This window comes from Staphylococcus simulans (assembly GCF_003043455.1).
In the GTDB taxonomy this organism is placed as follows: Bacteria; Bacillota; Bacilli; order Staphylococcales; family Staphylococcaceae; genus Staphylococcus; species Staphylococcus simulans_A.
The window spans coordinates 1-42,878 of record NZ_PZGG01000017.1 but is presented as its reverse complement, the minus strand read 5'-3'; the positions used below and the strand labels follow the sequence as shown (position 1 = coordinate 42,878).

Annotated in this window: 37 protein-coding genes; 12 read left to right on the top strand and 25 right to left on the bottom strand. The window is 35.6% G+C overall.

What is annotated here, in order from left to right; genetic code table 11:
• The 9 genes from BU038_RS04735 to BU038_RS12410 form a co-directional block, all read right to left on the bottom strand.
• A partial coding sequence (locus tag BU038_RS04735; protein ID WP_142402590.1) for a P-loop NTPase fold protein occupies positions 1-1,455 on the bottom strand: 1,455 nt, incomplete at its 3' end.
• A 173-nt stretch (positions 1,456-1,628) separates the two neighbouring features.
• The gene (locus tag BU038_RS04730; RefSeq protein ID WP_107605054.1) at positions 1,629-2,351 is read right to left on the bottom strand and encodes a gamma-glutamyl-gamma-aminobutyrate hydrolase family protein; all 723 of its coding nucleotides are present in this window, start codon (positions 2,349-2,351) and stop codon (positions 1,629-1,631) included.
• A 276-nt stretch (positions 2,352-2,627) separates the two neighbouring features.
• Positions 2,628-3,461, bottom strand: a complete 834-nt coding sequence (locus BU038_RS04725; RefSeq protein WP_107605053.1) for a CPBP family intramembrane glutamic endopeptidase — start codon at positions 3,459-3,461, stop codon at positions 2,628-2,630.
• A 238-nt stretch (positions 3,462-3,699) separates the two neighbouring features.
• Positions 3,700-4,611, bottom strand: a complete 912-nt coding sequence (gene rbsK, locus BU038_RS04720; RefSeq protein WP_107605052.1) for a ribokinase — start codon at positions 4,609-4,611, stop codon at positions 3,700-3,702.
• A 17-nt stretch (positions 4,612-4,628) separates the two neighbouring features.
• Positions 4,629-5,033 (bottom strand): D-ribose pyranase, encoded by a 405-nt coding sequence (rbsD, locus tag BU038_RS04715; RefSeq protein ID WP_107605051.1) that lies wholly within the window; start codon positions 5,031-5,033, stop codon positions 4,629-4,631.
• Between the two features lie 17 nt (positions 5,034-5,050).
• A complete protein-coding gene (gene rbsU / locus BU038_RS04710; protein WP_107605050.1) occupies positions 5,051-5,932 on the bottom strand; it encodes a ribose/proton symporter RbsU in 882 nt (293 codons plus the stop codon).
• A gap of 170 nt (positions 5,933-6,102) precedes the next feature.
• Positions 6,103-7,098 (bottom strand): ribose utilization transcriptional repressor RbsR, encoded by a 996-nt coding sequence (gene rbsR, locus BU038_RS04705; RefSeq protein ID WP_107605049.1) that lies wholly within the window; start codon positions 7,096-7,098, stop codon positions 6,103-6,105.
• Between the two features lie 157 nt (positions 7,099-7,255).
• Positions 7,256-9,838, bottom strand: a complete 2,583-nt coding sequence (locus tag BU038_RS04700) for a CDP-glycerol glycerophosphotransferase family protein (protein ID WP_107605048.1) — start codon at positions 9,836-9,838, stop codon at positions 7,256-7,258.
• 21 nt (positions 9,839-9,859) lie between these two features.
• Positions 9,860-10,015, bottom strand: a complete 156-nt coding sequence (locus BU038_RS12410) for a hypothetical protein (protein ID WP_158262783.1) — start codon at positions 10,013-10,015, stop codon at positions 9,860-9,862.
• 273 nt (positions 10,016-10,288) lie between these two features.
• Here BU038_RS12410 and BU038_RS04695 point away from each other — a divergent pair, with 273 nt between their 5' ends.
• Entirely contained in the window at positions 10,289-10,897 is a 609-nt protein-coding gene (locus BU038_RS04695) for a class I SAM-dependent methyltransferase (RefSeq protein WP_107605047.1), read from the top strand.
• Between the two features lie 145 nt (positions 10,898-11,042).
• On the opposite strand, the gene BU038_RS04690 is transcribed toward BU038_RS04695, so the two are convergent.
• Together BU038_RS04690 and BU038_RS04685 are read right to left on the bottom strand one after the other, a co-directional pair.
• Entirely contained in the window at positions 11,043-11,792 is a 750-nt protein-coding gene (locus BU038_RS04690; protein WP_107605046.1) for a sugar phosphate isomerase/epimerase family protein, read from the bottom strand.
• 175 nt (positions 11,793-11,967) lie between these two features.
• The gene (locus BU038_RS04685) at positions 11,968-12,246 is read right to left on the bottom strand and encodes a GNAT family N-acetyltransferase (protein ID WP_107605045.1); all 279 of its coding nucleotides are present in this window, start codon (positions 12,244-12,246) and stop codon (positions 11,968-11,970) included.
• A gap of 186 nt (positions 12,247-12,432) precedes the next feature.
• Between BU038_RS04685 and BU038_RS04680 the strand changes: the two genes are divergently transcribed.
• Together BU038_RS04680 and pbp4 are read left to right on the top strand one after the other, a co-directional pair.
• Positions 12,433-12,813, top strand: a complete 381-nt coding sequence (locus BU038_RS04680; RefSeq protein ID WP_107605044.1) for a (4Fe-4S)-binding protein — start codon at positions 12,433-12,435, stop codon at positions 12,811-12,813.
• Positions 12,814-12,977: 164 nt separating this feature from the next.
• Complete coding sequence (gene pbp4, locus BU038_RS04675) at positions 12,978-14,216, top strand: penicillin-binding protein PBP4 (protein WP_107605043.1); 1,239 nt, start codon at positions 12,978-12,980, stop codon at positions 14,214-14,216.
• A gap of 64 nt (positions 14,217-14,280) precedes the next feature.
• On the opposite strand, the gene BU038_RS04670 is transcribed toward pbp4, so the two are convergent.
• The 4 genes from BU038_RS04670 to BU038_RS04655 all read right to left on the bottom strand — a co-directional run bounded on the left by BU038_RS04670 (position 14,281) and on the right by BU038_RS04655 (position 21,483).
• Complete coding sequence (locus BU038_RS04670) at positions 14,281-15,552, bottom strand: amidohydrolase family protein (protein ID WP_107605042.1); 1,272 nt, start codon at positions 15,550-15,552, stop codon at positions 14,281-14,283.
• A 1,073-nt stretch (positions 15,553-16,625) separates the two neighbouring features.
• Positions 16,626-17,561, bottom strand: a complete 936-nt coding sequence (gene manA / locus BU038_RS04665) for a mannose-6-phosphate isomerase, class I (RefSeq protein WP_107605041.1) — start codon at positions 17,559-17,561, stop codon at positions 16,626-16,628.
• Positions 17,562-17,574: 13 nt separating this feature from the next.
• Positions 17,575-19,539: a fructose-specific PTS transporter subunit EIIC gene (locus tag BU038_RS04660; protein WP_107605040.1), complete on the bottom strand. Its 1,965-nt coding sequence runs from the start codon at positions 19,537-19,539 to the stop codon at positions 17,575-17,577.
• Positions 19,540-19,617: 78 nt separating this feature from the next.
• Entirely contained in the window at positions 19,618-21,483 is a 1,866-nt protein-coding gene (locus BU038_RS04655; protein WP_107605039.1) for a BglG family transcription antiterminator, read from the bottom strand.
• Positions 21,484-21,658: 175 nt separating this feature from the next.
• Between BU038_RS04655 and BU038_RS04650 the strand changes: the two genes are divergently transcribed.
• From BU038_RS04650 to adhP, 4 genes are all read left to right on the top strand, one after another.
• Positions 21,659-22,168, top strand: a complete 510-nt coding sequence (locus BU038_RS04650; RefSeq protein WP_107605038.1) for a YagU family protein — start codon at positions 21,659-21,661, stop codon at positions 22,166-22,168.
• Positions 22,169-22,256: 88 nt separating this feature from the next.
• Positions 22,257-22,991, top strand: a complete 735-nt coding sequence (locus tag BU038_RS04645; RefSeq protein WP_107605037.1) for a glucose 1-dehydrogenase — start codon at positions 22,257-22,259, stop codon at positions 22,989-22,991.
• 178 nt (positions 22,992-23,169) lie between these two features.
• On the top strand, positions 23,170-23,964 hold the full coding sequence (locus tag BU038_RS04640; RefSeq protein ID WP_107605036.1) for a hypothetical protein: 795 nt from the start codon (positions 23,170-23,172) through the stop codon (positions 23,962-23,964).
• Positions 23,965-24,069: 105 nt separating this feature from the next.
• Positions 24,070-25,080: an alcohol dehydrogenase AdhP gene (gene adhP / locus BU038_RS04635; protein ID WP_002480248.1), complete on the top strand. Its 1,011-nt coding sequence runs from the start codon at positions 24,070-24,072 to the stop codon at positions 25,078-25,080.
• A 135-nt stretch (positions 25,081-25,215) separates the two neighbouring features.
• Here adhP and BU038_RS04630 read toward each other — a convergent pair whose 3' ends face one another.
• Both BU038_RS04630 and BU038_RS04625 read right to left on the bottom strand, forming a co-directional pair.
• Positions 25,216-25,737 carry a DUF805 domain-containing protein gene (locus BU038_RS04630; RefSeq protein ID WP_107605035.1) on the bottom strand — a complete coding sequence of 174 codons (522 nt, stop codon included), beginning with the start codon at positions 25,735-25,737 and terminating at the stop codon, positions 25,216-25,218.
• Between the two features lie 191 nt (positions 25,738-25,928).
• Positions 25,929-28,766: a YhgE/Pip domain-containing protein gene (locus BU038_RS04625; RefSeq protein ID WP_107605034.1), complete on the bottom strand. Its 2,838-nt coding sequence runs from the start codon at positions 28,764-28,766 to the stop codon at positions 25,929-25,931.
• A 218-nt stretch (positions 28,767-28,984) separates the two neighbouring features.
• Between BU038_RS04625 and BU038_RS04620 the strand changes: the two genes are divergently transcribed.
• Entirely contained in the window at positions 28,985-31,186 is a 2,202-nt protein-coding gene (locus BU038_RS04620) for an amidase domain-containing protein (protein WP_107605033.1), read from the top strand.
• 80 nt (positions 31,187-31,266) lie between these two features.
• On the opposite strand, the gene BU038_RS04615 is transcribed toward BU038_RS04620, so the two are convergent.
• Entirely contained in the window at positions 31,267-33,222 is a 1,956-nt protein-coding gene (locus tag BU038_RS04615; RefSeq protein WP_107605032.1) for an LPXTG cell wall anchor domain-containing protein, read from the bottom strand.
• Positions 33,223-33,446: 224 nt separating this feature from the next.
• Here BU038_RS04615 and BU038_RS04610 point away from each other — a divergent pair, with 224 nt between their 5' ends.
• Complete coding sequence (locus BU038_RS04610; protein ID WP_199219685.1) at positions 33,447-34,184, top strand: NAD-dependent protein deacylase; 738 nt, start codon at positions 33,447-33,449, stop codon at positions 34,182-34,184.
• 104 nt (positions 34,185-34,288) lie between these two features.
• On the opposite strand, the gene BU038_RS04605 is transcribed toward BU038_RS04610, so the two are convergent.
• Positions 34,289-34,969, bottom strand: coding sequence for a type 1 glutamine amidotransferase domain-containing protein (locus BU038_RS04605; protein ID WP_107605030.1), 681 nt, complete (start codon positions 34,967-34,969; stop codon positions 34,289-34,291).
• A gap of 344 nt (positions 34,970-35,313) precedes the next feature.
• On the opposite strand from BU038_RS04605, the gene BU038_RS04600 reads away from it, so the two are divergent.
• Together BU038_RS04600 and BU038_RS04595 are read left to right on the top strand one after the other, a co-directional pair.
• Positions 35,314-36,267 (top strand): LLM class oxidoreductase, encoded by a 954-nt coding sequence (locus BU038_RS04600; RefSeq protein ID WP_107605029.1) that lies wholly within the window; start codon positions 35,314-35,316, stop codon positions 36,265-36,267.
• 4 nt (positions 36,268-36,271) lie between these two features.
• Positions 36,272-36,511, top strand: coding sequence for a DUF896 domain-containing protein (locus BU038_RS04595; RefSeq protein ID WP_002480257.1), 240 nt, complete (start codon positions 36,272-36,274; stop codon positions 36,509-36,511).
• Between the two features lie 79 nt (positions 36,512-36,590).
• On the opposite strand, the gene glpX is transcribed toward BU038_RS04595, so the two are convergent.
• The 6 genes from glpX to BU038_RS04565 all read right to left on the bottom strand — a co-directional run bounded on the left by glpX (position 36,591) and on the right by BU038_RS04565 (position 42,072).
• Positions 36,591-37,547, bottom strand: coding sequence for a class II fructose-bisphosphatase (gene glpX / locus BU038_RS04590; RefSeq protein WP_158262782.1), 957 nt, complete (start codon positions 37,545-37,547; stop codon positions 36,591-36,593).
• 4 nt (positions 37,548-37,551) lie between these two features.
• Positions 37,552-37,995 (bottom strand): ribose 5-phosphate isomerase B, encoded by a 444-nt coding sequence (gene rpiB / locus BU038_RS04585; RefSeq protein ID WP_107605027.1) that lies wholly within the window; start codon positions 37,993-37,995, stop codon positions 37,552-37,554.
• Between the two features lie 12 nt (positions 37,996-38,007).
• Positions 38,008-38,637, bottom strand: coding sequence for a dihydroxyacetone kinase subunit DhaL (gene dhaL / locus BU038_RS04580; protein WP_107605026.1), 630 nt, complete (start codon positions 38,635-38,637; stop codon positions 38,008-38,010).
• Entirely contained in the window at positions 38,624-39,643 is a 1,020-nt protein-coding gene (locus BU038_RS04575) for a dihydroxyacetone kinase subunit DhaK (protein ID WP_107605025.1), read from the bottom strand. Before BU038_RS04575 ends, dhaL begins: the two co-directional genes overlap by 14 nt.
• A 15-nt stretch (positions 39,644-39,658) precedes the next feature.
• Positions 39,659-40,912: an MFS transporter gene (locus BU038_RS04570; RefSeq protein WP_107605024.1), complete on the bottom strand. Its 1,254-nt coding sequence runs from the start codon at positions 40,910-40,912 to the stop codon at positions 39,659-39,661.
• Between the two features lie 77 nt (positions 40,913-40,989).
• Positions 40,990-42,072, bottom strand: coding sequence for an MDR/zinc-dependent alcohol dehydrogenase-like family protein (locus BU038_RS04565; RefSeq protein WP_107605023.1), 1,083 nt, complete (start codon positions 42,070-42,072; stop codon positions 40,990-40,992).
• A 175-nt stretch (positions 42,073-42,247) separates the two neighbouring features.
• On the opposite strand from BU038_RS04565, the gene BU038_RS04560 reads away from it, so the two are divergent.
• On the top strand, positions 42,248-42,878 hold a 631-nt coding region (locus BU038_RS04560), incomplete at its 3' end, for a DeoR/GlpR family DNA-binding transcription regulator (RefSeq protein ID WP_107605022.1).

Below are 42,878 nucleotides of genomic sequence, written 5' to 3'. Positions count from 1 at the left end.
CTGCTGATATGGTTTTATCTTAAAATTAAAGTCAAGTAAATCTCTCACATTCCTTAGTAATGATTCTTGCCAAGGCAATGACAGCATTCTTTTTTCTTTTTCAATAAAGAAATAGGGATAAACTAATTTTTTTAATAGTTCTACATAAACTTTCACATCACTTTTTATATCTAGAACTAAACTATCTTTTATCATCATTCCAAAACTTTTTAGTTCTTCTTCATTTAGTTTATTTATTATATCTCTCGATTCGCTGAAGGATTTTTCAAAATATGCATAAACCAACTCGGAATCTATAGAACTATAATTCTCTATTCTTTCAATTTGATATAAAGGGAAATGCATTTGTTCTTTTATAGATCTAAATTTAAATAATCCATCATACTTCTGATGGAAAAGATTATAAATGAATCTTATATCACTAGATTGTTGAGTTAGACAGTTGTTTTCAAAGACGTCTAATAATGAAGGAATGTTATTGTTATGTGACTCTAAACTCCACTCATATACATCTTTGATATTATGAGAAATATATTTATATTCTTTATTATAAAAAACATAGATATAGCATAAATAAATCATTTCTCCAGCATTAACTTTACAGTTTCTCTTTTCGACGTACTCATGTTTAAAAATGTTAAATAACTGCTTCGCTTCTCTATATGTTCGTTGGTCTTCAATAAATTTATCTTTCACATCATTAATTAATAATGTATCTCTTTGCTTAATATTATCTTGTCGAATAATGTTATTTAAACGATTCTCTAAAACTTCCCATATAAAGTTAGGGTTTGTTTCATAAGGTATCGATGTAATTTCATTCAATATTTTTTGAATAAATATGTTTTGTTCATCAGCTATTTTAGAGTAATCTCCAACAACAATAATTAAGGAATTTTCAAATGAGTTGATAGTCGATAGTTTGCTATATAATTCATTCCTTTGTCCTTCATCTATACGGTCAAAATCGTCTATAATAAAAATTACATTATTATTTTTGGCTAAATATTTACAAATTCTTTGCCTAAGCATTTGAGTCATTGAAAGTTTATCTTTCCAATATGTGAATAATCCTGTTAGAACTAAATAAAATCCCACAGAAACGAATACCCAAATATTTTGTATAAGAGGTGTGGCTTTTAAATACATAGTTAATGTTTGTATTAATCCAATTATAATTATTATGATAAAAGGCATTAAGCTATACAACCAGTATCTTTTAGGCATCAGTTTTAGATAAATATATTTATAAAAGTCATCAGAATTACTTTCATCCCAAAAGTCTAACCAAATAAAATCTCTTTCCTTTTTATTATTTTTATTTACACTTTCTTGAATTAGATTAAGATAACTAGTTTTACCGGTTCCCCACTTACCATTTAACAAAATCGAACCATTGTATCCTGAATTGATATATTTTCCAATAAAATCTTTTACGTGTTCATCTAGACCCAATTTATCGTCTTTTTTATTTTTGATTGCGCTATCTTGTAAAATGATTCAAACCTCCTTTTGTAAATATTTAATTCAGTATAACTGATAACCAACTCTAAAAGATAAAAATATACTCTATTTAAAAGAAACAAAAATACTACCTTCCGATTTTTCTAGAAAAGGTAGTATTTTTGTCATCTTCTTTCAATTTGATCCACAAAATCTTTAAATAATGCATCCATACTGCTTTCATGCCACAACATTTCAGGGTGCCATTGAATACCGACCATGTATGGATATGATTCTGATTCAAAGGCTTCAATCACCCCATCATTAGATTGCGCCATGACTCTGAAACCTTCTGCGAGTTGATTAACGACTTGGTGATGGAAAGAGTTCACATAGAATCGACCTTCAGGAAATAACGCACTTAGACGCGTGTTCGGAAAGACTCTGATTTCATGTGTCTTCTCGGTTGGATTTGTCGGTTGCCAATGTCTGAGTGACTGTATTTGGCGATAAGACGTATCTTGGAATAAAGAACCGCCATGAAAGACATTTAATACTTGGGCACCACGACAAATCCCTAGAATCGGTATAAAGCGTTCTTTCGCTTTCTCTATCAATTTAAAATCAAACACATCTCTCGCAAGTAACGTTTCACCCAATTTGTCTTGTGGGTCCTCATTGTATAGCTGTGGACTGACATCTTGTCCCCCGCTTAAGAGTAAAGCATCTACTTGTCTGATTTGTGCTTCTATAATGTCATCATTATCTGTCATAGGAATGACCATCGGCACAGCACCTTGCTTCACAATCGAGCGGATATAATCCTGATTGACATAACAACGCTTATAGCCTGGAAACATCCCTGCTTGATCCGTTAATATATTTGCGGAAATACCTATCGTTTTCATGATGTTTGCCTCCTGTTGTTGAATAACTTTAATTATAGTAAGACCATCGGAATTGTCAATGTGAATTCACAATCTTCAGATATTAGTACAATAAAAAAGACAACCTACAGCAGTGTTTTGAAATTTGTAAAGCTATAATTTTTTGATCTGATTCATACGCTTTCAATCCTTGTCACTAAAGGATTTCTTTTAAAAATAAATATTAAAAAATCCTCTTTCATAAATGAGAGACACTCATGAAAGAGGATGAAATAGACTAATTTCATTTGTATTAAGTTAAAAGTTTACTTTGAGCCGCTTCGCCAAATTAATAATCAGCACGATAAACAATACTGTTAAAATAATACTGCCTTCGATACCCATCGTACCGCCTGTCAACAAGTTATCTGTATGATACTTTGTTTTAAAGAAACTGAAATTCAGTTCATTCCCGCTGACATTAATCCCATAAATACAGCCTTGTACGAAGTTCCATATAATATGGAAACCCGCAACTGTCCAAATTGTCCCATCAATTCTATAGATTAAAGAAAAGATGATACCGACTAAGAAGATATTCGTCACACCGACAATTGAGATATTAGGGGTCATCCCATGTAGTAAGGTGAAGACCACTGCTGAACACACAATCGCAAAACGATCACCATATCGCTGTGTTAAACGTGTTTGGAGATACCCGCGCATCAAAAGTTCTTCTGCGCTTGCTTGAATACAAAACCCAATAAAAGCTAAACCGATACCCAATAACACCGTTTGATTCAGCGTATTACCGACAATTGAGATATTGCCGAATAGTACTAAAATTAAAACCACTACAGAGAACACAATAAAGCCGAACAAACCACCGATGCCTAGCTTTCTAAAAGCGTAGGCGCGATAAATACCGACTGAACTTAACGGAAGGTGTTCTCTGTTATGTACATACCAAAAGAGAATTAATATTGAAAATATAAATGGGACAGGAAGTAAAATGACTTCTTGAAGGGGATGGTTTCTGGCCATTAAGTAAAACGGCCCCGCAAACAACCCGCCACCCAGCATCATCAAGATGGATAAGAGTGAAAACTTAAGCCAACTTCCCTTATAATGTTGTGTAAATTGATTTTCCATAAGTTGTTCTCCATTATATAATTAGTATAGTTTATCTATTTAATTTTCTCACAATCGGATATCTACCGCAAATATTATTTATTAACTCCATTAACTAAAGAGTGTGACACCTCTGCCAGTGTTTCATATGATTTATCATATTCTTAATCATTTACATCTCCCTTATCATGCATAAAATTAATCTCAAACAATAAAAAAGCCTATCCGCGCATATATGGGATAGGCTTTTGAAGTTCGTTTAGTATTCAATGTCTTTTGCGAATGGAATAGAGATTTGCGCCCCTGCTTTTTGAACCGTATAAGATGCTGCTTTATTCGCAAAATCAATCGCAGTTTCTAAGTTCATTTGTTTCACGTCAAACGCACTGACAAATGCGCCGATAAAAGTGTCTCCAGCTGCTGTTGTGTCGACCACATCAACTTTATACGCTTTGACTAAGCCAGAATTGCCTTTGACTGCGTAATACGTTCCTTGTGCACCGATAGTAATTAATACGACTTTGATGCCTAAACTTAAGAAATAGTCTGCGTTTTGCGCCATTGATTTTTCATCTGTCACTGGAATACCAGATAAAATTTCCGCTTCAAACTCATTCGGAATAATCACATCGATAAGTCCTAACAATTCTTCAGGCAATTCGCTCGCTGGTGCTGGATTTAAAATCGTTGTAATACCATGCTTACGCGCAATTTCAAACGCACGGATAATCGCAGGTACAGGTACTTCTAATTGTGCTACTACATAATCCGCTTCTTTAATTACCGCTTCAGCTTGCGCCACATCTTCAGGTGTGATATCCATATTTGCGCCGCCATAGACATAGATAGTATTGCTGCCGTCTTTATCTACTGTAATAAATGCTTGGCCCGTATCTGCGGTTTCTGATTCTGTAATATAATCCGTATTCATCCCTGCTTCTTTGAAACCTTCAAACATAAAGTCTGCTAAACCATCTTTACCGACTTTTGAAATAAACGTCGTATCTGCGTTCATACGTGCTGTCGCAATCGCTTGGTTCGCACCTTTACCGCCGCCGTATTTCTTTTGTCCCTCTTTGACATGCAAGGTTTCACCAGGTTTCGCATAACGTTCAACAGTTAAGAATTGATCCACATTTGTTGAACCTAAAATTACTACTTTATTCGTCATACTTTATCTCTCCTCGCTTAAAATGTCACATTAGATTCTAAAATAATATTTGAAAATGGTGTGATTTCACCTGTACGTATATTGCCTTTGTTTAATGGATGACTTAAGTAGTCTTTCATTTCTGTATGTGGAATAAATGCAATCTCTACATCATCCTCTAATAACGCTTTGATTTGTTTCAGCTGTGTTGAATTATGTGTTTTAATTTCTTCAGCTAAATAGATTTTTTGAATCTTCATTTCTGTTAAGACCGTTTCTAGCACATCAATAAAGCGTGGCAACTCTTTTGTGACTGCCAAATCAATTCTACGTGCGTCATTTGGAATCGGCATACCCGCATCATTAATGGTTAATAAATCAAAATGACCGATTGTCGCAATGGCTTGTGAAACATGACTATTTAATACAGGGGTTTTCTTCATTTCTATTCCCTCCAAAATTATTTAATAAAGACTGTGACTGTTGCGGCAGCTAAAATTAACACTAAACCAACTACCGTAATCAACATTTCTTTCTTCGTCTTACGCTGATTTAAGAAATAAATACCTGTTAATGTCGCAAGAACCACTGACGTTTGAGATAGGATAAAGCCTGTCGCAAGACCATTCATATCTGGCTGTGCTGAAATTAAGTAAGTTAAAGCCGCAAATGCGAAGAAGAAACCTGAAATGATTTGAAGCCACGTAATCTTATTTTTAAATGGATTATCTTTCTTCATCATTGTTAAACCATAGATAACTGCGACAAGAACCATACCCATAGCTTGAGGTAAGAAGGCTGCTTTCCCTCCGATATCTGTCGCTTGTGGTGCAGCTGAATATAACCAATAACCAATTTCACCAATCAGTAAGATAACCACTGCTTTCTTTAAGTTGCCGCTGTTTTGTTCCTCTGGATGTTCACTCCATACTGTCATACGTGCACCGATTAAAATCACAATTAACGCCACAAAGCCGATAATTTTATTACCAAGGCCTGGCCAGTTCCCTAACGCAAAGACGCCCCATAATGAAGCACCCAGCAATTGGAAAGCTGTTGTGACTGGCATTGCTCTTGAAGAACCGATAAGTTCAAAGGCTTTGAACGTTAAAATTTGACCGAAGCACCAACCTGCTCCAGAAAGTAACGCAAACATTAAGTTCATGCCTGTCGGGAAGTGTTGAGCGGTCACTCCCGCAAAGACTAACGCAAAGATTAAGGTCCCTACGGTTGTTCCGATAATTTGATGGACCGGTTTACCTCCGAACTTCGACGCAATCGTCGGGAATAAACCCCAACCAAGCAATGGACCTAAACCAATCAGTAAAGCGACTAGATTCATGAATAACACCTCTATTTTTTTCTATATGGATTTAGTAAAACGTTTTACTTTACTCACATACTAGCACTTTTTATTTTGTTTGTATACGTTTTCATAAAGATTTAAGATTTTAGACATATAAAAAAACGAGTACACTTATCAAAAAATAAGTGTCCCGCTTTGATTAATCCTCATTGATTTAATTGTTGTGTTGTTTCTCTAACTACCAGTTCATTCGGCAATTCAATACGTTCAACACCTTGATCAGTATCCGTAATCTTCTTCACGATTAATCTCAGTGCTGTTTCACCGATTAACGCAATGGGTTGAGCTACTGTCGTTAATGCCGGTGTCATATATTGTGAGAAACTGATATTGTCATAACCTACAACTGAAACCTCTTCAGGTACAGTTTTACCGTGTTCTTTTAGACCACGTATGATTCCGATTGCCATTTCGTCATTAATCGCAAAGACCGCAGTCACTTGACTGTCAATAATTTGATCAACGATATGTTTACCGCCTGAAGGTGACAGCTCTGTTTCTATTTTCAACGGTGTTTGAACACCATGAGACTCGCAATAATCTTCAAATCCTTTTACCCGTGCCTGCATATTCGACATCATTTCATACGGTTGCACAATAGCGATATGTTGATGATTTAAATCGATGAGGTGTGCTGCCGCTAAAGCACCGCCTGTTTGTTCATCTGTTCGGATGATATCGGTATATCCGTTATCTTCACTTTGGTCTAACACGACATAAGGAACATTGTGTCTCTCTAAATAATTATTCATACTTTCAGGTTGATCGATTAATCGCGCAATGACTAAACCATCCATCCCTCTTTCAACTAAATGTTTGATGTTGTGTTCTAAATGATTACCCGAAGTACTTAAGAAGAATAAATCCACATAATCTGGCTTATGTTGTTCCATACTCTGCATAATCGCCGAGAAGAAAGGATTCGTTAAACTGGGTACTAAGACTCCGATTAACTTAATCGTATGCCCTCTTAATTGTTGGGCATTTTTATTTGGAATATAACCTAATTTATCTTTGGCTGTTAACACTTTATCAATCGTTGCTTGTGAAAAGCGTTCTTGTTTATGATTTAAAATATGTGAAACCGTGGTTAAGGATACACCTGCTTCTTTTGCGACATCTTTAATTGAAACTTTCTTCATGAGTGCTTATTCCCCTTACGTTGACAGACTCGCTTACGCAAATGTGCCACCTTTTTATCTCTTTCATCATATCATCTCTGATTTCGTTTGTAGAGTTCAATTCAATACAATCAGCCCGTATTGCTACATACAATACAGGCTGTGGTTTAGTTTATGATTATTTTACATGACTCGCTTTTTGAGCGTTTTGTTTTTTAAGTTCCTCGCAAATACTGTGATAGATACGTGCACAGTTTTGATGATCGATATGGTTGAAAATCAAGCTGCGGTCATATTGTTGCGGTTCATTGTATTTTACTTTGTCTGTGATTTTACTGATTAATTCATTTTCTGAATACGTAATATCACCGATAAAGGTTTCGTTAATCGGTCTTAGAATCCCTTTTCTAAAGAACTTATTCACATCAAAGTGATAGAAAATAACTGGTTTATCCATATAGTTAAAGTCTGTGCTGACTGTACTGAAGTCTGTAATCAGTAAATCATGTTCAATCAATAAATCTTGAACTGTTTTTGTCCCAAGCTCTATAAAGTTCACATGTTTCAGTTCATGTTCACTTAAGTAATCTTGGAAGAATTGTTGGGCTCTATAATGCGGATAGAAGTTGATTTCCACATTGTACTGTTCACTTAAAGCTTTTAATTCAGGATTATTTAAAAAGCTGATATAGCGTCTTAAATATTCACTTTTTTCAAAAGCTTCATTACTGTTCAACCAATCACGCCATGTCGGCATAATTAAAACTTTTTTCATTTGTTGTTTAGGTTTCAACGGCAATCTATCATAACGTGCTAAGCCAGTCACTGCGATTTCTTCAGGTTCATAGCCCATTTCATCAACTACGATATCGTATTTTTCATGGTGACTAGAGACGTTGAATAAATCGAATGGATCATCATAGAATTTCTTATGATATTCAACATTCTTTCTACCGAGAACTCCGTGTTGTAAGAAGATTTTAATCGTTTCATCATAACCGAAGAATTGTGGTGCTGCTTTATACGGCATAATATTTTCAATATCATGGGTACTCATGACCACTTTCGCTTGTGGCGCGATACGTAAGTGTTCATCTGAACCAAAGACTAAGACATTATCCATATCTTTGATTTTTTCATAGTCTTTAGAGTCGCCATCAATGACATAATAAACATCCGCATCAGCATGTTGGTACAGCCACTCAAAGAGCTGAATGCCGCTTTCTTGTGCTGTATCTGTACGTTCCCCGACCATCCAGATATTCGGATCTTTATGATTGTGGTCATTTAAAATTTGAAGTTGACGTTCTGTCATCGTAAACGTTTCAAATTTAATGTTTTTGAACGGTGTCAACGTCAACATAAAGAACGTCGTGAAGCCATTCTCTTCTACTGTTTTTAAGGTATGGATACCATCTTTTTTATAGACACCTTGACGATATTTGATTTTTTCTTTTCTGATTAATGTATCTTCATCATAAATCGTAATAAAGACATCAATAATCGATTTATTTTCAGTTAATATCGCATTCAATTGGTCATAATCAATTGGGATATCATAAACGCCTCTCGCAATCGGTAAATGATATTGATTACCTGAGATACGTTCTTCAAAAGTTAAATAATATCTACAATGTTGATACAGCGGATGTGGCTGGAAATACATATTCAGACTTTCTTCTGCCACTTGGTTAATCCCTAATTTAAATTTGGGTTTACGGTGTGTGACTGTTAAACCATATCGATTGCGGATTTGAAGTTGATAAATTTCATGATCGATTTGATGTAAGGCATCAAACGGTCTTGTCTTACCTTGGAGTAAATAACAATGGTCATTAATCTCAATAAATAGTTTCTTTTTAATCGTTGTTTCTAAATGGTCTAAAGATAATTTAGCTGTAACTTTATTGCCCATCATCACTTGTGTCGGTAAGTAAACTGCGTTTTCATAATCAACATCAATTAAACCGACTCGGATTTTATCTGTTTCATCAAAGCTGCCTTTGATAAGGAAAGAAAGGTTAATGTCTTCAGTATTCATTAACTGTGTCATGTATATTTGATCTACTTCATAATACATACGATCAATCGAGAGTTGTTCACCTGTCCAGTCATATTCCATAAAGTAATGGTGCACGACTTCTGGTGCTTCTATTTGTGCTGGATACATTGTCGTTCCTTGTATCACATGCACTTTATACTGCTCTTTTTTTAAACGATCTTGAATATAGGTGTAGTTGATCTTGTTATCTCTAAGATCTAACACTTTCATATTTTGATCGTTGATTAAAAACACACTGTCTATCGGCGTTATACTAGAAACTTCCAGTGTGTCAGGACCTGCGCTTGTTAGCGTAATAGGTAAAGCTTCGTTCACAAACTTGAAGCCTGTTTTAACAGGTTTGATCGTAATAGATTGATTAACAATCAGTTCGAAAATACCATGGTCCATATAGTATGTACGTTTTAATTCTGGTGCACGTGTCAGCCATAAAGCTTTTTGACCGTAATAGAATTTTATCGTTTGTGCAGGTTCAGCATGTGTAATAAAGTCGCTTTTAATGGCGACTGTTAGTTCGTTTTTTTGGTGTGATAAGATGTCGAACGCAATATCTTGTCCGTCTAAAGTAATCGAGAAGTTGCGTGTATTAAAATAGATGAAATTTTCGTGACTGCATTTAAAGATAATGGTCCCTGGTTCTTTAATAATGTCACGTATCATAAATTGTCTGGTTAATTTATATCTGATTTTTTCAAGCACTATTTAGATGACTCCTTTCAACTAATTTTCTTCATCATTCATCCCTTGCATCTCATTAACATCTTCAGGTGTTTCAATATCCACTTCTGAAAATGCTTGATGGCGTTGTTTTAAGAGACGCTTCCATAACCACCCTAGTATCACTACAGGAAATAACCACAGGATGTTTTTCCTCATATCCTTCACCTCTATTTCCCATAAATTATAACATGATACATTAAAAAAACACGATATTTTTCACATTATCATTTTTTATATGAAAAAATATAATTAAAAACAACTAAAAAAGTTACTTTAAACCATTTCGGTAGTAAAAAACACAGATTACAACTTTAACTTCTTATGAACTTTATAAGGGACAAGATTAAACAAACAATCAATTCGTTTTGATTGCCTAAGTCTTCTAATCTTTTTAGACTAGTACTGAGGTTAAAGAGAGGAGGCATCACCATGAATCATTGGGATGAAAAATTTGATTCCGACACATATATTTATGGTAAAGAAGCGAATCAATATGTTAAAAGCGTCTTTTCAGAAAAAGTAGACACACCAAAGAAAGTGTTGATGTTAGCTGAAGGTGAAGGACGTAATGCGGTTTATCTTGCAACATTAGGTTATGATGTCACAACGTATGATTTATCTAAAGTAGGCATCGAGAAAGAATTGAAACTTGCGGAAGAAGCAGATGTCACAGTCGATGCGAACTATGGTGATATCACAGCGGCTGATTTAACAGAAGAAAATGCCTATGATTACAGTGTGAACATCTTCGGACACGTTCCACCAGAAGGTAAACGTGGTATGTTTAATAACTTGATCAAACCTTTAAAATCAGAAGGTCATAGTTACTTTGAACTTTATTCAACAGAACAGCTTGAAAATAAAACGGGTGGCCCGCCAAACAAAGCCATGCTTTATGAAATAGATGAAATCAAAGGTTACCTTGAAGACCTTCCTGTTAAAATCCATAGTTTAGAAAAACGAGATATTGAACGTAAAGAAGGCACTGCACACACAGGCCATGCGAGTGTTATTCAAGGCCATATCGAAAAACTATAATAGATAATAAAAAGCTGAGACATGTATTAAAGAATACTTTGTCTCAGCTTTTATTTATCTTTTAAAACCTCAATGGTGTTTTGTGTGAAGCAGATGAAGTTGTGTTGAGCTCACTCTGTATAAGCAAACTTTTCAGCAACTATCGCTACTTTCTTTCATTTTCTAATACTTCAATTGACTGCTTATCTCTTAATACTTCATCAACGTCACTTGAAGGATATTCAAGACCTATTGGTAGCCCTGTTGGTAATTTTTCAACTACTGATCTCCAATCAATAATACCTTTATCTAAGGATGTAACGATAAAGTTACCATCTTGTTCCGCTAGGTTTTTCAAGTGAATATAAGTAACATATGATCCTAGTGTTTCAGCCGCATCAACTTCACTTTCTTGAACATATCGGAAATTACCCAAATCAAATGTATAACCTATATTTAATTTAGCTTGTTTAGCATCTTGTAAAAATTGATTAATCTTATTAATCGTTCCTGACTGTTGTGTTTGATCATTTTCAACCGTAAAGTTAAATGGTTGATCATTAATAAAGTTCAGTTGTTTTAATTGACTAAAATGTCGATAATTTCCAATCGACATCTTTACATTAACCACATTAAGACGCTTAGCTTCTTCAAAATATTCAAAAATTTTAGGGTTTAATTCACCGTCATCTAAGAATATATAATCAGGCACACTATAAAATAACTTAATGTTTTTACTTTCTGCTGCTTTGCGCATCTCTGGAATTTCTTTGTCGATATCCACGAAGTACTCTCTTCTAGGTTCAATGTTTTTGAAACCTAAAGATAAAATATCATCAAAAAGTTCAACTTGTTTCAAACCACTGTTAATTTTTGCTTGAAATACTAAGGTATTAAATACTAAGTTGTTGTTCATTGTTGTTCAGTCCTTTACATAAATTAAGTAAACCATTTACCATTCTCATTCATATCATAAACTGGTTTACTCAAAATGTCGACGCTTTCATTTCTTTATATTCAATAATTAAGACAAAAAACAGACCTCTCTAAAGAAGCCTGCTTGTTATCATAAGTCGTGTGTATAGAATGTATTAGCTCTTTAATACGTCCGCATATTCTGGTTTTTTATCAAAGACACTTTTCGCAAAGGGACATAACGGAACGATTTTCATATTATTTTCTCTTGCATAATTGACTGCTGCTTCTACCATTGCGTACCCTACGCGTTGACCACGCAATGCTTCTGATACTTCTGTATGGTCAATAATAAATAAGTCTGGTCCTGTTGGGACATATGTCATTTGTGCTTGATAGTTATTTTCATCTTGGCCTACATAAAATTTATTGTGTCCGTGTTTTACTTCTGTCATTGAAATCACTTCCCTCTTTTTATTAATTTGATATTACCTTGTGCACCTCTTAAAAGCAAGAATATTAACTTATAACGCAATACTGATTATGATTATCAATAGTATAACAAGTAATATTAATTTTAAACAACTTATTTATGTGCTATATTGAAAATAAGTATTTGGCACAATATAAGGAGTGATAATATGAGAAAGATTTATACAAGTGAAACAATTGATGTCTCTTTTGAACCTGCGCGTTGTATCCATGCAGCTGAATGTGTGAAAGGATTACCACAAGTTTTTGATACAAAGAAGCGTCCTTGGATAGACCCTGCGAATGCGACTGCTGATCAAATCGCAGAAGTTGTAGAACGTTGTCCAAGTGGTGCGTTAGAATATCATCGCAAAGACGGTAAACCAAATGAACATCACGAGCACACTGAAATTTCAATCGGCAAAGATAACCAAATTATTATTAAAGGTGAATTTACGTTAAACCATAATGGTGAAGTCGTTAAATTAAACCGCGCAATTTTAAAAGGCGGTCCGAATGTTTCAGATAATCCATTCTATACTTTAAACTAATCGACATTTTAACTACACTTCTAGACTCGTTTGTAAAAGAGTTAGAAGTGTAGTTTTATTAAGTTTACGCTTTATTAATAAATCTTATTTAAATAGAGTTGAATACAGTATTCTCTTATAGTAACGTAAGGGTATATTATCTTATAAAAGGATGGCCATACATTGTGAAAAGAGTTATAAGCATCATTGTGTCAGTTATGTTTTTAATGAATATACTGATTGCACCTACCGCTCACGCTGAACAGACGCCAATAGACGTTGCGAAAGAAAACCATCAAACGATTCAAAAACAGTTTGATCCTAAAAGTGCCTATGTGACAACCGAACAAGGACAGATATTGTATGATTACCATGGTACACGTACCATCGACCCTGCTTCTACCGCAAAGTTGATGACCGTATACTTAATATTAGAAGATATCAAACAAGGTGACATTCACCTTTCAGATAAAGTTAAAATCACACCGACTTACGAACAAATGTCTCAACTTCCGAATTTGACGACATTTCCATTAAAAAATAAACAAACCTATACTGTAGACCAATTGTTGAAACAAGCCATGTTAGAGTCTAGTAACGCTGCGACATTAGTACTTGCACACCATGTGGATGGCGATGTGTCTAAATTCACAGATCGCATGAACCACAAAGCGAAACAATTAAGGATGCATCACACACATTTTACTAATCCGAGTGGTGCGAATAACCAATTGATTCATCAATTTATCCCAAAGGCTTATAAGAACGAAACAACCTCCCAAAGTACAGCACAAGACATGGCAATACTGTCTCAATCACTCTTGAAACAGTATCCTGAGGTGCTCAATTACTCAAAGTTAGAAACTGACAAACAGTATGGACAAACACTAAAAAATACAAACTTATCATTACCGCATGGTCCAGATGCGTTAAAAGTTGTAAACGCTGACGGTCTAAAAACAGGTACGAGTGAAAATGGCTACAACTTAGTGTTAACGGCTAAACAAAAAGATTTACGTATCAATACAGTCGTTATGAATGTACAACCTTACCCTAATGAAGCTGCGAAACATGCACGACAAAAACTTGCGAATGCTTTAACGGAGGAAGCTTTCAAAAACTATGAATACCGTAAAGTCATCTCTAAAGGCGAACATGAGATTGATGGTAAAACGTATGAAGTTAAAAAAGACTTATATGATCTGGTGCCTAAAGATAAAGCTAAATATGACTTGAAAATTATTGAAGATGAACAATTAAAAGTAGACTATCCTAGAAAATTCCTTAAAGGTTATCATGCACCTTCTGTTGAAGTTGAACCGGTGACACACTGGGGTACTTTGATTTTAGGTGCGCTTGTCATGATTGGCGGTGTCATATTACTGACTGCGATCATCTATATTATTGTGAAACGACGTAGATAATCATTCTATATATATAAAATGAGCGGAATCTCACAGGTTCCGCTCATTTTTTCGAATCATATTTTTATTTTGTTTTACGTGTGACATCTAGTTCTGTTTCATATTTAGGTAGTGCTTTCTTGAACAAGTATTCACCATGACGTACAGACGCTAGGCAGTCTGAGCGACGTCTTTGTGCTTCAAATACTGTTGGCGCATCTACTACAATAAAGTTAGCAGGTTTGCCTTCATCTAAACCATATTCATCTTCAATACGCATTAATTGTGCACCGTTGTAAGTGATTAAATCAAAGTTGCGTGGGAAGTCTTGTTCACGCATTAATTGAGTCGCATGCAGACCATTATCTAAGATATTCATCAAGTTACCTGAACCTGCTGGATACCATAGGTCTACGATAGAGTCTTGACCAAATGCGACATTGATATCGTTATCTACAAATTCTTTTACGCGTGTTAAACCACGGCGTTTAGGATACGTATCTTGACGTCCTTGCAGGAACAAGTTCTCTGTCGGGCATGAAACAAAGTTCAAGCCAGATTGACGGAATAAGCCCATCATACGGAATGCATACGCATCATCCGCTGAACCGAATGAACAAGTGTGAGAAGCTGTCGTATAAGGACCATAGCCTTGTTTCATTGCTTCTGCGTTCAATTGTTCGAGGTAACGTGCTTCTGCGTCATCTGTTTCATCACAGTGTACATCAATCAATTTGTCATATTTGATTGCGAGACGTACGATTTCTTTCACTGATTCTGCACCATCTTCAGGACTCCATTCGTTATGCGGAATACCTCCGACACAGTCAGCACCTAGTTTCAATGCTTCTTCTACTAAGTCACGGCCTGTTTTACCGTTTTCTTCGAATGAATACATACCGTTTTGTGGGAATGCGACTACTTGAATCGTGATATTATCTTTCAATTCATCTCTGACTTCGATTGCCGCTTTAATCCCTGTTAAATTAGGGTCTGTACAGTCTGTTTGCGCACGGATATATTGTGTTCCATAGCTTGCGACATCATTGACTGCTTTACGCATACGTTCTTTCATTTCTTCTTTTGTCGTACCTTTTTTATAATCATTCCATAAATCAATCGCTTCAAATAGCGTACCTGATTCGTTTTTGATTTTAGGATCTTGTCCTGTAAAGTAGTAATCTAAATGCAAGTGTGAATCTACATAAGGTGGCAGCACTAAACGTCCTTGTAAATCGATGACTTCATCAGCGTCACCTAAATCATTACCGAACGCCGCAAACTTGCCGTTCTCTACTAAGATTTCAGATGCATCGCCATGTTTATAAATTGATGCGTTAATAAATTTTTTGCTCATTTCCATTCCTCCATCTCTCTTACCTTCACAAACAAAAAATTATTCAGTATTCCAAAAATGTTACGTCTCAATTTTATCAACTTAAGATTCAATAAAGAAACTTAACGCATTGAGTTTTACCACTTCGAAGCTATTTTAACCATATGTTCAAGCCGCTCCTATATTGATATGTAAAAATTATTTTATATTTTAATTGACTTGTATTGTAATATTGTTATATTATATAAATGCGATATAAAGAGCTAAGTAAGCTGTCACTTACTTAGCTCCGAGTAAAGGCTCACAATGGATCTTGTGAAACTCTAACGAACCTAAATGGTTAGTTAACTTCTGTACTTAATCGTGGTTAGTACAAAAGTTATTTTTTGTTATCTTATTGATAGCTGCTTTTTAGTGCGTACGTGACTGTAACAATGGAACGTCCGCTTTTAATTATTATTAAAACAAGTTAGATAAAACCACCTCGATTGCTTTATTAAAGGTTCGAGGTGGTTTTTAATTGATCCAATTTAGACAGCAACTATTAGACTTTTATAATGCACTCTACTAGAGACTCAATCATATTAGGGTACCGTGTATATATTTTCATTTGACTTATCTTGTACAATATTGATATGATAAAAATGTAATAAAAAGAGCTAAGTAAGCTGGAACTTACTTAGTTCCGAGTAAAGGCTCACAATCAGGGTTGTGAAACTCTAACGAACCTAAATGGTTAGTTAACTTCTGTACTAAGCGCAATTAAGTACAGAAGTTATTTTTTTGCCATCTTATTGATAGCTGCTTTTAGCAAAAAAGTCACTAAAACAACGGAACATACATTTTCAAAATTCAAATGAATTTCTATTAGCGTAATATCCATACTATCACCTCCCCGATAACTCCATTTAAGGCTCGAGGCGGCTTCACATACTTCTCTTTATTTCATGCAAGGTTCTTTACTCTTGGATATTATACCATCTTTATCTATAAATTACTTTATAATTTTTAAATGTAATATTTTTTCTCGCGAAGTAAAAAAAGAGCTGAAACAGCCAAAACTGTCTCAACTCTTCATTAGTTCATACAAATATTTATGGATGACTTACTATAATACTCATATCACCTTTGAATGTGATATCTAAATCTTCTGAAGTTATGACAAAATGTGTACCTTTGTCTATAGTGTTTGATTGGCCATCTACAATTACTTCTCCGCTTCCTTCAATCACAGAGATCAAACAATACTCATATGGCTTTTTGAAAATCAATTCACCCTGAATATCCCATTTCTCTACAGTGAAGAATTCATTTGATACAAATTGTGTAAATGCTTGTCCATCGCGTGTTTCATGAATTGGTTTTGTATTAGGATTTATTTGGTTTACATCGATGACTGCCTTACTTTGTTCAAGATGTAATTCACGTGTATTACCATGCTTATCTTTACGGTCATAGTCATAAATACGATACGTTGTATCAGATGATTGTTGTGTTTCTAAAATTAATATCCCTGCGCCAATCGCATGAACGGTACCTGCTGGTACATAATAGAAATCACCAGGTTTTACTTTTTCTTTATGGAATAAACCTTCGAATTCTTTATTATCTATCATACGCTCTAAATCTTCTTGATTTTCTACATTAACGCCATATATAATTTCTGCATCTTCTTTAGCGTCTAAAATATACCAGCACTCAGTCTTACCATAGCCGCCTTCATGTGCTTTCGCGTATGCATCATCTGGATGAACTTGAACAGATAATTTATCATTCGCATCTAAAATTTTTGTTAAAAGTGGAAACTCGTCTCTTTGGTCATTTCCAAACAATGCTCTATCTTCATTCCACACTTGTTCTAACGTTTTACCTTGATGCTCACCATTCTCAATCACATTTGAGCCATGTGGCAGGGCTGAAATTGCCCAACATTCACCTGTTAAATCATTTGGGATGTCGTAATTAAATTGTTTTAAGGCTGTGCCTCCCCAAATACGTTCTTGAAATACTGTTTTTAGAAATAATACCATACGTTATCATCCTTTATATTGCTTTTAGTATGTCGTAAATTGTCTCTTTATCTTCTGCATTAATTAATTTTTCGCGTGTTTCATCGTCCATAAGAGTCTTAGATAAGCGTTGTAATAATTTCAGATGTGTATCATTACTGTTGTTAGGTACAACGATTAAGAAAACAATCTTAGGTAATGAGCCATCTAAACTTTCCCACTCAATACCGTTTTTATTTTGTAATACTGCAACTACAGGTTGTTTGACTGCATCTGATTTCGCATGTGGAATGGCTACGTTCATACCGATGGCTGTCGTAGATTCAGATTCACGTTTTAATACAGAGGATTTAACTTGATCAAATTCTTCAACATAGTTTTGATTTTTTAGTTCTGTGATGAGTCGATCAATCACATCATCACGTTTCATTTCACTGTTTGTTAATTCAATTAGGCTTTTATGGAAAACAGTATCTTCTTTTGTTTCTTGTGTATTTGTATCTGCATGTACCGGCTCTGTTTTTGTTTGAGTTGTGTTTGTTCGCGTATCTTGTTCATCAGAAAGTTCCGTTGTTACACCTTCTCCTTCAAGTACTGCAGCCGGTGCATTTTTTTTGAATAATAAAACTGTTGCTGTTGTGATTAAGCTACCGATAATAACTGCAACGAAGAACCACAATACGTGCTCAATGCCACCAAGTACTGCAACAATAGGACCGCCGTGAGCTACTCTGTCTCCTACGCCACCTAAAGCTGCGATAGCTGCTGCTACCATAGCACCAATCATATTTGCTGGAATGATACGAAGTGGATCTTGCGCAGCGAATGGAATCGCGCCTTCAGTAATACCGAATAACCCCATTGTGAATGACGCTTTACCCATCTCTTGTTCTGAGTTATTAAATTTACGTTTTTGAATAAATGTTGCTAATCCTAAACCAATTGGAGGCGTACATACCGCAACCGCTACCATACCCATTACTGCATAGTTACCTTCAGCAATTAATGCTGAACCGAATAAGAAAGCTACTTTGTTAACTGGACCACCCATATCAAATGCAATCATGGCACCAATAATGAGTGCGAGGACAACAATGTTCGCGCCTTGCATACCTTTTAACCAACCAGTTAAAGCTGTAAATACACCTGAAATTGGAGCACCAATAATAAAGACAAAGATTAATCCAACTACTAATGAAGCTAAAATTGGAATAATGATAATCGGCATAATTGGTGCCATAGCTTTAGGCACTTTGACGTTTTTAATCCATTTCGCAACATAACCAGCGATGAAACCAGCAACGATACCGCCTAGGAATCCTGCACCAGCTTCACTGCCATAGAAACTTCCGTCTGCTGCAATAGCACCGCCAATCATACCTGGTACGAGTCCTGGTTTATCTGCAATACTATAGGCGATATAACCTGCTAGTATTGGTACCATAAAGCTAAATGACAATGCTCCGATTTTCTCTATAGATTTCCAAAATGAATCATCTGGAATGACTAAACCTTTAGCTGAAGGTTCACCGCCAAGCGTTAAGGCAATGGCAATCAATAATCCACCAACGACGATGAAAGGCACCATAAATGACACACCATTCATCAAGTGTTGGTAAATCATTTGTACGCCGCTCTTCTTCTCTTCTTCTTCATAACTGTCATCTTCTGAAGCACCTTCATGATGATAAATACGTGCATCTTGATCGATGATGCGTTGTATTAATTCTTTTGGATGATGTATGCCTTCTCTGACATTTTCGTTAATTAAACGTTTACCGTTAAAACGTGATAAGTCTACTTGTCTATCTGCCGCAATAATAATACCGTCTGCTTCTTTAATTTCTTTTGCTGTTAATACATTTTCTGCACCCACGCCGCCTTGTGTCTCAACTTTGATATCTACACCCATCTCTTTAGCTGCTTGCTCTAATTTTTCTTGAGCCATATATGTGTGAGCGATACCATTTGGACAAGACGTAATCGCTAATATTTTCATGTGAATCACGCTCCTTAGTTAAAGTGTAAGCGCTAACACTAAGACATAAAAAAAGATAATTACCGTTACTAGTGGCAATTATCCTTTAATCATTTTCATTAATTTAGTTTTAAATGGTTGTGATTCAAGATACATAAGCTCATCTATAGTTTTTTCATCCAGTTGCGCGATAGTTTGGATAATACGTTTTGTAAGCTGAATATCTTGTTTAGTCGTTGCTAAAAAGAAAGCTAATTTAACTTGATGCTCTTTCCAATAGAAACCTTTAGTGCTTTTAAAAACAATGACATGAGACTTTAATACTTTCTCAGGATTGCCATGCGGTATAGCAACTTGATTTCCTATATAGGTTGAAGACATTCTCTCACGTTCTAAAGCACTTTCGATGTACCCTTCTAATACAGCATGATTATTACTCAGTATGTCTTGTGCCTTTTCAAATATAGAAGCAGTGTTAAATGCTTTTTCCCCTTCTGTTTCAACTATAAAGTTCACACCTGAAAATTCATCTGACTTCATAGCTGGTTTTAACTTTTTAGCCATAAATGTTTCTAATTGATGCTTATCATCATCGCTTAAAAGCGGTGACACCTGAAGTAACTCTACATCTTTTGCAAGTTGATCAATAGTAATATCATGGGTTGTGATGAGCATATCAATTCCTGTGAAATCATACTGATCGATATCTTCCAATCTAATCGTATCTTTAACTTTAATATGCTCACTTAACTTCGAAACTTTTGTAGCAAGTAATTGAGAGATACCAATTCCATAATAACAAGCAATTACCACATTTAAATGGTGTTGTTCATTACGGTCAATTGAAGATTGAAAATGTATTGTCAGAAAGGCAATCTCATCCTCAGTTAATTCTACACCCGCTTCTTCTGTCATTTGTTGCCCAATATCATAAAGTACGTTAAAAATGAACGGATATAGTGCTTTAATTTCTTTAGTCAGTGGATTGTTAAGGTAAACTTCTTTCATAATTCTTAAATACGTCCGTCCAAAATGGGAATAGAGGTTCTCTTTCAGCACTTGGTCTTGCGTAAAGTGTACGCCTACTCGTTCTTCCATACGTTCAATCATTCGGTTAATATAGCTTTCTATAAATAGTTGTTGCACGCCTAAGTCGAACTTATTAAAGTGATAGCTGATAAAAAAAGAAAACAGTTTAGTCACTTGTAAATTTAAAGTGTAGCCTAACTTAAGGTTTATTTCTTCAATAATTTTCTTTGAAATTAATAATGCTTCTTCATTTAATCCCCCGTTGATATTCTCTGTAAAGCCTCTCTTCATAATTAAAATCAAATGAATTAATAACTGTTCAACTTGAATATCTGAAGTTTTAATGTCAAAGTCATTGAGATTACGTTTTATAATTTGTGTGATTGTATCTACATGTGCTCTAGGTAACTCGTCTAATATAAGTGACTCTACACGATGATTACGTGTAGAAAGCTGATTTAAATGAAGTGTGGCATTGTTTAGGTTAGTCTGACTTCCTACTACTTCTATACCTTTACGGGGCTTAACATTGATAGCTACATCAAACTTTTCACACCAGGCATGAATACGTCCAATATAATCAAGTAATTCTTTCTTAGTCAGATGATACGTTTTTTCTAATTGATGTAATGTTAATTGAGTATCATTCATTAATAGTTGATAACCTAAAGTTACTAGTATTTTATGGTCTCTATCTGTATATTCTTCGAGTCGTCTTTCAATTTTTTTAATAGTATATTGCTCAGTGTTGATTTGATAACCTCTTGATTTTACGCTGACTATCAAATCTTTCATAAAGTTTGTATTCACTGCTTTAATATCATTTCTCGTGGTACGATTTGATACATTCAAGAAAGTGGCTATGTCGTCAGACGTAAGATACTGTTCAGCATTATTAATAAAAAGTTGTATTAACTTAATTTGTCTTTCAATCATAGAAACCACCTCCTATTTATTACATTTAGTTTAAAGCACTTTAATAAAAATTCCTATCTTTTATATTAAACACAATTTCTTATCCTGCTAATTGGTCTTCACGTTTCTTGAATTTGTTATATTATACACAACCTAACCATGCTAATATAAAGTTATTGTTAAGGAGGAGAATTATATGAATCAAGAAAAAACAAATTCTACATTTCAATTTATCTACACTGCAGTCATTGCAGGATTATTATCAGGTATTGTCAAATTAGGATGGGAAGTCATGTTTCCACCTCGTACTCCAGAAAGAAACGCGACTAACCCCCCTCAACAGTTATTGCAGCAATTTGGATTTTCTCAAGATTTTACACATCAAACCTATCAATTTTCAGAACAAATGTTACCGTGGGTCAGCTTCATTGTTCATTATAGTTTCTCTATTGTAATTGCAATAATTTATATTTATTTAGCTAAAAAATATCCAGTTGTTTATGCAGGTTATGGCGCTCTATTCGGCGTCTTTATATGGATAGCTTTTCATTTATTAATTATGCCTATCATTCAAACTGTTCCAGCACCTTGGGATCAACCATTTGACGAACATCTATCTGAACTATTTGGTCATGTAGTATGGATGATGACAATTGAGTTAGTAAGACGTTATGCACTGTACAAAAACAAGGCCTTAAAGTCATAATAAGAATCATTATATAGTCACATCTTTAGCATGCCATTATAAAGAGGTCTACAATTAAAATAGACAGAGATATGAAAGGATGTTTTAAATGGGAAGACTTACTGATAAAGTACTCATTATTACTGGTGGTGCTCAAGGTATGGGTGAAGTACATGCGAAGAAAGCTATTGCCGAGGGCGCTAAAGTCGTGATTACTGATTTAAATAAAGAAAAAGGGCAACAAACTGCTGAAATTTTAGGAGAGAATGCGATATTTATTCAACAAGATGTTTCAAAAGAAGCAGATTGGCAACATGTCATAGATGAGACTTTAAAAACATGGAAGCGAATTGATGTTTTAGTAAACAATGCAGGTATTACCTATAATAAGACCCTTCAAGACATTACATTAGATGACTATTTAAAAATTGTAAATATTAACCAAGTTTCTGTCTTTTTAGGTATCAAAGCCGTATCTGAAGTTATGAAACAACAAGGTAGTGGTTCAATTATTAATATATCTTCTATGAATGGTCTAGTGGGTGGAGCCATTGGTTATACCGACACAAAATTCGCAGTCAGAGGTATGACAAAAGCGGTTGCGAAAGAATTATCGCCTTTTAATATTCGTGTTAACTCTGTACACCCAGGTGTCATTCAAACACCTATGTTAGAGCAAGAAGATGTAAGAGAAGCGGTTAAAGCATTCGAAAAAACAATTCCTATGAGACGCGTTGCTCAAGCAGAAGAAGTTTCAAACCTTGTTTGTTTCTTAGCATCTGATGATGCCTCTTATTCTACTGGCTCTGAATTTGTAATAGATGGTGGTCTCACTGCCCAATAAATATATAATTTTCAACTCAACGAAATTAGCTTTTCCAAATTTCGTTGAGTTTTTATTTAATCATTATTTCTCTGCGCTTTTTCAACAAATTTTCTACAACTTTTATATACGCAACTTATTTCTTTTTGATTGATATACAATAGCAATATATTGATAATTACAACAAAGGAGCATTAGTGTGAAAAAAATAAGAACTATTCAAATGTTTGTTGAGAAGATGAATGAAAAAGCAGCTAGTATTGGGATGTCTCGTTCTATGTTTAAAAACCCTACGGGTTTAACGGAAAAGTATCAACTATCAACGAGTTATGATCTGTCATTATTAACACTACATGCAAGTGCAAATGTGGATATTGTGAGAATTTGGAAGAAACAGCATTATTCATTTTGGGTGAAAGGACCTAATGCGAGACGCATGGATCTCACAACAAGAATAGACAACGAAAAATTGAATCAATATTACGATATTTTAGGTGGCAAAACTGGAACTGTGGGCTTTATTAAAAATTTAAGTCTTTTAATTTATGACGGTGAAAGTGTTTGTATCGTCACATTGCTCAAAGCGAGAGGTAATCGATTCCATCAAGCTAAATTACTTATAGATTATCTCTTAAATAAAGGGTCTCTAGATGGTGTAGATACAACAGCTTATACAGTTTTAAAATATCCTTCATATAATCCTTATTTATTCACACGTTTCAAACCAGAAATTCTTATTTCTAAAAACGGTAATGCGCGTAATAATCCCGCAAGCTTAACTAAACTATTGACGTTGTTGACCGCTTTAGATTATCCATTAGATTTAAATAAAGATTTAACCGTACAACCTGAAGACATGGCTGAAGATAACCTCAATGATATTAGAGAAGGAGATATTATTAGATTAGATGATGCCTTACACTTAATCTTGTTAAGATCTTCAAATATTATGTCTAACGTGCTAAGTAGATATGTCTCAGAACACTATCTTTAACGCTTAAATACCTATGTAAAAGTTACTAAATTAGCCTTATTTACGATAACCTTATTGCTCTCAATATTAATATAATAGTATTGATTAAGTAAGGAGGTTTTCTAAATGAAAGCAATAGTAGTAGGTAAAGATCATCAACCCCAAGTTACTGAGAGAACATTACGCCCTTTGAAATACGGTGAAGCATTATTAGACATGGAATGTTGTGGTGTTTGTCATACAGACTTACATGTTGCCCACGCTGATTTTGGCGATGTGACTGGCACTATTTTAGGTCATGAAGGTATCGGTATTGTAAAAGAAGTCGCTGAAGGTGTTACAAGCTTAAAAGTAGGAGATCGTGCAAGTGTAGCATGGTTCTTTGAAGGATGCGGCCACTGTGAATATTGTACTACAGGTCGTGAAACACTATGCCGCGAAGTTAAAAACGCTGGTTATTCTGTAGATGGCGGTATGGCACAAGAATGTATCGTTACTGCAGACTATTCTGTTAAAGTTCCAGATGGTTTATCATCAGAAGCTGCCAGCAGTATCACATGTGCAGGTGTCACAACATACAAAGCAATTAAAGAATCAGGCGTACGCGCTGGTGAATGGCTTGTCTTATTCGGTTTAGGCGGACTTGGAAACCTAGCTTTACAATATGCGAAAAAAGTATTTAACGCTAAAGTTATCGCAGTAGACATCAATGACAGTCAACTTGAATTTGCGAAACAATACGATGCAGATGTTACTTTAAACCCTAAAGAAGTAGATGTCGCAAAATACATTCAAGAACATGTAGACGGTGCACATGCAGCAGTTGTTACAGCGGTTGCTAAACAAGCCTTCAACGCAGCTGTTGAATCTGTACGTGCTGGCGGTACTGTAGTCGCAGTCGGCTTACCAACAGAATCTATGGACTTATCAATTCCACGTTTAGTATTAGACGGTATCCGCGTAGTAGGTTCACTAGTAGGTACACGTGAAGACTTGAAAGAAGCTTTCCAATTTGGTGCTGAAGGTCTAGTCGTACCAAAAACACAATTACGCCCAATGGAAGATGTTCAAGATATCTTTAAAGAAATGGAAGAAGGCAAAATCAACGGCCGTATGGTTATTGATTTACGCCATTAATCACAATCTTTAAACACAACTTGTTTAAATAACATTTGATCTAAAATGGACAGAAGCTCTAAAGGAAATCTAATTACTGATATCCTTCAGAGCTTCTTAGTTTATATTCAATGATATGTTTAAATTAACTGTTTATTATTCAACTTCTACATCTTGTGCTAATGGGTTGTTTGAAACAGCTTTATTACTGCCGCCATCACCGTAGTTATTCGGCGCTTTGTCCCCTGGTAGCACCAATAAGTAGATAATATAAAGTGTGACTAAACCAGCAACCACAATGCCGAAGACACCTGCGAATGCTGTGGCACCTAGTACCGAACCTTCGCTCGCATTTGCTGCCAAGACAACACCAAAGAAGAAAACAAGTGTTCCAACTGAAGCGATAAAACCGCTGATATATGAAATAATCGCAAATAGCATTGTACGGTTCGTGTCATGCAAACGTCTTACCATCACAGTGAAAGATGGGATGATAATCGCTATGGCAAAGATACTGCTTAATAAACCTCCTGAAAGTGCCCCTAAAACAGTTGAAATTAAAAAGTTAATCCAAAATGGATGCCAATAATCCGCTCGATCTGAGCGTCCATTCACATCTAAAAAGCGAGTCCAAAATTGTTTATAGCTTTCAATAATTTGATTCGGTTGATTTTCCATCGTAACCCTCCCCTTGTTTGTTAGGGTCATTATACCCACAATCAATTGAATATCTCAAATTAATTTTAAGTAAATAATTTGTTAATTCATATAAAGTATTGCGTTCTTTAAGATCAGCAAAAATATAAAAAGAGACCTGAAATCAAAGCTGACTTCAAGTCTCCTATTTACTGCGTTTATATTGTTTTATCTTATTCTAAAACATCACTTTCTTCTGCTTTCTCTGACACTTTTCTCATAATCGGATCAGTGATCGGTTTAAAGATAATACCGATAATAAAGAATACAATGCCGAAGATCAGAAGAATCACTAGTTTTTTCGTTAAAATTTCAGGCACAAAGCCACCGACCGCTTCTCTCATCACATCAATCGCATACGCAAACGGCAAGTATGGATGAATCGCTTGGAAGAACTGCGGTGTAACTTCAATTGGGAACGTTCCGCCCCCACCTGCGATTTGTAAGACTAACAAGATAATCGCTAACGCTTTACCAGGGTTTCCTAGTAATGAAACCAGTGTATAAACAATCGTCACAAAGACGAGTGAAATAATCACAGATAACCCGATAAACCATGCCACATGTTCAACTTGGGCCTTCAAAATCACAATATCTCCAATAGAAACAATCAACGATTGAAGGATACCGATAATATAAAACAGACCAAGTTTTCCTAAATAAGTTTCTCTTGTGGTAATACCCGGCAAGTCCGCAACATGTTTATTATCTGTCGTCAATAAGCTCACCATCAATAACGCACCGACCCAAATAGACAATGCTGTGTAGAATGGTGTACTTGCTGAACCGTAGTCTTTGACTGGGAAGATATCTTTTTCATGAATCTTAATCGGATTCGCAATGACATCTGCTTGTTTCTTCAAGTCATTTTTCAGTAAATCCACTAACTTATCTACTGCGTCATCATCTTCCACTTCATCAAAGAGCTTGTTAGCTTTCGCTAAATCTTTCTCAAGATCCGGCAAGTCGTTTCTGATAAATTCAGCTAACTTATGCAGATCTTCTTTCGCTTGCGGTTGATTTTCATCTAACAATTGCACAATACGGTCATAACGATCGAACAATGTCGGCAGATTCGCATTAACCGTTGCGGTAGTATCCGCAAGTTGTTGTTCTAGACCAGGTAAGTCATTTCTAACGAATGATGCGGCACGTTCAACCCCTTGTTTAAACTGCGGATAATAACGTTGTGCAGTCGCTACCGCATTTAAGTAACGTTGTTCTAATTGCGGTAAAACACTTTGTATCGTCTCAATACGATCACCTGCGACATCTAAAATAGATTGGCCTTCATCAATCACTTGTTGAATCGTATTCAGCTTAGATTGAACTGTAGAAAGTTTTGCTTCTCCTGTATTCAAGACAGCCATAATGTCTTGTGACACGTTGATTAAGCGTTGATTCAAGTCTGATTTTATATAGTTTCTTAAATCACTTAATGCATCATTAACATTCGGAATTTCTTTTAATAATTTTACTGCTTCAGCTTTACCAGAACTGCCTTGTTTCAAGGCATCTCTCAATTGATTTTGAAGCTTAATCACATGATTGACTCTGTTATTCGCAGCTTCTAATGTTTGAATTTCTTTAGATAAGTCAACATGCTCACGGTTTTCAAGTTCAGACAAGATATCAATCAGTTGTTGATTAGTCTTGCTTGTCACTTGCAGACGTTCAATCAAGTTATCTAATGTACTTTCAAATTCTTGAGGTTTGTCAGACGCTAAAATACCATAAGTCACTTCTTCTAACGCTGCTAAATCTTGCTGACTTGCTTCTGATTGTTGTTCTGTTTGTTGTGAGAGTGCTAAGAGTGCTTTTGATAATGATGATTCCATCGCATTCGCATCGTTTGGATTAATCGTATCCGTGTTGTTTGAATCTTCACCGTTAGTACTCATTTGTGACGTACGAATATTTGAGTAACGTCCATTGTTTGTCGTACTTTGCGGTGCAGTTTGTGCTCTGCGGTTTAACTCATTTTGCACATTTTGATCGACTTCTTGTGCATTATCAATCACTTGTTGGTAACTGCCTACTCGTTGTTTCACTGCTGATAAGTAACCTTGTGCTTCTTTTAAACCTTGTTTACCAGCTGTGACACCATTACTTGCGATGTCTACACCACGATTGATACGTGGAAAAGCTTGCGGCACATCATTTGACGCAACATCTAATGCACGTTCTATATTCGGTAAATACTCATTTAACGCTAAGATTAACTTTGCACGTTCGTTCAATGCTGGGATGGCTGAATTCACTGCGTTTAATTTATCTTGCGCGTCTAAGATATCTCCTTTATATTGATTCAACCCTCGGAATTTATCTGCGTATTCATCTAATTGATCTTGGTTTTGGTCAAGATATAGAATCTTTTTCGCAAACTCATTAATTTTCGGTACTGAATCATTCGCAGTCTTCACTGCTTTTTGAATCTTATTAATCGTCGGGATTTCTTCCTCAAGTTTTACACCTAAACGATTGGCTTCATCTAACAATGCTTTCGTTACTGTTTCATTAAATTGTTCATTCGCTTTTTGAACAATTGCACTCGTTCCGGCATCTGTCATCTTCGGCGCAATCGCATTTAATTTCTGGTTCACTTTGTATTCAACGTTCGCTTGTTGCGGGTCTTTTCTCAGTGTTCCAGTAATTTCGTGTGTAAACTTGTCTGGTATGTACATTGCGGCGTAATACTTACCCATTTTCAAATCATGGTCCGCTTTTTTCCGACTGACAAATTCCCAGTCAAAGTGGTCATCTTTCTTCAGGTTATCGACAATGGTGTCCCCGACATTGATTCGTTTGCCTCGGACTTTATCACCTTTATCTTCATTGACGACTGCGATTTTAATATTTTTCGTATTACCGTAGGGATCCCAAGTCGCATCTAAGTTGAACCATGCGTAAAAAGACGGCAATATCGCTATACCGCCTAAAATCACTAAAACGGACGGGTGCTTGATAATTTTCTTTAAATCCATCAGGAACAGCTTTATCGCGTTCTTCATTTGTACACCTCTAAAATTTTTCTATCTATTTTGGTTTCGCATTAATTTCAAATTACTGTTTGTTTCTCTTGAATAAATTGATATAATGGCCTCATTAGTAGGGTCACTCTTTAAAAGTTAACAACTATCAACAACTAGTCATAATACTGCTTTTAGTGTACCAAGTCAAACATCCGTTTGTACACAGTAAACTAATATATTTTAAGAGAGGTATTTCCATGAAGAAACAAAAACTATTGGTCTGTATGCTTTCTACTTCATTGTTAGTTCCATCCTTCCTTTTAAGTGATGTACAAGCAGAAACAACAGATAAAATCACGGCACCTTCACAGTCTGATGCATCATCTTCAGACCGTGCCTCAAACACTAAACAAGAAACACAAGAAAATCAAAAAGAAACATCTAAACCACATAAAGCATCTAAAGAGAGATCATCTGATTCAGACACATCTCAAAAATCAGATGAAAAAGATGATGTTGAGTCAGAATCTGAAACAAAAACACAATCAAAAGATACATCTTCAACACCTTCAGATAACACAACACGAAATGAAGTTGAGTCAGATTATGACGCACATACCTTAGACTTCTTTAAATCTACACCGAAACAAGCGTCATCTAGCCGCTTCGAAAGCCTATTCAACCGTCTCTTCCCAAGTTATTCAAACCATTCCGAATCTACGGATACCAATCAAGAGACAAGCGACTCTAACACTAGCAACGAACAAACTTTAGACAATCAATATGAAACCTATTATCAAGGTCAACCACAAACAAAAACGCCGACTGAAGAAGCACCAACTGAAACAGATAAACAATCAGAAGACAGTGCAGCTATACCAAACGAAACAACACCAAAAGAAGACACACCGTCTAACCAAGAACAGTCATCTGACACTTCTTCAAATACAACACCTGAAGCTTCTCAAGAGGACCAAGATATCTTTAATAAATTAGATGAAGCCAGCAACAATGTCACAAATAATAATCAAGCAGACACTGAACAAACAACAGAAAACAAAGACGCAGCACAACCAAAACAAGCTGATGACTCTAACCAAACAACACAAACTAAAGAAACAGAAACAAATTCAAACAATGAAGATGCAGCTGATAACCAAACCACATCTGATTCAACAGCAACAAAATCTAAGAACGATACAGACGACACTTCTTCGAAAGCAGATGACCGTGTCTTAGAATCTATTTTGGATCAATACAGTGAAGATGCGAAACAAAATAAAGCAGATTATGACGCACAAAAACAAAATGACAACAAATCTAATAAGCAATCTGAAGATACATCTAAACAAGAAACGAATCAAGATAATACAAGCAATACTTCCAACCCACAGTTGCCTTCAAAAGCACAATTGGAGAATAAGAAAAAACCAGCTCAATCTTTTGAAGATGGTTTAAACCGTTCAGATATCAGAACAACTGCGACATTTGAATTATTACCGAATCTCTCTAGTGATGATAGTGAATCTGGTGATATCGCAGTAGCTGAAAATAAAGACACACGAGACTTTATTAAAACAATTGCGAAAGATGCCCATGACGTTGGCCAAGATGAAGATATCTATGCCTCTGTGATGATTGCGCAAGCCATTTTAGAATCTGATTCAGGTAATAGTACATTAGCACGTGCACCACATTATAACTTGTTCGGAATTAAAGGGGCTTATAAAGGAAATTCCGCAAACTTCAATACATTAGAAGACAGTGGAAGCAGTATGTATCAAATTTCAGCCGCATTCCGCAGTTACCCAAGTGAAAAAGAATCACTTGAAGATTATGCTGACTTAATCAAAAACGGTATCGATGGTAATCCTACAATTTATCAACCGACTTGGAAAAGCGAAGCGGCAACATATCGTGATGCGACAAGACACTTGTCACGTACTTATGCGACAGATACACGCTATGCAGATAAATTGAACAGCTTGATTAAGCATTACGATTTAACGCGCTTTGATAAGAAAACAATGCCAGATCTTGCAGACTATCAACCAAGCGACGAAAATCATGAAGGCGACTTCAAGCCGTTTGCGGAAACTACAGACAATATGCCTTATCCACACGGTCAATGTACATGGTATGTCTATAACCGTATGCCGCAATTCAACAAAACGATCAGCGGTGATTTAGGTGACGCACGTAATTGGAATAACCGTGCAGAACGTAAAGGTTACGATGTGTCTTCTACACCTAAAGCACACACTGCAGTAGTCTTTGAAGCTGGCCAACAAGGTGCAGACAGTATCTATGGTCATGTTGCTTTCGTAGAAAAAGTAAACAGCGATGGTTCTATTGTCATTTCTGAATCTAACGTTCAAGGTTTAGGTGTGATTTCTTATAGAACAATTGACGCAGATGATGCTTCAGAATTAAGTTATATTGAAGGACAAGATAAATAATACAAAAGTAACGCTCCATTCAAAGGACCAAGAAACTGGTTTTGAATGGAGCGTATTTGTTTTAACTCGATTATTACTTATTAAGATTGTTTCGCTTTACGACGTTTCACATACCATGTAAGACCGCCGCCGATGATAATTAACGCAACACCTAATGGTAAAGCAGATTTCTTCGCAATTTCACCTGTGGCTGGTAAATCAAAGTTACCTTCGTCATCAAATAGTCCGCTTAAGAAATCATCAGATGAACTGCCTAATGATAACGCGCGACCTTGTGATGGATTCGGAATATCAGGAATACCATCTAACAAGCTGCCACCATTCGCTAGTTTGTCTAATAGACTTGGTCCGCCGAACAAACCAGACTTACCGCCTAGTAATCCTTTATCTAGTAGACTTCCGTTAGACTGACCTAGCAAGCTTGGTGTATCTTTTAATGGATCAAAGATATGACGGATATCTGATTTTAATCTTGTGATATCACTGTCGGCTTGAAGTAAATCATTTAACGGTTGATCTAGGCCTGATTTTAGAACACTTAACAATTCAGCTTTCGCATCGTCTTTCTTCGCAATGACATTCGCTAGTGCACGTGCTTTCGCATCATTGAATTTTGTGGCTAAAATCGTTTCAATCGCTTGGCGTTTATTATGAGCTTGGTCAATCACGTTGCCGATAATTTCATCCGCTGAAACATCTGAACCATAGCGTTGTTTTAATAATTGGACAAGTTCAGCACTATCTGGACGTTTCGCCATAATTTGACGTGCCATATCTGCCGCTTCGTTCTTATCAAACTTCGTCGATAACAACGTCTGAATTAATGCTTCTTTGTCATCCGCTTTATCAAACATAGATTGAAGCAAACTGTCACTTGTGAATGAACCGAGTCCGTCTAATTGACTCAATACTTGGCTCGCAATTTGCGCATCTGTTTTACCTTTCGTTTCGATGCGATCAATAAGTTTCTGTGCACGTTGTTCATCTACAGTACTACCAATAATATCTTTAACAGCTTGTTTGTTATCAGACGCTGATTTTAAATGGTCTGAGATAATCGCATCTTGTTGTTTCAGACTGCTTTTTGTTTTCTCGATTTCATTTTTTAACTGTTGTGCTTTATCTTGTGAGATCTCACTGCGTTCAGCTAATCTGTTTTCTAAAGTTTGCAGGTTCGCTTCTTTATTTTGGACATATTGATCTAAATCTTGTTTCGTTGTTTCTCGTGCAGTTGTTACACGATCAATATCATGTCTAAGCGTACTCAGCGCTTGTGAAGCTTGTGTATTCTCTTCGTTCGCTTTAGTGTCTTCATTGTCAGAACGGTCTGCTTCAGCATCATTTAGTTTCCCGTTATCAACTTTATGAGAAAGTGCTTCTAAATCTGAGATAAATGCATCAATACTTTGATTGGCTTTTTCCTGATTTAATTGCGCATCTGCCACTTGTGATGAAGGGTTTGAATCACTTGATTGTGCTTGTTGTGAAGCTTGATTCAAATCTTCACGCACTTTTTCTAATCGATCTGACACAGCAGTATCTTCCCTACCTTGAGTAGTGTTAGGTTCAGTTTGTGTCTCAGAACGATTGGCGTCTTCTTTTAATAGTGAAGCTGATTGTTCATCATTTTGAGTAGACGTATTGGATTGTGTTTCATTGTCTTTCTCTAAATCAGAAGTTGCTTTCTCTTCTTTGAGTTGTGCTTCTTTCTCTTTCACATCTTTTAAGATTGCGTCTATTTGTGATACACGCTCAGACTTATTGATATCTGTTTTGAATTTAGTTTTGTCACTGTCACTCATTGTTTTAATACGATCAATTTCTTTTTTCGCTGCTTCTATACGCGACTTGAGTGTTGTGGTATGAGTATCTTGAGTTGCTTTGACATCTGTTTGGTCTTCCGCCACCACAGTAGGTGCAGACGTTAAGTTATAACTTAATAATGTCGTACTTAACAATACAACAGCACTTGAAAATTTAAATGAATGGCTTAGTTTATTTTTATGATTTAAATCAGGGTATCTCTCTTTTTTCATTCACTTCACCTTTCCTCATCACTATACAGTTATCATTATATTAGTTTACACCTATCATTCAAAGAGGAAACTCACTTTTTATAGGAATTCTTAATATATACTTACTTTAATATTTGCTGATGTTTACACACTATGGAAACTTGCTTAAACATTCCCTTAATCTTAGAATTAATATGAGTAGATCAATACACGAGATGTATTGAATAATTAATGGAGTGATCAGTGTGAATGCTAAAATTGAGCAATTAAAAGAGATTATTGACAGTTCGAATAAAATCGTCTTTTTCACAGGTGCAGGTATTTCTGTCGCGAGTGGTATTCCAGATTTCCGTTCTGTCGGCGGTTTATATGAAGCTGTCGCAGAAAAAGGCTTATCTCCGGAATATTTATTAAGTCATGACTACTTACAAGATAATCCTGTTGGCTTTATGGACTTCTGTCATGAGTATTTATTAGTTGCGGATAAAAAACCGAATAATGTGCATGAATGGATTGCACAGTTAGAAAAAGAAAATCGTTCTCTGGGTGTTATCACACAAAACATTGATGGTTTGCATTCAGATGCTGGCAGTGAAAATGTAGATGAGTTGCACGGTACTTTAAACCGCTTCTACAGCATCAACAATCCTAACGACGAGTATTCAAAACCTTACGTCATCGACCATCATTTACGTAACAGTGAACAAGACGGCAGTCCAATCAGACCAGATATCGTCTTATATGGCGAAATGTTAGACCAAATGACAATTATGAGCGCCATCAGCAAAATCAAACAAGCAGATACACTCGTTGTCTTAGGTTCATCACTCGTTGTACAACCTGCCTCTGGTTTAATCTCAAACTTTGAAGGTGAAAATCTTGTCATCATTAATAAAGATGTGACACCTTATGACAGTGACGCAGATTTAGTCATTCATGATGATATGAAACATGTCATCAACGAACTTAATAAAATAGACTAATCCAAAGTGGTTAATCTCATAGTATTAAGCAACCCTCTGAGCATGAACTTATACTCAGAGGGTTTTGTTTATCTTATTTAGACATCCTTAATAACGGACAGTCTTTATTTACCTAGTGCTTTCAACGTATCTAACGCAACTTGTTGGGCTGATTGAGGATTTTGACCTGTGATTAATCGTCCGTCTGATACTACAAAGTTTGACCAGTCGTCACCTTTCTCATAGCTTGCGCCTTTATCAATTAAGGCATCCTCTAATAAATAAGGTAAGTTATCTGCGACACCCATTTGTGATTCTTCACTGTTAGAGAAGCCTGCGACTTTCTTACCTTTAATTAAGTTTTGACCATTATCTTTAATATTTAATAAACCTGCCGGACCATGACAGACAGCTGTGACATAGCCATCGTTAGAATAGATTTTTTCAGCTAATTCAATGAGACCTTTATCTTTTTCAAAGTCCCATACAACACCATGGCCACCAGCGTAATAAATTACTTCATAATCATCTGGATTTACTTCTTCTGGTTTCAATGATTCATTTAATTGTGTCATGAATTGATGGTCTGTATAATACTTCCAATCTACATCAGACATAAAGTCTTCTTGTAAACTTGCGGGATCAATTGGCACAAAGCCGCCTTTAGGACTGACATAATCAATTTCATAACCTGCTTTATAGAACTCGTCCGCAAAATGTACAACTTCTCCAAGCCAAGCACCTGTTGGACGTGGTAAATCTGGATATTTTGATGTGTTTGTGACTGCTATTAGAATTTTTTTCATTACGCTTCACCTCTCTCTCTTTATTCACTGATTTGGAATTGATTAATCATAGCTCACCATTAAAATGTTCACTGCCGAATCATTTCAACCATGCCGATATTCAGAAATTTAATTCCATTTACATCATCATGATTGTTAAAAATAGCCTTAAAAGTTGTACACTTCATTTTTGTTTTTTATTTTAAAACCGCGTCAAATCAACGTTTTTGACCTTTTTTGACTAAATCGATAAACCGCGTGAGCATAAGGTTTGTGTTAGTTGTGTATACGTTGTAGAATAATTGTAGACAACTTGGTTAGAAGAGCCAAAGGTTGTCAGATTAATCAAGTTAGGAGGGATAGACGTGTCAACAATCGAACAACACAATGGTTTCAAGCGGACGTTTCAAAAGGGGCATTTAACCTTAGGTTTAAGCATTCCTTTTGATAACTCTGAAAAGATCGCATTGTCGTTTGATCAACAAGCAGAATTAGCGCAGTATGCTGAAGAACTTGGATTTACAAGCCTATTTGTGCGAGACAATCCATTATATAGTCCACACTTAGGTCCCGTAACGACAAACTACGATCCGTTTGTATTTTTAACTTATCTCAGTGCTAAAACGAATAAAATTGCTCTCGGAACAGCTAGTATTGTTGCGACATTACGTCATCCAATTCACGTTGCTAAAGCAGCCGCTACTCTTGACTTGGTGTCAAACGAGAGATTTTTAATGGGACTGGCAACTGGAGATCGTTCTTTCGAGTTTCCAGCTTTCAAAGTCGAGGAGAAGAATTTGCATAATCATTTCAGAGATGCTGTTTCTTCTTTAAACGCACTGTGGCAAGACCATTCTCCAAACATTTCAAACTCAATCTTTGAGTTATATGAGGATTCTGGTCTGCAAGTTTTACCAAAACATCATCATATCCCGATCTTTGCGACGGGAAATGCGAAACAAGATTTAGACTGGATTAAAGAAAATATGGATGGTTGGATGTTCTATCCACAAGAATTCCAAATGCAGAAAGCTTTACTACAAGCCTGGCATGATAATGATGTATTCAAACCATTCATGCATCCACTCGCATTAGATTTATCAAAAGATCCAAATGAAAAAATCAAACCCATTAAGGGTGGCTATAGATTAGGCAGAAACACTTTAATCAATGTATTAAAAGCATATGAACGTATCGGTACAAACCATATCATGTTGAACTTAGTCACACATGAAAGAACGTACCAAGATATTATGAAAGAATTGGGCGATTATGTGATTCCACATTTCCCACCAAACGAAATCAAGGAGGAACAATAATAATATGAAAATTTTAGATAGAATTAATGAACTTGCTAATAAAGAAAAAGAAATGGTATTGAGCACTTCAGAAAAACAAGAACAACATGAATTAAGACAAGAATACCTTAAAATGATTCGCGGCCAAGTTGTGAGCACATTCTCAACATTGAAAGTTGTAGATCCACTTGGCGAAGACGTAACACCAGATAAAATTTATGAATTACGCGAAGAAATGGGTACTTTAGACTTAAAACCTGAATAAAAATTTAAAATAGATGAATAGCAACCTACAATAGTAAAGGGCTTAATCACTCAAATAGAATGATTAAGCCCTTTTTCTTTTATGTTAAAGATGGTATTGAATTGTGATAATTTTCAATAAGACGAAATGACTTGTTGATATTATCTATAATAATAGAATGTGTGACATATTGATTTTTAACCTTTTGAATTTCTTTAATAATCTCAGTTTTCGTAACAGCTGTACCAACGAAGAATATGAAATCAGACTTTACTAGGTCATCTGCAAAATAGATTTTGTCAATATCTGAAATACCCATTTTTCCACATCTACGATGTTCACTTTCATCTATTGGATAAAGTTGTGCTTGCATTTCGCCATCTAAACATTTTACAGCACTCGCCAATACGACACCTTCAGGTGCGCCGCCAATGTTAAAAAATAAGTCTACTTCATCAGATTGAATCAATGGTTTTAAGCCATTCAAAATATCACCATCATTAAACAAAATGACTCTGCCATCTTTTTGTTTCACACTTTTAATGTAGTCCTGATGACGTTCTCTATCTTGAATAACCACTGTAACAGGTGATGTATCATTTAATTCTGCTTTTTTTATTATCATGCGCTCTAAAATTTCATCAAAATCATCATTCAAACTAAATAGTCCTCGAAATTTAGAAGCGACAACACTTTTTTTCATATACATATCTGGTGCATGTAAGAAACCGTCTTTTTCTGCCACAGCTATGACAGATAATGCATTATCTTGCCCCTTAGAAGCTGGTGTAGTACCGTCTATTGGATCAACCGCTAAATCAAACTCTACCTCAGAAGATTTTCCTAACTTTTCTCCAATATACAGCATAGGTGCTTCATCCATCTCACCCTCACCAATAGCAACGCGATACCCATGTTCAAGCTCGTTTAACTCTTCTCTCATCACATTCGTCGCCGCAGCGTCAATCAGTTCTTTATCAAGCGTTCCTACATGTAAATAAGATGCGAGTGCAGCTTTTTCTGTAATATTAACAATATCTAACATCGAATGACTCACATCATCACTCCTCATCTTTTTCGACTTGATCGATTTTATCAACCTTGCGTTGAGAACCACCTTCCCATGTTACATCTAAGTATGCTTTTACATTTTTCTTAGCTGCTTCTATCCCAATAATTTGTGCACCCATCGTAATAATTTGCGCGTTATTACTTAATTGTGCACGCTCTGCTGAATAAACATCGTGTGCAAGTGCTGCTCTAATGCCTTTTAATTTGCAAGCTGTAATGGCTACACCAATACCTGTGCCACAAACTAAAATCGCTCTATCATGCTCATCGTTTTGAATACTTTTACCCACCTCTTGTGCTACATCAGGATAATCTGTTTCTGCACATTGATGGCATCCATAATCTGTCACCGTATGCCCTAATTCTTCTACAAATTCTTTAATTGCTTCTTTCATTTCATAACCATTATGGTCTGCACCAATTGCGATTCTCATAATTAAAACCTCCTATATATATTCTTGGAACTTTTCTAGCATCAAATATGATGAAACCGCGCCTGGATCTTTAAATCCTTTTGAACGATAACCTAATCGTTTTGAACGTCCTTTATTAGACACAATGTCTTCTGTACTTTCCATCCCATTTCTCGCTTCATTTAAAGCTAAAATATAACCATCTTTAAAAGGGGTACTTGCTTGTTGTTCTTCCTCCAACTTAATAAAGAAAGGCTCTAATGTATCAATCATGGTTTTATCACCAATTTCAGCCTTTCCTCTGCTTTTAATACCTTTACTGAAACTGATCCAATAATCATAAAGATTATCATCTGACAACTCTGTCATACCTTTTGTTACTAAACCACCTTTTAAATAGCCAGAGGCATATAACGGTCCAACTGATGAACCTACAGCATCTAAGAATGATTTACCAACAGCTACACTGATTTTCGCAATATCATTTTGGTCTTGAAGTTCATCATGAATTGTTTTTTTCACAGCTTGGTACCCAATATTCATTGTCACACCGTGGTCACCATCACCTAATTTTCTATCTAATTCACATAACTCGTCTTTTTGTTCATCGTAGACTTTAGCTAAGTCTAAAATATAATTCTTATAATCCTCACTTGTCATCATTCGAATCACCTACTTGTGTAAAATTAGGACAATCAACTTCGTGATCAATACATTTTTTTAATTCTTCATCTACTTTCATCAATGTAATAGAAAAGCCTGCCATTTCCATTGATGTAATAAAGTTGCCAACATAACTTCTATGCGTTTTAATGTTATGCTTTTCTAAAACTTTTTGAACATCATTATTAATGATATAAAGTTCCATTTGTGATGTTGCGCCTAACCCATTGATTAATACAACTACTTCATCATTTTCTTTATACAAGCCTTCATTCAGGATATTTGTCATCAGTACATCCACTGTTTCTTGTGAAGTACGAATTGTCGTTTTCTCAATTCCAGGTTCACCGTGATGTCCTAATCCGATTTCCATCTCGTTATCTTCAATATCAAAACTTGGTTTACCCGTCTGTGGTAAATAACACGGTTTTAAACCAATGCCCATTGAACGCGTTTGATCATTTGCTTTTTGTGCCATTGCTGTTACCTTCTCTAAGTCATAGCCAAAATCTGCTGCAGCACCTGCAACCTTATACACTAATAATTCTCCAGCAATACCGCGCCTATCTGATAAATCTTTAGATGATGCTAAATCATCATTACCAATAACCGCTTTTGTTTCTATGTCATCTTCAATTTCAGTCATTTCTGCAGCCATTTCAAAATTCATCAAGTCTCCAGCATAGTTTTCATAAATATAAAGAACACCGTGACCACAATCAATTTCTTGTGTTACTGCCTGAATCGGAATCGGTGAAGGAGATGCAAAGATATTACCAATTGCCACCCCGTCAGCCATACCTTTTCCAACATATCCTAAGAAACCAGGTTCATGACCAGAACCTCCGCCAATTAAAACGCTGACCTTGCGATTAGGATGTCGTTTGTTGCCAATCAACGCTCTTCTATGTTTATCTGATTGTCTGATGTAGTTTGGGTAAGCTTTGAGATAGCCATCCATAAGTTCTTCCACAACTTCATATGGATCATTAATCATCTTCTTCATTAAATTTGCACTCCTTTAACTTTCAACTTTCAATAATTTTTCTGCACGTTCTTCAGGTGTTTTTAAGAATCGTGTCATAATTGCACTTGCTATATAAAGTCCAAATATAATATAAATCATGCCTTTGACGCCTACAGAATCATAAAACAGTGCGACTAAACCAGGGCCAGCAAATACACATAAGCCTGCTCCTAAATTTAAAATTGCCATTGCCGGACCTTTTTCACCATCTGGTACAAGTGAAGGTACAAGTGCTGAAATTGGCACAAACCCTGCTAAACACATGCCCCATAAGAAACCTACTAAGCCGACCATCCAAACGTTTCCTGTAAACCATTCTGGAATAAAATAAAGACCTAAAGTAAAGGCAGCACAACCAACACCGCCAATATAAGAGATTGTATTTTTCCAGCCGATTTTGTCACTTAATGCGCCGAATATAAGATTGAAAATAATATTTGAAATAAAGATTGTTCCCCAAATATTCAACCACGTTGTCGTCGCAATACCTTTTGTGGATAAATAAATCGGTAAGAATAATGGAAATGCATATTGTGCCAACTGATTAATAATTCTGACGATACAAGCTACTGCAACACGTGGTTCTCGACCTAATATTGTAATACCGTCACTAATATCTTTAAGGTTTTCTTTAAAGCTGTCTTTTTTATTCTCAATAATAAACTTATCTTTATTCATAACAACTGCTAAATAAGTACCAAGCAATACCCAGAAAATTGACGTCCATAATGTTGGAATATGTCCAATTGTACTGATCATAAATGAAGAATAAAATGCGCCGAACACACTTAATCCTCCAGTAAATACAAACCAGAACCAACCTACTGCAGCGCCAAGTCTTTCTTTGGGAGAACGATAAGCTACCCATACTAAGAATGAATATGCGAATAACGGATAACCGAATCCTCTAATTGCATACGAAGGAATCATAATTTCATAATTGAAGGTAGGAATTGCTACACCTACAAATATAATTTGACCGACAATGTAAACTGTCGTGCCGAGCAGCATTACTTTACGTGGTCCAAATATTTCTACAAGTACACCAGACAACCATGAACCAATTGCAATCGTCACTCCATAAGAAGTGGTCAAGATTGCGGTTTGTTTCACTGTCATCCCTTGTTCAACTAAGTACGGACTAATCCAAGCTAGCTCTAACCCATCCCCCATCATGAAGATTAAAACACCGATATATCCCCATAATAGAGAGGGTGGTAACCCTACTTTTTGTAAACTATTATTCATTTTTTACACCTTCTCACTAGCGACTACTCTCTCTTCAAGATTTTCATCACTGTATTTAATTACTCAGTCGCTACTGCTTAAGGTTCAAGAATAATCTTCAATGATTTATCGCCTTTTTTCATAAGATCAAAACCGCGTTCAAAATCATTTAATGGTAATTTATGTGTGACCACACCATGTGTTGGGAAATCTCCGTTTTGAATACCATCAATCACTAGCGGATAGCAATAAGGTCCTAAGTGGCTGCCTAATAAATCTAATTCTTTGCGGTCAGAAATAATACTCCAATCTACCGTAACAGGATCGCCGAATACTGAGAATTCGACAAAAGTACCGAGTTTACGAATCATCGCAAGTCCTTGTTCTACTGATTTAGGGTGTCCTGTTGCTTCAATATAGATATCACAGCCATAACCTTCTGTCATTCCTTTGATTTCTTTCTCCACATCAACTTTGCTTGGATTTAATACAATATCCGCACCGAATTCTTTCGCCAATTCAAGACGGTCATCTTTCATATCTAAAACTACTAATGTACCTGCACCAGATTTTTTAGCAGCACCTATCATACCTAAACCTAATGTGCCTGCACCTGATAAAACAACGAAATCTCCTAATTGAATATTGGCACGTTGTACTGCATGTAAGCTACAAGCATAAGGTTCAATTAATATTGCATCTTCTATCGGCAATCCCTCTGGTACTTTGTAATTAATAGCTTCTTTAGTAAATTTCATGTATTCTGCCATACCGCCATTAACATTATTTTGGAATCCGTATAAATCATGCTTCTCACACATCCAATATTGGCCACGATTACAGAAACGACAATCCCAACATGGTACGATTTGCTCAGATATTACTCGATCTCCTACTTTGAAATCTTTCACATCATCACCAACTTCTACTACGCGACCAATAAATTCATGTCCTGGAATCATAGGAGCTTTTATATAAGCTGGTTGTGTTTCATCTCCCCAGAAACTCGGTGCACCATCATACGCTTTAATATCTCCAGCACAAATACCACAAGCTTCTACTTTAATAATAATTTCTTCTGGATGATCAATATTCGGAGTATTTACTTCTTCATACCTATAATCTTTAGGTGCATATGCTACAACTGCTTTCATTTTTTCTGGATAATTTTTAGTACTCATTTCACTCACTCCTAAACTTTTGTTGAGAAAACGCTTTCATTTGTTATCATTATATTAAAGCATATTTTCGTTTTGTGCAAATTTATTTTCTTTTGTTTTCGTTTTTCTTTATATATCTTTGTTTGATTGTGCATATTTACAAGATACGCTAAAATATTTTTGAGGAAGTGAAATGATGAAAATATTCGCAGATGAGCGTCGAGAGCTCATTATGACCTATTTATCCAAACATAAACGTGCCACTGTTAATCAACTTTCGGAGTACGCTAAAGTTACGCCAGCTACAATCCGAACAGATTTAACAGCTTTGCAATCATTAAACAAAGTAGAACGTACGCATGGAGGCGTAAAACTTTCTAAAATTGATACATCTAATGTTAATAACAGCTTTTCTGAACGATTAAATAAACATCAAAGTTCAAAACAAAAAATCGGAATGAAAGCATTAGAAAAAATTCAAAATCATCAATGTATTTTATTAGATGCCAGTTCTACCACTTATGAACTTGCAAAGCTATTAGCTAAAACTGATATGAAATTGACTATAATCACAAATGGATTAGAGAGTGCTCTTTTATTAAAAGAAAACAGTAATCTTACCATTCTAATTATTGGTGGATTTGCCAAAAAAGGATCCAATGCACTAACAGGGAGACTAGATTCTCAAATTCTAGATATGTATCACATAGATTATTTCTTTGTTTCTGCTAATGGAATTACTATTCAAAATGGGCTAACAGATTTTTCATTAAGTGAAGTAGAGTTAAAAAAAGAAATGATTCAACAAAGTGCTGAAGTAATTGCAT

Excerpts from the sequence above, each read along its gene's own strand:
- BU038_RS12410 (WP_158262783.1), bottom strand. The coding sequence starts at position 10,015 with ATGAGGAAAAACATCCTGTGGTTATTTCCTGTAGTGATACTAGGGTGG.
- rbsK (WP_107605052.1), bottom strand. The coding sequence starts at position 4,611 with ATGACGAATAAAGTAGTAATTTTAGGTTCAACAAATGTGGATCAATTC.
- BU038_RS04595 (WP_002480257.1), top strand. The coding sequence starts at position 36,272 with ATGAAAATTTTAGATAGAATTAATGAACTTGCTAATAAAGAAAAAGAA.
- BU038_RS04565 (WP_107605023.1), bottom strand. The coding sequence starts at position 42,072 with ATGAGTACTAAAAATTATCCAGAAAAAATGAAAGCAGTTGTAGCATAT.
- BU038_RS04570 (WP_107605024.1), bottom strand. The coding sequence starts at position 40,912 with ATGAATAATAGTTTACAAAAAGTAGGGTTACCACCCTCTCTATTATGG.
- BU038_RS04655 (WP_107605039.1), bottom strand. The coding sequence starts at position 21,483 with ATGATTGAAAGACAAATTAAGTTAATACAACTTTTTATTAATAATGCT.
- BU038_RS04685 (WP_107605045.1), bottom strand. The coding sequence starts at position 12,246 with ATGACAGAAGTAAAACACGGACACAATAAATTTTATGTAGGCCAAGAT.
- BU038_RS04725 (WP_107605053.1), bottom strand. The coding sequence starts at position 3,461 with ATGGAAAATCAATTTACACAACATTATAAGGGAAGTTGGCTTAAGTTT.
- BU038_RS04575 (WP_107605025.1), bottom strand. The coding sequence starts at position 39,643 with ATGAAGAAGATGATTAATGATCCATATGAAGTTGTGGAAGAACTTATG.
- BU038_RS04730 (WP_107605054.1), bottom strand. The coding sequence starts at position 2,351 with ATGAAAACGATAGGTATTTCCGCAAATATATTAACGGATCAAGCAGGG.
- BU038_RS04695 (WP_107605047.1), top strand. The coding sequence starts at position 10,289 with ATGAATCATTGGGATGAAAAATTTGATTCCGACACATATATTTATGGT.
- rbsU (WP_107605050.1), bottom strand. The coding sequence starts at position 5,932 with ATGAATCTAGTCGCTTTACTGATTGGTTTAGGTCCATTGCTTGGTTGG.
- BU038_RS04605 (WP_107605030.1), bottom strand. The coding sequence starts at position 34,969 with ATGAAAAAAATTCTAATAGCAGTCACAAACACATCAAAATATCCAGAT.
- BU038_RS04630 (WP_107605035.1), bottom strand. The coding sequence starts at position 25,737 with ATGGAAAATCAACCGAATCAAATTATTGAAAGCTATAAACAATTTTGG.
- rpiB (WP_107605027.1), bottom strand. The coding sequence starts at position 37,995 with ATGAGAATCGCAATTGGTGCAGACCATAATGGTTATGAAATGAAAGAA.
- BU038_RS04620 (WP_107605033.1), top strand. The coding sequence starts at position 28,985 with ATGAAGAAACAAAAACTATTGGTCTGTATGCTTTCTACTTCATTGTTA.
- BU038_RS04625 (WP_107605034.1), bottom strand. The coding sequence starts at position 28,766 with ATGAAGAACGCGATAAAGCTGTTCCTGATGGATTTAAAGAAAATTATC.
- BU038_RS04690 (WP_107605046.1), bottom strand. The coding sequence starts at position 11,792 with ATGAACAACAACTTAGTATTTAATACCTTAGTATTTCAAGCAAAAATT.
- manA (WP_107605041.1), bottom strand. The coding sequence starts at position 17,561 with ATGGTATTATTTCTAAAAACAGTATTTCAAGAACGTATTTGGGGAGGC.
- BU038_RS04645 (WP_107605037.1), top strand. The coding sequence starts at position 22,257 with ATGGGAAGACTTACTGATAAAGTACTCATTATTACTGGTGGTGCTCAA.
- dhaL (WP_107605026.1), bottom strand. The coding sequence starts at position 38,637 with ATGATGACAAGTGAGGATTATAAGAATTATATTTTAGACTTAGCTAAA.
- BU038_RS04680 (WP_107605044.1), top strand. The coding sequence starts at position 12,433 with ATGAGAAAGATTTATACAAGTGAAACAATTGATGTCTCTTTTGAACCT.
- BU038_RS04650 (WP_107605038.1), top strand. The coding sequence starts at position 21,659 with ATGAATCAAGAAAAAACAAATTCTACATTTCAATTTATCTACACTGCA.
- BU038_RS04660 (WP_107605040.1), bottom strand. The coding sequence starts at position 19,539 with ATGAAAATATTAGCGATTACGTCTTGTCCAAATGGTATCGCTCACACA.
- rbsR (WP_107605049.1), bottom strand. The coding sequence starts at position 7,098 with ATGAAGAAAGTTTCAATTAAAGATGTCGCAAAAGAAGCAGGTGTATCC.
- BU038_RS04615 (WP_107605032.1), bottom strand. The coding sequence starts at position 33,222 with ATGAAAAAAGAGAGATACCCTGATTTAAATCATAAAAATAAACTAAGC.
- adhP (WP_002480248.1), top strand. The coding sequence starts at position 24,070 with ATGAAAGCAATAGTAGTAGGTAAAGATCATCAACCCCAAGTTACTGAG.
- BU038_RS04670 (WP_107605042.1), bottom strand. The coding sequence starts at position 15,552 with ATGAGCAAAAAATTTATTAACGCATCAATTTATAAACATGGCGATGCA.
- rbsD (WP_107605051.1), bottom strand. The coding sequence starts at position 5,033 with ATGAAGAAAACCCCTGTATTAAATAGTCATGTTTCACAAGCCATTGCG.